Origin of the sequence: Streptomyces rugosispiralis (genome assembly GCF_024505145.1) — a bacterium.
In the GTDB taxonomy this organism is placed as follows: Bacteria; Actinomycetota; Actinomycetes; order Streptomycetales; family Streptomycetaceae; genus Streptomyces; species Streptomyces rugosispiralis.
Map to the genome: position 1 here is coordinate 57,672 of NZ_JANIAA010000021.1, position 56,137 is coordinate 113,808.

Genomic DNA, 56,137 nt, shown 5'->3' on the forward strand with positions numbered 1-56,137 from the left:
CGTTTTTCAGGAGTTGTATGTCCCCTGCGCACGCTCAAGACCGTCCGCGATGAGCGTTTCCACCGCGTCCGCCGCGCGGTCCACGAAGTAGTCCAACTCCCGGCGCTCCGCAGCGGAAAAGTCCTTCAGGACAAACGCCGCGACATCCATCCGGCCCGGCGGACGGCCGATTCCGAAGCGCACCCGGCAGTAGTCCGCGCCCAGCGATTTGGTGATCGACTTCAGGCCATTGTGGCCATTGTCACCCCCGCCGATCTTCAACCGCAGGGCGCCGTAATCGATGTCCAATTCGTCATGGACGGCCACGACATGACCGACCGGCACCTTGTAGAAGTCGCGCAGGGCGGTCACCGGGCCGCCCGAGAGGTTCATGAAGGACATCGGCTTGGCGATCACGACGCGGCGGCTCGCCGGTCCCGGCGGGCCCACCCGGCCCTCGACGACCTGGGCCCGCGACTTGTGCGCCTTGAAACGGGCGCCCATCCGCTCGGCCAGCAGATCGGCCACCATGAAGCCGACGTTGTGGCGGTTGCCCGCGTACTCGCCACCGGGGTTGCCGAGGCCCACCACAAGCCAGGGGCTCGTGTCGTCCGTCATCTGGATGTCTCTCCTTGAGGACGGCCGCCGCCCCGCACCCCAGGGGGCGGGACGGCGGCCGGAGAAGCGAAAAGGGAGCAGCGGCAGATTACGCCTCGGCGCCCTCGGCCTCGCCCTCGGCGCCCTCCTCGGCCGGGGCCTCGGCCTGGGCGGCGACCACCTGAAGCACGGCCGCGTCCTCCTCGACGGCCAGCGAGGTACCGGCCGGGAGGGTGATGTCCTTGGCGTGGATGGTGGCACCCGCGTCCAGGCCCGCGATGGAGACGGTGACCGACTCCGGGATGTGGGTCGCCTCGGTCTCGACCGGCAGGGCGTTCAGCAGGTGCTCGAGGAGGTTGCCGCCGGGGGCCAGGTCGCCCTCGGTGAGGATCGGAACCTCGACGGTGACCTTCTCACCCTTCTTCACCAGCAGCAGGTCGACGTGCTCCAGCACGCCGATCTTGATGGGGTGACGCTGCACGGCCTTCGGGATGACCAGCTCGTCCTTGCCGCCCTCGACGTCCAGACGGATCAGCACGTTCGAGTTCTTCAGCGCCATCAGCAGGTCGTGCGCCGGCAGCGTGACGTGCAGCGGCTCGACGCCGTGGCCGTAGACCACGCCGGGAACGCGCTCGGCGGCACGGGTACGGCGGGCGGCACCCTTACCGAACTCGGTGCGGGGCTTAGCGGAGATCTTGACCTCGGCCATGGGGCACTCCTCGTAGATCGCTTACGGTGTGTGGGCGTCACCCGGCCCACGACAGACCTGCTACGAAGAGCGCGTCGATAACGGACAGCCGCTGTGAGAAGCGGCCTCCCTCGCCGAGCAACCCCACGATTCTACCAATGGCCGAGGGCACCTCCGCCAACGGCTGAGGCCACCCCCTGACGGGAGTGGCCTCTAGGTCCGGTCCTGGGAGGTTAAGCCGCTCACGCTTGCTCCTCGAACAGGCTGGTCACCGAGCCGTCCTCGAAGACCTCCTGGACCGCGCGGGCGATGGTCGGCGCCATCGACAGCACGGTCACCTTGTCCAGCTCGACCTCGTTGGGGGTCGGCAGGGTGTTGGTGAAGACGAACTCACTGACCTTGGAGTTCTTCAGCCGGTCCGCGGCCGGGCCGGACAGCACACCGTGGGTGGCGGTCACGATCACGTCCTCCGCGCCGTTCGCGAACAGCGCGTCCGCCGCCGCGCAGATGGTGCCACCGGTGTCGATCATGTCGTCGACCAGCACACACACCCGGCCCCGCACATCGCCGACCACCTCGTGCACGGTGACCTGGTTGGCCACGTCCGGGTCCCGCCGCTTGTGCACGATCGCCAGCGGCGCGCCCAGCCGGTCGCACCAGCGGTCCGCGACCCGCACCCGGCCGGCGTCCGGCGACACCACGGTGAGCTTGGACTTGTCGACCTTGGCGCCCACGTAGTCCGCGAGTACCGGCAGCGCGAAGAGATGGTCCACCGGGCCGTCGAAGAAGCCCTGGATCTGGTCGGTGTGCAGATCGACCGTGAGGATCCGGTCGGCACCCGCCGTCTTGAGCATGTCGGCGATCAGCCGGGCCGAGATCGGCTCCCGGCCACGGTGCTTCTTGTCCTGACGGGCGTAGCCGTAGAACGGAACGATCACCGTGATCGAGCGTGCGGAGGCCCGCTTCAGCGCATCGACCATGATGAGCTGCTCCATGATCCACTTATTGATCGGAGTCGTGTGGCTCTGGATCAAAAAGCAGTCGGCGCCGCGCGCCGACTCCTGGAAGCGGACGTAGATCTCGCCGTTGGCGAAGTCGAATGCCTTGGTCGGGACCAAGCTGACGCCCAGCTCATGGGCGACCTCCTCGGCCAGCTCGGGGTGGGCGCGGCCGGAGAAGAGCATCAGCTTCTTCTCGCCGGTCGTCTTGATCCCGGTCACAACAAGTCTCCTTGGATGTCACTTTGGTGCACTTCTCACCGTACGCCCCGCACGGCCTGCCTGTGCACATGTCACTGCTGGCCCTCGTCCTCCCGACGAGCGGCCTCGGCGGCTCGTGCCGCTGCGCTTCCGGGGCGCTTGCGGGCGACCCAGCCCTCGATGTTCCGCTGCTGTCCGCGTGCGACGGCGAGCGAGCCCGGGGGCACATCCTTGGTGATGACCGATCCGGCGGCGGTGTAAGCGCCGTCCCCGATCGTGACGGGAGCCACAAGCATGTTGTCGGCCCCGGTCCGGCAGTGGCTGCCGATGGTGGTGTGGTGCTTGTTCACACCGTCGTAGTTCACGAAGACGCTGGCGGCGCCGATGTTGGTCTGCTCGCCGATCGTCGCGTCGCCCACGTAGGACAGATGCGGCACCTTGGTGCCCTCGCCGATCGTGGCGTTCTTCATCTCCACGTACGTGCCGGCCTTGGCCTTGGCCCCCAGCCGGGTCCCGGGGCGCAGATACGTGTACGGCCCCACGCTCGCCCCCGCGCCGATCTCGGCGCCCTGCGCGACGGTGAACGAGACGGCCGCGCCCGGACCGACGGTGGTGTCGGTGAGCCGGGAGTCCGGCCCGACCTCGGCGTCCGCGGCCAGGTGGGTGGCGCCCAGCAACTGGGTGCCGGGGTGGACCAGCGCGTCCGGCTCGAAGGTGACGGTCACGTCGATCCAGGTGGTGGCGGGGTCGATGACGGTCACGCCGCTCAGCATCGCCCGCTCCAGCAGCCGCTCGTTCAGCAGCCTGCGGGCCTCGGCCAGCTGGACGCGGTTGTTGATCCCGAGGATCTCGCGGTGGTCGCCCGCCACACAGGCGCCCACCCGGTGCCCGGCCTCGCGCAGGATGCCGAGCACATCGGTGAGGTATTCCTCACCCTGGCTGTTGTCGGTGCGCACCTTGCCGAGGGCGTCGGTGAGCAACTGGGCGTCGAAGGCGAAGACCCCGGAGTTGATCTCGCGGATCGCGCGCTGCGCGTCGGTGGCGTCCTTGTGCTCCACGATCGCGGTGACGGCGCCGGTCGCGTCCTCCCGCACGATCCGGCCGTAGCCGGTGGCGTCGGGGACCTCGGCGGAGAGCACGGTCACGGCGTTGCCGTCGGCGTCGTGGGCCGCGGCGAGCCGCTGGAGCGTCTCGCCGGTCAGCAGCGGGGTGTCACCGCAGACGACGATCACGGTGCCGTCGAGGGCGACCCCGCTGTCGGACAGCTCCTCCAGGCCCATCCGGACGGCGTGCCCGGTGCCGTTCTGCTCGTGCTGGACGGCGGTGCGCACCTCGGCGTCGATCTCGGCCAGATGCGCGGAGACCTGCTCCCGGGCGTGGCCGACCACGACCACGAGGTGTTCGGGGGAGAGCTCACGGGAGGCGGCGACGACATGCCCGACGAGGGAGCGGCCGCAGAGGGCGTGCAGAACCTTCGGGGTCGCCGATTTCATGCGGGTGCCCTCACCCGCTGCGAGGACGACGACGGCTGCCGGGCGGTTGGCGCTCACGGGTGTGCCCTTCGGCTTCGGGGGTGGACACCCGCAGGATACCGAGAGGTTTCCGGGCGGAAAGGAAGGAGGGTCCCGAGCCGGGAGGTCAGACCCCGGGAAGGCGGAACGCGAGACGGGGGCCGAGGCGGAATGTGAAGCTCCCCCGCCAGGACTCGAACCCGGACAAATGGCACCAAAAGCCACTGTGCTGCCAATTACACCACGGGGGATGGCGCAGGCCATCTGACCGGAATTCGATCAGATCGCCGCTTCGGCGCCCTCCACTATGCCGTACCAGGAGCCTTCCGTGCGACGGTATGTGCCGGCCCGTTGGGGGCGCGGGCGGCGCGGCGGGCGCGCCGCCGTGTCACCGGGAAAAGCGCTGGCGCCCGGCCGTAGGCTGGGCGCTATGAGTTCGACGGGGGAAGAGGCGGCGGGCGCGCGGGGCGCGCCCGCGGGGCCGTGGTGGTGGCCGCGGCGGCGGAGCATGGTGCTCGATGTCCTGCTCGCCGCGGCATCGGCGATCGAGTGTGCGGCGGAAGGTGTCAGTTTCGCCCACGATGCCCGGATTCCGGTGGCCGTCGGGATGCTGATCGGGGGGCTCGTCGGCGCCACGCTGGTGCTGCGGCGCCGCTGGGCGATCGCCGTGGTGCTGATATCGATCGCCGTCTCCCCCGCCGAAATGGGTGTGCTGCTCGGCGTCGTGGGGCTCTACACCCTCGCCTCGTCCGAGGTGCCGCGCCGGATCACGGCGCTGCTGGCCGGAATGGCGGCGGTGGGCAGCTTCCTCGTCACGGTGATCGGCCTCCGCCGGGACAGTCCGCAGAACGGTCTGGGGACCTCCGTATGGGAGGCCCCGATGTTCGCCATGGTGCTCACTCTGGGGCTGACCGCCCCGCCCGTGCTGCTGGGGCTGTACGTCCGCGCGCGGCGGCGGCTGGTGGAGAGCCTGCGGGAGCGGGCGGACGGTCTGGAACGGGAGCTCTCGCTGCTCGCGGAGCGGGCGGAGGAACGGGCCGAGTGGGCCCGTAACGAGGAGCGGACCCGGATCGCGCGGGAGATGCACGACGTGGTGGCGCACCGGGTGAGCCTGATGGTGGTGCACGCGGCGGCGCTGCAGGCGGTGGCGCTCAAGGATCCGGAGAAGGCGTCGAAGAACGCGGCGCTGGTGGGCGACATGGGGCGGCAGGCGCTGACGGAGCTGCGGCAGATGCTGGGGGTGCTGCGGTCCGAGGACGGGCTGCGGGCCCCGGCGGGCGCGGGGGCGGCGTCCGCCGCGGGGTCCTCCTCCGCCGATGCCGCCCGGTCCTCCTCCGCCGATGCCGCCGGCGCCGCCGATGCCGCCGATGCCGCCGGGTCCTCCGGCGAGGAGCGGCCGCTGGCGGCGGTGGCGGCCGCGGCCTCGGCCGCCGCGGCGGCGGCCGGGAAGGGCGTGGAGGTGGCCGGGGGGCCGCGGCTGGCGGAGCTGGAGGCGCTGGTCGGGCAGTCCCGGGCGGCGGGGATGGCCGTGGAGCTCTCGGTCGAGGGCGAGGAGCGGCGGTACGCGGCTCCGGTGGAGCAGACGGCCTACCGGGTGGTCCAGGAGGCGCTGACCAACGTCCACAAGCACGCCCCGGGCGCGAGCGCCCGGGTCCGGGTGGCCCACCGCACCGCCGAGATCGCGGTCCAGGTGGAGAACGGGCCGTCGGAGCGCGGCGCCGCGGACGCGGGGCTGCCGAGCGGGGGGAACGGCCTGGTCGGGATGCGGGAGCGGGTCTCGACGCTCGGCGGGGGCTTTGTGTCGGGAGCCACGGAGGCGGGTGGCTTCCGGGTGTCGGCGGTCATCCCGGACGGCACGGACGGGCCTGGCGGCCCGGACGGACGCGACCGTACGGATCGCCCCGGCCGCCCGGATGACACGGATCACACGGACGGGACGTCTCGTACGGACCGCGCCGCGGCCGAGGGACGCGCCGGGGGCGTGGAGCGGGCGAAGAGCGCCTAAGAGGGGGCGACGGAGCTTGGCGCCTGCGGCGGGCTGTTCCCCTACCCGCCCCTTCCCGAAACTGAGGCTCCACCCCAGACCCCGGGGCCCAGGGGCGGAGCCCCTGCCGCGCGCCGGGGGCGTGGAGCGGGCGAAGAGCGCCTGAGCGTTCTGCGGACGTGCCCTGAGCTGCCGTCGATCGTCTGCGGCGCCGTCGTGGCCGGTCGCGCCCACGCGGCGGAGCCGCACATCGACACGGCCCCGCGCCCCTACGGGGCACCGGCGCGCGTTACGCGAGGGTCAGCCGGGTCGGGAGCGCGCCCGTGACAAGGGTGCCGAGGGCGGCGTCCAGGGTGGGGCCGAGGTACCAGTCCCCGGTGTGGTCGAGGCTGTAGATCCGTCCCTCCGCGTCGATGGTCAACACCGCCTGCCCGTCGGCCTCCTCGCCCAGCGGGCTCACCTCGGTCTCCAGGGCCCGGCCCAGATCGCCGAGGGTGCGGGCGAGGTGGAGGCCGAGCAGGGGATCGATACGGAACGGGGTCGGCGCGATCTCGCGGCCCGCCCCGGGCGGCTGGATGTGCAGCCCGCCGAACTCCGCCCACGCCTCGACCGCCGCCGGGAAGACGGCGTGCCGATGGCCCGCGGGGGAGGTGTGGGCGCGCAGGGTGTCGGCCCAGACCTCGGCGCGCCGCATGTCCCAGCGGCCGGGCTGCCAGCCCGCCTCGCGCAGGGCGGCGTCCACGGCGACGGAGAAGCGGGTGACGTCCATGCGGTCGATCGGCCGCCGGGCCGGGCGTGCCGACGCCCCCTGCGGGGCCTGTGCCATCTGTGGCGCCTGTGCCGTCCGTGGTGCTTGATGTGCCTGGCTCACGTGCTCTCACCCACCACCCGTACGCCGAAATGGGCCAGCAGCGCGGCGCAGGACAGACAGGGCGGGGCGTAGCTGCCGTGCTGCGGGTCGCCCGCCTCCCGGATCCGGCGGGTGGTGAGCTTGGCCTGTTTGAGCGAGCGGCGGGCCTCACCCTGGGTGAGCGGTTTGCGGGAGGCGCGCTTGGAGCGGCCGGCCTCGACGTGCGCCAGATGGCGGGAGAGCAGGATCACCTCGGGGCAGCGCCCGGTGAATCGTTCACGCTGGCCGCTGGCGAGCGCGTCGAGGAATTCCCGCACCAGCGGATGGAGCGTCGGCGGCTGATCGGCCTTGCCTCCGGTGCAGGTCAGCGTCTCGCCGCGGACGGACAGCGCGGCGGCGACGGCGGGCAGGATGCCGTCGCGGCGGCGGTGGAGCGGCGGTGGGCCGGCATCGGGGTCGACGCTGCTCCATCTCAGCCGGGGGTCGCCGGCCGCGGGGCCGGCGCCGTCGCCGCCTCCGTTGCTCTGCGTGATGTGCATGTGGTGGATCCCTCCCTGTGCAATCCCCCGGTTGCAATGATCAGATTGCCAAATCCCGCGGGTCCTGCGGTAGTCCGGGCCTGAACGACCTGGTGGGGAGCGAGGGGCCGCTGGGGGCGGGTGGCCGCCCGGTTCGGCCTGTTGCGTCACCGCATAGGCTGTGCCCAGTAGCCAGCATCAGCAGGGGGCAACCGCCATGACGACAGGTCGGCTCGGGCAGCATGCCGCGCCACCGAACACGGCCTACGCCGGGCAGGTCGTGCACTTCCCGGATCCCGTCCGGGCCGCTCGGCACCCCAAGGGCGTCCGCGTGGACGAAAACGGCTTTCCGGACTTCTCGCCGTATACGCGCGCGGCCGCCGAAATCGCCGAGCCCCCGGAGGGGTTCGGCGTCGACGAACTCCGGCTGACCGACTACGTCTCGGCCAACGCGGCGCTGCACGCCGCCGGCCACGAGCTGTGGAACGGGGCGTCGGCGGTGGCCACCCCGCACGGCTGGACCTGGCACCACGTCGTCGGCACCCGGCGCATGGAGCTGATCCCGGTCGAGGTCAAGGCGCTGCTGCGGCACCACGGCGGGCTCGCCACGGCGCAGGTCGACCAGGAGAAGCGGGGCACCCGCCCGCTGCAGGAGACCCGGCCGATGCATGTGGGCCTGCCGATGCGGGGCATCTCCGTCACCGAGGAGCAGGTGCTCGGCGTCGAGGAGGACCTCGGCTACCGGCTGCCCGAGTCGTACCGCGCCTTCCTCAAGGCGGCGGGCGGCTGCGCACCGGTCGGCACGGCGCTGGACCCGGAGCTGGGGCTGCTGATCGACCAGCCCTTCTTCACGGTGCGCGACGAGGCGGCGGTCAATGACCTCGTCTATATCAACAAGTGTCTGCGGGACCACTTCACCAAGGACTATCTGGGCGTCGGCTTCGTCCAGGGCGGGGTGATCGCGGTCAAGGTGAAGGGTGACGCGATCGGCTCGGTGTGGTTCTGCGCGTATGACGACGCGCGGGACCGTGACGGCTGGACGGTCCAGGAGCGGGTGGAGCGGCTGTTGCTGCCGTGCGGCGACGACTTCGACGCCTTCCTGCTCCGGCTGGCGGGCAATCCGCCGGAGTTGGAGACCGTGGCGAACCTGATGGTGGACGGTGGATTCGCGTACGCCGTCCCGGTGGAGGGGTGAGCGCGATGGTGACCTTCGCACAGGCGCAGGAGCGCGCGGAACTCTGGATCAACGGCGATGTGCCGGCCTATCAGCAGCGCGAGGCGCGAGTCCGGGAGTTCGACCTGGGCTTCGTGGTCTGGGCCGAGGACCGCACGGACGGACCGGTCTCCGGCCACGGGGCCGAGGGCACCCGGATGGTGATCGCCCGCGACAGCGGCGAGACCACGCTGTGGCCGGGGCTGCCGGTGGGCGAGGTGATCCGCCGTTACGAGGAGCGGTACGGCACGACCGACGGCTCCCGCGACGAGTCCACCACCGGGCGGCAGCAGCGCATCGACTTGAACGCGACGTCCTTCCTGTTGACTCCGCCGGAGTGGCTGCAGGAGGCGGCGGACGCGATGAACAGCCGGTCCGAGGGGCGGCTGGACCTTCCCGGGCAGCGGGCGGGAGCGGAGCCGGATGCCGCCGCTGCCTCTGGTGGTTCCGCTTCGGGTCCGGGTCCTTCGGCGCCTCCCGGCCCGCCTGCTCCACCCGCTGCTTCGGCCGCCGGTGCCGCTTCGCCTCCCTTGCCGCCGGAGGGCGACTGGCCGTCGGCCGGTGGGCCGGGGGCCGGGGCCGCCGGGCCCGGGGTGCCGGTCCGCAGGGCTCCGGGCGTGGACGACTGGCCGTCGGACGACGGGGCGCGGAGCGCCGGGCCGGACGCGCCGCACGGCGCGCCGGGCGCGCCGCCCGCTCCACCCGTGCCGGGTGCGCCCGCTCACGGTGGGGCTGTTCCGGGTGTGCCCCGGGACCGGGGCGGGGCCGTGGACGACTGGCCGTCCGACGGTGTCGCGCGCCCGCTCGCGGGCGACCGGCCGCAGGACGGCCTGCCCGCGCCGGGTTCCCCTTCCGCGTCGGCTTCCCCTTCCGCGTCGGCTTCCCCTTCCGCGCCGGGTTCCCCTTCCGCGCCCGGTGCTCCGCCCGCGCCCGGTGCCGCGTCCGGCGGTGCGGGCTGGCGGAACGCGCCGCCTCCGCCCCCGCCCGGTGGCGGCAGCCCGTGGGCCCCGCCCGCGCCGGGCGCCGGTACGCCCTCCTCGGGCGGCCAGGCCGGCAACGCGGCCACACCCGGCGGCGGTACGCCGTGGGACGGTACGGACATCAAGGGCGACGATGACGACGACCGCTCGGTCGCCCCGCCCGCCACGGTCTTCGCCCCGCCGCTCGCGGGCTCGGACGACGAGGACACCCCGGCGCCGGGCGTACGGCCGGACGCCAAGACCGAGTTGATGTCCGGCGGCAGCGCGCTGCCGCCCACGGCCGTCACCCCGTCCGTCGACTTCCCCCACCAGCAGGGCGGCCCCGGTGCCGGTCCGGGTGCCGGTCCCAACGCGAGTGACATCGCGGACGCCGCCACCCGTAAGGCGGGCGGCGGTCCGACGCCTCCGCCGCCCGGTGCTCCGGGGACGCCTGGTGCGCCCGGTGTGCCCGGCGCCCGTCCGGGTGAGGGTTCCACGCCCCCGCCGTCCGGGCCCGGTGCCCCCGGCGCTCCGGCCGGGGGGTACGTACCGACGCAGTTGGTCTCGCAGCTCGACTCCGACAGCCTCGGCGGCGCGCCGCAGCCGCCCGGCCCGCCTGGTCCTCCCGGCCCGCCGGGTGCTCCGGGCCCGCCGGGTGCTCCCGGTACCCCTGGTGCTCCTGGTGGGCAGGGTGGTGGGCAGACGCCGCCTCCGCCTGGTGCGCCGGGTGCGCCCGGTGGCGGTGTGCACGCTGCCGCGACGATGCTCGCGGGTGGTCCGGGCGCGCCCGGCCAGACCCCGCCCCCCGGCACCCCGCAGCCTCCCGGTCCCCCCGGCCCTCCTGGTCCGCCTGGTCCTCCCGGCGCGCCCGGCGCTCCTGGTGCCCACGGCGCTCCCGGCGGGCACGGCGGTGGCCAGACGCCGCCTCCGCCTGGTGCGCCGGGTGCGCCCGGTGGCGGTGTGCACGCTGCCGCGACGATGCTCGCGGGTGGTCCGGGTGCGCCCGGCCAGACCCCGCCCCCCGGCACCCCGCTGCCGCCCGGCGCGCCCGGCGCTCCGGGCCAGGGTGCCCCGTCCGGCCCGCAGCCGCCCGGCCCACCCGGTGTCCCCGGTGCGGGTGGTCCGCATACGCCGCCGCCCCCGCCGGGCGCGGCCGGACCGCCGTACCCGGGCGGACCCGGCGCCCCTGGCGCGCCGGGCGCCCCCGGTATGCCCCCGCCCGCCGGTGCTCCCGCTCAGGGGCTGGCGCCGCCTCCGGGCGCGCCCGCGCCGGGGATGGCGCCGCAGCCCGGCTACGCGTATCCGCCGCCGCCCCCCGGTCAGCCGACCGTGGGTCCGGGCTATATGGCGGTACTGCGCTACCGCGCCCAGGACGGCTCGGAGCAGCAGCTGATCCGCCGTTCGGCGCCCGGGACCCCGCATCCGGAGTGGCAGATCCTGCATGAGCTGCGGGCGATGAACGTCCCGCCGCAGCAGGTGCTGGAGCTCCACACCGAGCTGGAGTCCTGCGATCTGCCCGGCGGCTACTGCGCCCGGATGATCCGGGAGAGCTGGCCGCAGGTGCGGATCAGCCACACCGCTCCGTACGGCCGCGATCACGCCACCCGGCAGCAGGGCGTACGGCATCTGCTGGAGCACCAGGGCGAGCTGCACCAGGTGGCGGACGGCCCGGCGCGTCCGGCGCCGAACCGGGTGCCGCTGCCGCACCCCAGCCAGGTGCAGCCGATTCCGCCGGTGCCGCCGGAGGGTCTCGCGCATGAGCTGGGCCAGGCGTTCGGGCCGCAGGGCATCGTCCGCTTCGACCAGCGCGCGGTGTCGCGGATGGGCGTTCCGGAGGTGGTGGCGCAGACGCTGGTGTGGGCGGGGCTGCCGCTGGACTTCGGTCCGTTCTTCTGGGCGCAGGCCCAGGCGGGCCGCCCGGTGCCGACGCTGGCGGAGCTGGCGGCCGAGCGCGGGGTGCAGTCCGCGCCGGACGCGGGTTCCTACCTGGTCATGGGCAATGACTTCGGCCGCCAGCTGTGTGTGCAGTACGGCACGGCGAACATCGTGGCGGTGCCGCTGGAGGCGACGCCGCAGCCGATCCCGCCGCAGTTCGTGAACACCGGGCTGCCGGAGTTCGTGCGGTGCATGGCGCTGCTGGGCCGGATGTGGCGGCTGCGGTACGGGCTGACGCCGGACCAGGCGGGCCGCTGGACCGTGGACTTCCAGGCGCAGCTCGCGGGTCTGGACCCGGCGGCGCTGTCCACGCCGGACAACTGGTGGGCGGTGCTGCTGGAGCAGATGTGGGACGGCCTGCTGTAAGTCCGTCGTGAGTCTGTCGTGAGCCCGCTGTGAGCCCGCCCGCGCGGCCCTGACCGCGCGCCACCGACGAACCGCGCGACCGAACAACCAATGGCGATCGAGGCGCCCGACCCCCGTGACGGGGGCGGGCGCCTCGTCGTTGTTGTCACCGGCGGCGCTCCAGGCCGCGGATATGGGCGGAGTGTCGCGTTATGGGGGATGAGAGGCCATCTATAAAGATGTGCGCCGAAGCGCGTTGCATACCGGACAAAAGGGGTTCCAAGGATGGGCGCATCGGTGTCACGTCATGGCTTCACCATCGTCGGCGGACGGGGCCGTGGCTACCGTGCCGCGCAGGTCGACCGCTATGTGGCCGAGCTGTCCGAATCGCGGGACGCGGCGTGGGAGCGCGCCGCGCGCCTCACCGTGCTGGCCAATGAGCTGACCGCCGAGGCGGAGCGGCTGCGCGAGGTGATCTCCCAATTGGCCCCACAGACCTATGAGTCCCTCGGCGACCGGGCCCAGCTGATCCTGATGGCGGCCGAGGAGGAGGTCGTCTGTCTGCGGGCGGCGGCCGAGGCGACCGCGCAGGAGGAGTGGGAGGCCGCGCAGGCCGTGGCCCGTCGGGTGCGGGACGCCGCCCGCGACGAGGCCGAGCTGGTCCGTGAGGCCGCCGAGGCGGCGGCGCGTGCCACCTTGGAGTCGGCCCAGGTGGACGTGGACGAGCTACGGGCCGTCTCGCGCCAGGACGCCAAGGAGTGGCGGACCCAGGCGCTGGCGGAGCTGAAGGACATGCGGCAGCGCACCGCCGGGATCCTGGCCGAGCAGGAGCGCGAGCACGCCGAGCGGTGGGAGGCGGCGGGCCGCGAGCTGGCCGAGCGGGACCACGCGATGACGGCCCGGCTGGCCCAGCTTGAGGAGTACTCCCAGGCGGGGCTCGCCGACGCCAAGCGGGAGTACGGGATGGCCGAGCAGGCCGCGCGGCTGCGGCAGGAGGACGCGCAGGCGCAGGCGGCGGAGATCATCGCCCAGGCGCGGGCCCGGGAGGAGCGGCTGGCCCGGGAGACGGAGCGGACGCTGCGCGAGCACGTGGAGCGGCGCGAGGAGCTCAAGGCCCATCTGGAGCATGTGCGCGGCAGCCTGGCGGCCCTCACCGGCAAGCCGGTGGCGGAGGACGCGACGGCGGCCCCGCACCACGAGTCCTGAACCCACCGCCCGGCCCCGAGGACCAGGCCGCCGTTCAGGCTTCCGCGTCCGCCGCGGCCTCCGGCCGTACCGGAAAGCGGCGCGGGGCGAGGAACACCAGGGCCAGCAGCGCCAGCAGCGCGGCGGTGGCCGAGCCCAGGTAGACGTGGTCGACGGCGGTGTCCACGGCCCGCCGCAGATAGTCGGCCGCCTGGTCGGTGAGGGTGCCCGGGTGCTCCAGGGCGCGGGACACCGAGTCCAGGTCGTCGGGCAGCCCCGGCCGGATGGCGTCGGGGGCCTGGGCCAGCCGGGAGGCCAGCGTCGCGTTGGCCACGGCGCCGAAGAGCGCCGCCCCGAGGCTCTGGCCGACCTGGCGGCAGAAGAGGATCGAGGCGGTGGCGGTGCCGCGCTCGGCCCATTCGACGGACGACTGCACCCCGATGATCAGCGGTAGCTGGAAGAGCCCGAGCGCGCCCCCGAGCAGCAGCATGATCAGCGCGGGCTGCCAGGCGGCGCCCGGGTAGGGGAGCAGGGGGAAGGCGGCCAGGATCAGCGTGGCGGCCGTCATCCCGGTGATGGCGCAGCGCCGGAAGCCGACGCGGTTGTAGACACGGCTGCTGAGCGCGGCCGCGATCGGCCAGCTCAGCGTCATCGTGGACAGCACGAACCCGGCCGGTATCGGTCCGAGCCCCAGCACCGACTGGGCGTAGGTGGGCAGGAAGACGGTCGGCGCGATCATCAGCAGACCGAGCGCGGCGAAGGCGACGTTGACCGCCGAGATGGTGCGACGGTGCCAGACCCACCCGGGGATGATCGGTTCGGCGGCGTGCCGTTCGATCCATACGGTGGCCGCCGCGCACACCGCGGCGCCGCCGAGCATGGTGAGCGAGGGCGCGGACAGCCAGCCCCAGGCCACTCCGCCCTGGACGAGGGCGGTCAGCAGCAGCCCGCCGCTGAGGAACACACCGAGCGCCCCGGCCCAGTCGACCCGGGGGCGGCTCTCCAGGTGCCGCTTCGGTTCGTGGAGATGGCGCGTGATCAGGGTGAACGCCAGGGCGCCGACCGGCAGATTGATGAGGAAGATCCACCGCCAGTCGGCGTATCCGGCGAGCACCCCGCCGATCGCGGGGCCCGCCACGGAGGAGAGCGCCCACACCGAGGAGAGCCTGGCCTGGATCTTCGGGCGCTCCTTGAGCGGATAGAGGTCGGCGGCGACGACCTGGATGGTGCCCTGGAGCGCCCCGCCGCCCAGCCCCTGGACGACCCGGAAGGCGATGAGGGAGGCCATGTTCCAGGCCCCGGCGCACAGCAGCGAGCCGATGACGAAGAGCACGACGCCCGCGAGCAGGATGGGCTTGCGGCCGAAGGTGTCGGAGAGCTTTCCGTACAGCGGCAGGGAGACCGTGACGGCGAGCAGATAGCCGGAGAAGAGCCAGGAGAAGACGGAGAAGCCGCCGAGGTCGCCGACGATCTGCGGGACCGCGGTGGAGATGATGGTCGAGTCCAGCGCGGCCAGCGACATGCCGAGCATCAGCGCGGCGACGACGGGGCGGCGGCCGCTGGGGGCGGGGGTCCGGGAGTGGAGCTGGGACGCGGGGGGCCTGGGGTCCGCGTCCATCGGCCGTCGTGCGGTGCCGCCCACGGTGGCGCGCTCCCTCCGCCGGTCCGGGCCGGCACATGTCCCTGTTGTTCGTACGCCGGACTCGCGTGCGCACGATTCTTGTACGACCCACGATTCCATGCCGGGGCAGGCTGGCGGAAGAACGCATCCGGGCTGTCCAGGAGGCCCGGTTTGAACCTGACGTGGCGGAAGGGTGCAGCATCGACCCCGAGTCCGGGGTCAGACCCAGGACTCACTCCCCTAGGGGATGCCCACCCTGTACTCCTACTCCCGGTTCGTCCGGGCGGATGAGGAGCCCGTCGTCCCCACTTCATAAGGTTGCTACGGGCTGCGCGACCGAGGGGGTGGGGCTAGCCCTACCGCTAAGAGGGAGTCATTCCCCATCGCGGAGGTTCCCGGATCGCGGCAATCTTGATGCGGCGATCGGGGAACGAGAGATCGTCGATCGGACATCGAAGGAGAAAGACCGTGACAACGGCTGTATCGATTCCCAGGACCGGGGGCAGCGGAGGACATACGGCCGTCGCCGCCCGTGCGCGTCAGGTCGTCAAGGCGTACGGCTCCGGGGAGACCCGGGTGGTCGCGCTGGACCATGTGGACGTGGACATCGCGCGGGGGCAGTACACCGCGATCATGGGCCCGTCCGGCTCCGGCAAGTCGACCCTGATGCACTGCCTGGCCGGGCTGGACACCGTCAGCTCCGGGCAGATCTTCATCGACGAGACCGAGATCACCAAGCTGAAGGACAAGAAGCTCACCAGGCTGCGCCGGGACCGGATCGGCTTCATCTTCCAGGCGTTCAACCTGCTGCCGACGCTCAGCGCGATCGAGAACATCACGCTGCCGATGGACATCGCGGGCCGCAAGCCCGACCGGGCCTGGATGGACCAGGTGGTGGAGACCGTGGGGCTGGCCGGCCGGCTCAAGCACCGTCCGAACCAGCTCTCCGGCGGTCAGCAGCAGCGCGTCGCCGTGGCCCGCGCCCTCGCCGCCCGCCCCGAGATCATCTTCGGTGACGAGCCGACCGGAAACCTGGACTCGCGGGCCGGCGCCGAGGTGCTGGGCTTCCTCAAGCGGTCGGTGGACGAGCTGGGCCAGACCATCGTGATGGTCACCCATGACCCGGTCGCCGCCTCCTACGCCAACCGGGTGCTGTACCTGGCCGACGGCCGGATCGTCGACGAGATGTACAACCCGACGGCCGACCTGGTCCTGGAGCGCATGCTGCATCTATCGCCGGGGGGCGACCCCCGGACCCCCGAGGACTTCGACGCGCGAGGACGGGTGTCATGACCGTCCTCAAGACCTCACTGCGCAACTTCCTCGCCCACAAGGGGCGGATGGCGCTGTCCGCGATCGCCGTGCTGCTGTCGGTGGCCTTCGTCTGCGGCACGCTCGTCTTCACCGACACCACCAACGCCACGTTCGACAAGCTCTTCGCGAGCACGGCCTCCGATGTCACGGTCAGCCCCAAGGGCGTCAGCGACAAGGACACCCGGCAGGGCCGGATCCGTACCCTGCCCGGTTCGGAGCTGGCGCGGCTGAAGCACGTGGACGGCGTCAAGTCGGTGCTGGGCGACGCCACCAGCCAGTCGATCACCGCCGCCGACCGCAACGACAACAGCATCGGCTCGGACACCGGCGCCCCGACCATCGGCACCAACTGGGACCCGACCGAGAAGCGCTCGGTCGCGATCACCTCCGGCCACGCGCCGCGCGGCCCGACCGAGGTGATGGTCGACGCCGACACCGCCAAGAACAAGAAGCTCACGCTCGGCGACGAGCTGCGGATCATCGCCATCCCGGGCGAGTTCCGCGCGAAGATCGTCGGCATCGCCACGTTCCAGGTGACCAACCCCGGCGCCACGCTGATCTACACGGACACCGACACCGCGCAGCGCAAGCTGCTCGGCGCCCCCGGGGTCTACTCCAGCTACTCGCTCACCGCCAAGGCGGGCGTCAGCCACGACCAGCTGAAGAAGAACGTCGTGGCCGACCTCGGTACCGGGGTCAAGGTGCAGACGAAGGCCGAGTCCAGCAAGGAGTCCCAGGACAACATCGGCTCGTTCCTGGACGTGATGAAGTACGCGATGCTCGGCTTCGCCGGGATCGCCGTCCTGGTCGGCATCTTCCTGATCGTCAACACCTTCTCGATGCTGGTCGCCCAGCGCACCCGTGAGATCGGCCTGATGCGGGCCATCGGCTCCAGCCGGAAGCAGATCAACCGGTCGGTGCTGATCGAGGCGCTGCTGCTCGGCATCGTCGGCTCGATCCTCGGTGTCTTCGGCGGGGTCGGCCTCGCGGTCGGCCTGATGAAGATCATGGGCAGCGCGGGGCTCCACCTGAGCACCGACCAGCTCACGGTGAAGGCCACCACGCCCATCATCGGCGTCGGCATCGGCGTCGTCGTCACCGTCATCGCGGCGTACATCCCCGCCCGCCGGGCCGGGAAGATCTCCCCGATGGCGGCCCTGCGCGACGCGGGCACCCCGGCGGACAGCAAGGCCGGATGGATCCGCGGCGCGATCGGCACCCTGCTCACCGCGGGCGGCGCGGCCTCCCTGGTGGTCGCGGGGAACGCGGACAAGGCGGTCGACGGCTCGATGTTCCTGGGCCTCGGCGTGGTGCTGACGCTCATCGGCTTCATCGTGATCGGCCCGCTGCTGGCCGGTCTGGTGGTCCGGGTGCTGGCCACCATCGTGCTGCGGATCTTCGGCCCGATGGGGCGGCTGGCCGAGCGCAACGCGCTGCGCAACCCGCGGCGCACCGGCGCCACCGGCGCGGCCCTGATGATCGGCCTGGCGCTGGTCGCCTGTCTGTCGGTGGTGGGCTCCTCGATGGTCGCCTCGGCCACCGACGAGCTGGACAAGTCGGTGGGCGCGGACTTCATCATCCAGTCCGACACCGGCCAGCCGATCACCAACGGGATCGCGGACGCGGTGCGCCAGGCCAAGGGGCTGAAGCACATCAGCGAGGCCAAGGACATCGAGGGCACCAAGCTCACCCTGCCCGACGGCAAGACGGTCACCAAGGACCTCTCGGCCGCCAGCCCGACGTACGCCGAGGACCTGCGCACCCCGGTCGTCGAGGGCGACCTGTCCGCCGCCTACGGCAAGGACGCCATGTCGGTGCCGGAGGGCTTCGCCAAGGACCACAAGGTGAAGAAGGGCGACACCCTCACCGTCGCCTTCAAGGAGGGCCGCACCGCCAAGCTGACCGTCGCCGCGATCACCTCGGACGATGTCAGCCTCGACAAGGGCGCGATGTACACCAACATCGCCACCGTCAAGTCTTATGTCCCCGCCAAGCTGATCCCGGCGGACGTCATGATGCTGGCGCAGGCCAAGGACGGCCAGGAGAAGCAGGCGTACGCCTCCCTCAAGTCCCGGCTGCACCACTACCCGTCGGTGAAGGTGCGCGACCAGACCGACTACAAGAAGGAGGTCAAGGACCAGGTCGGTCAGCTGCTCAACCTGGTCTACGGCCTGCTGGCGCTCGCGATCATCGTGGCTGTCCTCGGCGTGGTGAACACCCTGGCCCTCTCGGTCGTCGAGCGGACCCGTGAGATCGGCCTGATGCGCGCCATCGGCGTCTCCCGCCGCCAGATGCGCCGCATGATCCGCCTGGAGTCCGTGGTCATCGCCCTCTTCGGCGCCCTGCTGGGCCTGGGGCTCGGCATGGGCTGGGGCACCACCGCGCAGAAGCTGCTGGCGCTCGAGGGTCTGAAGACCCTGGAGATCCCATGGCCGACGATCATCACGGTCTTCATCGGCTCCGCCGTCGTGGGCCTGATCGCGGCCCTGGTCCCGGCCTTCCGTGCGGCGCGGATGAACGTCCTGAACGCGATCGCCACGGAATAGCAAAGCCAACGGGGGAAATGAGGCCGGCTGCTCTCGACGGGGGCCAGGGCAGCCGGCCCACCGACCGGCCCGGTGCGCGACGGGGGAGCGCACCGGGCCGGTCATGTCTGGCGACAGGCACTCAGGTCAGTTGATGCCCCACGGGTCGGTGATCTGCGCGGAGTCGGTGGTGCCGTCGGCGTTGTGCCACAGGCAGATCTCCCCGACGACATTGATCGGGATGACTATGCCTCCAGAGGCCCAGCATTCGGCCCTGGTGAGCGGAGGACGGCCATCGGCCTGGGCCGTTCCGCCGATTCCCAGCGTGAGGGCGAGGGCTCCGAGGGTGGTTGCCGCGGCTAACGCAAGGCGACGAGAGCGCATGTCCGTACACTCCGATCCGGTGGGCGTTCCACCTCGACGAGAAAGCTAGCCGGACGAATTCGAGGAATTCACTAGAACTGTTACCGCACGGTTCGGATGGGGCGGTGTCGGCGCATTCCGGCACACTGGCCGCGATCGACGCCGCCGCACCGGCCGACCAGATCGCCGGCACCCGCTACGACGAGAAGAGCCTCACCTTCGTCAATCGCTGATCGGGGGACCGATGAGTTTCGGGGTGGTCCGGGGTCTTTGGAGGTGAACGCAACACTCCAAGGGAGATCACCATGACCGAGACCGCGAAAGGCGCCCGCTTCACCGAGGTGGGCCGGGTTGCCGTCACCGTAGCCGATCAGGACCGGGCGCTGGAGTTCTATGTGGGCACGCTCGGCTTCGAGAAGCGCGCGGACATCCCCTTCGGCGACGGTCACCGCTGGATCGAGGTGGCCCCGGCGGGCGCCCCGACCGGGATCGCGCTCGTCCTGCCGCGCGAGGGCGGGCAGGGGCCGGGCTACGACACCGGCGTCATCCTCACCTCCGAGGACATCGACGCCGACCACGCGGCGCTGCGCGAACGCGGCGTCGACACCGACCCGGAGGTCCAGCGCTGGGGCGCCCCGGTGCCGCCGATGTTCAGCTTCCGGGACGCGGACGGCAACGCGGTGATGGTCGTCGAGAACGGCTGACCCCGTCGGCCACCGGTGAAGAGCCGGTCCGCGGACGGGGGGCGGACCGGCTCTTCGGCGTGGTTACGACGTACGGCCGCCGATCTCCGCGGCGCGGACGCGGAGCAGCAGCCCGACCCAGCTGCGGTAGGGCTGCCAGCGGTCGGCGATACCGGCCAGCCGGCGGATGTCGCCCGAGGCGGCCTCGTCGAGGCCGTACGCGTCGGCCATGGCCGCGTGCAGCCGCGGTTCGTGACGCGGGAAGACATCGGGGTGCCCGGCGCCCCGGATGAGGATGAGTTCGGCGGAGAACGGGCCGATGCCGGGGAGGGCGCGCAGCGCCGCGAGGGCGTCGTCCACCGGCATCGAGCGCAGCCGCGCGGCGTCGAGTTCACCGGCGTCGGCCGCTTCCGCCAGCGCGTGCAGCCGCTCGATCTTCACCTCGGTCAGGCCGGGGGCGCGGGTGATCGCGCGCAGGGCCGGTGGGGTGGGGAAGGCGTACAGGGTCCTTCCCTCGATCCGGACGCGCCGTCCGTGCCGCTCGGCGAGACGGGCCTTGACGGCGGCGGCCTGGGTCATGCGGATGCGGTGGCCGATGACCGCCCACGCGGCGGCCTCGTAGGGCGAGTGGAAGCACACCGGCCGAAGCCCCGGATAGTCCGCCATGAGCCCGGCCACCACGGGGTCGGCGGCGAGTCCGGGGAAGCCGCTGCCGTCGACGTCGAGCGAGAGGATGCGGGCCAGCTGGGCCCGGACGGCCTCGCCGGAGCCGGGGCCGGGGCCGGAGTCAGGGCCGGGGCCGGAGTCAGGGCCGGGGCCGGAGCCAGGGCCGGACCCGGGGCCGGTCCCGGGGCCGGTCCCGGCGGACGCGGGGTCCGCCGGGGTGCCGGGATACATGGTGAACTCGGCCCGGACCCTGCCCGCCGCTCCCTCCGCCGTCTCCTCCTGCCGCACCGCGGCGGCCACCGTCGAGTGGCCGTCGTCGGCGGGGAAGGCCAGGCGGAGCACCTCGTCCGCCGTGCCCTGATAGCTCGCCGGGGTGAAGCCCTCCAGGAAGCGCATGCTCGCCGCGAGCGAGAAGGGGCCGGACGGGGTGAGGACGACGGCGGCCACGGTCAGCCTCCGTGCGCGGTGAGGGCGTAGCCCTCCGGGCCGATGAAGGTGAACGTGCGGCCGAAGGGGCTGTCCTGGGGCGGACTGACGATGGGCACCCCGGCGGCGGCGAGCTGGTCGTGCAGCGCCTGGGCGTCCGTGGTGCGGAACCACAGGGCCACCCCGAGACCGGGCCGTGCGACGTCGTCGAGGTCCACGCCCGGCAGCGGCTCGCGGACGGCGAACGGGATCGGCTCGCTGGTGAACACCACCGCGCCGGGCGGCGAGGCCGGTGCGCGCCGTAGGCCGAGGTGGGTTTCGCAGAAGTCGGCCGCCGCCTCGACATCGCGTACCTGCAGGGCGATGAAGTCGGGGCCGTCGATGGTGGCGGGCATGGGTCCTCCCCGGTTGTTGGCTGAGTCAGTGCTTTCGATGTCAGGACTTTGACATTACTGGACTGTACGCACGGCGGTTCCCCATGTCAAAATCCTGACATGGATGACCGGACTCCCGTGGCCCCGCCGCACCCCGCCGACGACGTCACCGAGCATGTGGGCTACCGCCTCAAACGCGCCGCCGCGGCGCTGCGCGGCGCCATGGACAAGGCGCTGCGCGAGCACGGGCTGACGGTGCCGCAGTACGCCTGCCTCGAACTCCTCGACGAGCGGCCCGGCCTGTCCAACGCCGAACTCGCCCGCGGTACGTTCGTCACCCGGCAGTCCATGAACGTGGTCCTCCGCGGCCTCCAGGACGCGGACCTGATCTCCCGGCCCGCCACCACGGACCACGGCCGCGCGCTCCCCGCCCACCTCACCGAGCGCGGCCGGGAACGGCTCCACGTGGCCCGGTCCGCCGTCTACGCCATCGAACGGACGATGGTCGAGGCCCTCCCGCGGCGGCGCCTGGCCGCCCTCCTCACCGACCTCGACCGCATGGCGGAAGCCCTCGGCGGCTGACCTGCCCCCGCCTCAGTCGCGGGGGAGCAGGGTGCCCAGGGGGCCGAGGTCCAGGTTGAGGTCTTCCGGCGTCAGGCCGTGCTGGTCGCACAGCTCCGTCATGCGCTGGTCGAGCAGCATCAGCGTGGTGCCGATGCGCTCGATCTGGTCCTCGGTGAGGCCGCCCGCGTCGATGCGGCGGATGGCCTGGCGCTCCATCAGCTGCCGGAGGAGTTCGACGACCGTCAGCACCAGGGCCACCAGGTCGCGGCCGACCGAGTCGCGGTCGATGTCCACGCGGGACGGGGGGGAGGGGACCGGCGTGCTCATAGCGGGCCGCTGTCGGTCCATGGCGCCCGCACCCGTTCGTTGACCGAGGAGAGGAGGGCGTGCAGGGAGAGGCGGACGAGGGGGACCTCGGCGATCGCGATGACCAGGTCGCCGGTGATGACGACGCCGGTGGCGAGCACCCGGTCCAGGAGGTCCACCAGGGGGACGCCGAGCGGGCCCAGGGCCTCGGCGGGGGCGGTTCCCCACTCGGGGGCTTCTTCGCGGGCGGTGGCGGCGGGGGTCGCTGCCCACCGCGCTCTCGCCGGGGTGGCCTCCCAGGCGGGCGTGGTCATGGGGTCGCCCTCGCGTCCGTGACTCCCCCGTCCGCGAAGGAGTACGGCGCCCACGGTCCGGAGAGTTCGATCTGGACGTCCGTCTCGTCGTGGCGCAACGACGCGAGCGCGGCGCGCAGTTCGCGCTCCCGGCCCAGGTCGAGGAGGTAGGCCGCGTTCAGCACATGGGTGCGGTGCTTCCCGGTCACCTCGACGCCGTGTGGGCGCAGTCGGCGCGCGGCCACGGCGAGGCCCCGGACGACGGTGTCCACCCGTTCGGCGGCCCGCAGCGCCAGGGTGTGGCGCTGTTCCCGGTCGTGCCGGCGGGTGCGGACGCGGTCCAGATAGGCGCGGCCGCTGCCGGGGCCGTCCCCCGGGGCCGCTGCCGGGGCCGCTTCCGGGGCGGGCGGCGGTCCCGCCGGGGCGTAGACCTTGACGCCCCATTCGACCCGGCCCGCGATCCGGTCCAGGGCGGTCAGGAAGGACGTCTCCCGCTCGCCCAGGGCCTCGCGGACCCGGCCGTCGTCGAGATAGACGGTGGCCAGGGGCAGTGGAACGGCCGGGGCGAGCGCCGACGCCGCCGTGATCACCGAGTGGTGGGCGCGGGCGCAGCGCTCCAGTTCGGCGCCGTCGGACAGCCGCCGCCGCAGCGCCTCCTCGCCGTACCCGGCAGCGGGCACGTCCTGCACCACGGCGATGAGCGGGCCCGCCGCGACCGTACGGACGGGGGCGCCGGTGCCGAGCCCGGGGAGTTCCGCCAACGGTTCCGGCGGCACGGTGAGGCCGCCGCCTCGGCAGACCGCGAAGGCGTAGGTGAGGGCGGGGATTTCAGTCATGGCCGCCTCTCCTCCTCGGCCGCGCCGACCGTGCTCGGCTCCTCCGCGCCGATCCGTGACTCCAGGGCGTGCAGCCGCGTCCGCAGTTCCGCGTTCTCCTGCGCGAGGGTGTCCCGCGCGGCGCGCGACGAGAGCGCGGGGTCGGTTTCCCACCAGTCGATGCCGGCCTTACGGGCGGTGTCCACGGAGGAGATGAACAGCCGCAGCCGGATGGTGAGCAGTTCGATGTCCAACAGGTCGATCTTGATGTCCCCGGCGATCACGATGCCCTTGTCCAGGACCCGTTCCAGGATCTCGGCGAGGTCGGAGGGGTGCCGCTCGGTGGCCACGGAGGCGGGGTGGACCAGATCGCGTTCAGCCATGGCGCCGCACCGTCGCCCTTCCTCCCCGGCCGCCCGAACGCTCCAGCAGCTCCAGCAGCCGGTCCTCCTCCCGGTCGAACTCCTCCGGGCCGATCGCCCCCGACTCCAGGGCCTCGTTCAGCGCGGCGAGCCGGGCGCGCAGCACCGACGGATGGCACATCTCCTCCTCCGCCAGATCCCGCACGCGCTCCGCGACCCACACCACCCCGCGCACCGGCGCCAGCGGGAAGAGGACGACCTGGCTCAGCACGCCCATCTCAGGCCCGGCCTTCCGTGAAGCTGTAGCAGGGCAGCGGGCCGGTGAGCCGCAGTTCGGCCCGGTCGCGTTGGGCGGCGGCGAGGCGTTCCACGGCGTCCTCGAACCGCCGCCGCTCGCGCCGGTCCAGCAGGAACGAGGCGTTGAGCACGCAGCCCTCGACCTCCGGGCCGTGCACCGTGGCGTCCGCCACGGCGGAGAGCTCCGCGAGCACCGTGGCCGCGGCCGCCGCCGCCCGGCGCCTCAGCCCGCGTGCCACGGCCTCGCCGAGCCGCACACTGGCCTCGTACCCCGGGGCCCGGCGCGCGGCGGTGCGCAACCGGCCCACCTCGGGATCCTCCCGTACCAGCGAGCCCAGGTCGGCCTCGGTGGGCAGCGCCTTGAGGTTCATCTCGACGCGCCCCTCGACGCGTTCCAGCGCGGCCAGGCAGTCGTTCTGTGTGGACAGCAGTTGCCGCCGCACCGACTCCTCGTCGGGGGCGACCATCCCGAAGCGCATCGGCAGCACCGGCCCGTCCCGCCCCAGCGTCAGGGCGAGGTCCTGGTGGGCGAGGAGGTCGCGGCGCTTCGCGCGCAGCCGGGCCGGAGCGTCGCTGATCACCGCGGCCAGCGCTCCGGCCCGGACGGTACGGACCGGGGCGGGCCGCTCGCCCACTCCGATGCGGCCGGGCGGCACCGTGTGGGAGGCGCGGACGACGCCGTAGACGTACACGCTCCGAGGTGCGGGCGCGGGCGCGGTCATGGATCAGTCCTCCTCGGACGGCTCGGACGGCTCGGACGCGGAAGCGGAACGGCGGCGGGTGGGGGCGGCGCGCCGCCGGGGGCGGCTCTCCCGCTCCTCCCGCTCCCCTTCTTCCTCCTCGTCGTCATCGGCCCCGACGGCCCGTTTGACCTTCTCGCCGACGCCCGCCACCGCCTTCTTGGCCTTCTTCTTGCCGAGGCCCGTGGCCATCCGCCCGGCCGGACTCCCGCCGCCGCCCGCCACCCCGCCCAGCAGCTCCGGAACCGTCTTGCTGCGGTCGAATTCGAGGTCCACGCGGTTGCAGGCTTCGGCGAAGCGGAGGTATGTGTCCACGCTGGCGACCACGATCCGGGCGTCGATCTTCAGGATCTCGATGCCGACGAGGGAGACCCGGATGAAGACGTCGATCACCATGCCCCGGTCGAGGATGAGTTCCAGGCAGTCGTAGAGGGTGCCGGTCCGCTGGATGCGGACGACCTCTTCCGTATAAGTGCCAGTGGGCATCGCGGGGCGTCCTTTCGGCTGTCGTCTCGCCAGTCGTCTCAGCAGTCGTCGGCCGCGCCGCGCCGGTAGCGGCGGACCCTCCGGTATTCCTGGAGTTCGCCCCGCTCGTCGATGCGCACCTCGTACGTGGCCAGCAGGCTGGTGGTGTCGGGGATCCGGGCGACCTCGAGGACGTCCACGCTGACGAGCCAGCCGTCCTCCTGGCGGGCCACGCCGCTGACGCCCTCGGGCTCATGGACGATCAGTGAGGCGAGCTGTTCGCACGCGTGCCGGGCGGCCTCGGCCGGCTTGGGCGGCCGGGGGCGGGGGCTCGTCCTGGTGGGCGACGGGCGCGGGTCTCGCTCTGCCATGTGCATCAGTGTGTTCACAGGGCGTGTCCGGCCGCCCGTCGTGATGGGCCGGACGGGCTGTGCGGTGCGTCTCCGGCCCCGGTGCGCTCACGAGGGAGTGCACCGGGACCGGGGGCGTCAGCCGGTGGTGAGGCGATCGAACGCGCCCGCCTTGACGGCGCGTATGAAGACCCCGAACGTGGCGGGGGTGGTGGCGAGGGTGGTGCCGGGCGCGTCGCTCTCGCGCATGCGGACTTTACTGTCGCCGTCGAGGGCGACGTAGACGCAGTTCGCCGCGTTGCCGCTGAACGACGACTTCTGCCAGTTGTCGGTGGACGTGGACACGGACGTTCCTTCGCCAGATGCCCTGCATGACGTGGTGAATAAGGGATCTCCGCGCGGCTGGTGTGGCTCGACCCGGGGGCCGGTGCCGCCTTCGCGCGGGCCGAGGTCGCGTGACGGCGGGGGCGGCAAGGGTGTAACCGCCTCACCCGTCACCCCCGCTTGCCGTACGGTGATCGAAGCACCCTTGGATGGCGGAGGACAGATGACCACGCAGCCGGTTCACGATGGTGGGGCGCTGATCCCCAGACCTGATAAGACCTTCCCCGCGCTGCGTGCCGCACTCGCGCAGGTCGCGCCCTCCCGCCCGGCGGAGATGACGTCCGAGCGGGACACGGTCTTCACGATGGCCACCCAATCCAACAGTTTCGGGCCGATCGCAATGTTCCAGCTCAAGTGGGCCACGGTGATCGAGATCGAGCGGTTTCCCGACGTAGCGCGGCGCCTGCACGCCGCCGAGCACGCCGCTCAGGCGCTCGACAAAGAGGACCCGAAGTGGCAGGCGGCCATGGATGAGATCCGGGAGATCATGCAGACCGCACGCGCGCAGGTCGCTGTCTGTACATCGTCCAGGTGACCCCCTGGCCTCTGTGATCCTGGCGCCGCCATGCGAAGGGCGCGGGTCGACCCCCGGTGACTGATCCCGCACCGGGGGTGCGCGGTAGGCGGAGGGGCGGACCGCGTCCGGCGCACGCCGTCGGTGGGTGGCCGTACTCTGGAAGACCCCCGGCCCGTGAGACGTGTCGGGTCATTCGCGTTGTCCGCCTCCGGGATGGAATACCCCTTTATGAGCCTCACCGGTCTGCTCGACGCCGTCGTAAGGGACCCCGCGCTCGCCGAGGCGGTGCGCGGCGCCGCCGACGGCCACCGCCCCCACGTCGATCTGGTCGGCCCACCCGCCGCCCGCCCGTTCGCCATCGCCGCGCTGGCGCGCTCCGCGGGCCGTCCCGTGCTCGCGATGACGGCCACCGGCCGCGAGGCGGAGGACCTGGCGGCGGCGCTGCGCTCGCTGCTGCCGCCGGACGGGGTGGTGGAGTACCCGTCCTGGGAGACGTTGCCGCACGAGCGGCTCTCCCCGCGCTCGGACACCGTCGGGCGGCGCCTCGCGGTGCTGCGCAGGCTGGCCCATCCGAGCCCGGACGACCCGGCGGCCGGTCCCGTCTCGGTCGTGGTCGCGCCCGTACGGTCCGTGCTCCAGCCGCAGGTCAAGGGGCTCGGGGACCTGGAGCCGGTGAGCCTGCGGGCCGGGCAGACCGCCGATCTGGAGGAGATCGTGGACGGGCTCGTGGCCGCCGCGTACTCCCGGGTCGAGCTGGTCGAGAAGCGCGGCGAGTTCGCCGTGCGCGGCGGCATCCTGGACGTCTTCCCGCCGACCGAGGAGCATCCGCTCCGGATCGAGTTCTGGGGCGACGACATCGAGGAGATCCGCTACTTCAAGGTGGCCGATCAGCGCTCGCTCGAGGTCGCCGAGCACGGGCTGTGGGCCCCGCCCTGCCGGGAGCTGCTGCTGACCGACGGCGTACGGGAGCGGGCCGCGGCCCTCGCCGAGGCCCATCCCGAGCTGGGCGAGCTGCTCGGCAAGATCGCCGAGGGGATCGCGGTCGAGGGCATGGAGTCCCTGGCCCCCGTCCTGGTGGACGACATGGAGCTGCTGCTGGACGTCCTCCCGAAGGGCAGCATGACGGTCGTCTGCGACCCGGAGCGGGTGCGCACCCGGGCGGCGGACCTGGTGGCCACCAGCCAGGAGTTCCTCCAGGCGTCCTGGGCGGCCACCGCCGGGGGAGGGGAGGCCCCGATCGACGTCGGCGCGGCCTCCCTGTGGAGCATCGCGGACATCCGCGACCACGCCCATGAGCTGGGCATGATGTGGTGGTCGGTGAGTCCCTTCGCGGCCGACGAGGAACTGACGCAGACACTTGCCGCTGACGCGGCGGGGGACACCGTCAAGCTCGGCATGCACGCCACCGAGAGCTACCGCGGCGACACCGCCCGCGCGCTGGCCGACACCAAGGGCTGGCTCGCCGACGGCTGGCGCACGGTCTATGTGACCGAGGGCCACGGCCCCGCCTCCCGCACCGTCGAGGTGCTCGGCGGCGAGGGGATCGCGGCCCGGCTGGACGGCGACCTCACCGAGATCAAGCCGTCCGTGGTGCATGTGGCCTGCGGCTCGATCGACTACGGCTTCATCGACCCGGCCCTGAAGCTGGCCGTGCTGACCGAAACGGATCTGTCCGGGCAGAAGGCCGCGGGCAAGGACGGGGCGCGGATGCCCGCGCGCCGCCGTAAGACGATCGATCCGCTCACCCTCGAGGCGGGCGACTTCATCGTCCACGAGCAGCACGGCGTGGGCCGCTACATCGAGATGGTGCAGCGCACCGTCCAGGGCGCCACCCGCGAGTATCTGGTGGTGGAGTACGCCCCGGCCAAGCGCGGCCAGCCCGGCGACCGGCTCTTCGTCCCCACCGACCAGCTGGAGCAGGTCACCAAGTACGTGGGCGGCGAGGCGCCGACCCTGCACCGGCTCGGCGGCGCCGACTGGACCAAGACCAAGGCGCGTGCCAAGAAGGCCGTCAAGGAGATCGCCGCCGATCTGATCAAGCTCTACTCGGCCCGGATGGCGGCGCCCGGCCATGCCTTCGGCGCGGACACCCCCTGGCAGCGCGAGCTGGAGGACGCGTTCCCGTACGCGGAGACCCCCGACCAGCTCACCACCATCGCCGAGGTCAAGGAGGACATGGAGAAGTCGGTTCCGATGGACCGGCTGATCTGCGGCGACGTCGGCTACGGCAAGACCGAGATCGCGGTCCGCGCGGCCTTCAAGGCGGTCCAGGACGGCAAGCAGGTGGCGGTGCTGGTGCCCACGACCCTGCTGGTGCAGCAGCACTTCGGCACCTTCGGCGAGCGGTACGGCCAGTTCCCCGTCAACGTCAGGGCGCTCTCCCGGTTCCAGACCGACACCGAGGCCAAGGCGGTGCTCGAGGGGCTGCGGGACGGCTCGGTCGACATCGTCATCGGCACCCACCGGCTCTTCTCCTCGGAAACCAAGTTCAAGGACCTGGGCCTGGTCATCGTGGACGAGGAGCAGCGCTTCGGCGTCGAGCACAAGGAGCAGCTGAAGAAGCTCCGCGCCAATGTGGACGTGCTGACCATGTCCGCCACGCCCATCCCGCGCACCCTGGAGATGGCGGTCACCGGCATCCGCGAGATGTCCACGATCACCACCCCGCCGGAGGAGCGCCATCCGGTGCTGACCTTCGTCGGGCCGTACGAGCAGAAGCAGATCGGCGCGGCGATCCGGCGCGAGCTGCTCCGCGAGGGCCAGGTCTTCTACATCCACAACCGGGTGGAGTCCATCGACCGGGCCGCCGCCCGGCTGCGCGAGATCGTTCCCGAGGCGCGGATCGCCACCGCCCACGGGCAGATGTCGGAGGGCACGCTGGAGCAGGTCGTGGTCGACTTCTGGGAGAAGAAGTCCGACGTCCTGGTCTCCACGACCATCGTCGAGTCCGGTATCGACATCTCCAACGCCAACACCCTGATCGTCGAGCGCGGCGACAACTTCGGCCTCTCGCAGCTGCACCAGCTGCGCGGCCGGGTCGGGCGAGGGCGCGAGCGCGGTTACGCGTACTTCCTCTACCCGCCCGAGAAGCCGCTCACGGAGACCGCCCATGAGCGGCTGGCCACGATCGCCCAGCACACCGAGATGGGCGCGGGCATGTACGTGGCCATGAAGGACCTGGAGATCCGCGGCGCGGGCAATCTGCTCGGTGGCGAGCAGTCCGGCCATATCGCGGGCGTCGGCTTCGACCTCTACGTCCGGATGGTCGGCGAGGCCGTCGCCGACTACCGCGCCTCGATCGAGGCGGGCGAGGGCGAGCCCGCGGAGGCGCCGCTGGAGGTCAAGATCGAGCTTCCGGTCGACGCGCACGTTCCGCACGACTACGCCCCCGGCGAGCGGCTGCGCCTCCAGGCGTACCGGGCGATCGCCTCCGCGAACAGCGAGGACGACATCCGCGCCGTCCGCGAGGAGCTCACCGACCGCTACGGGAAGCTCCCCGAGCCGGTGGAGAACCTCCTCCTGGTCGCCGGCCTGCGGCTGCTGGCCCGCGCCTGCGGGGTCACGGACATCACCCTCCAGGGCTCCAACATCCGCTTCTCCCCGGTGGAGCTCCGCGAATCCCAGGAGCTGCGCCTCAAGCGCCTCTACCAGCGCTCGGTCATCAAGCCCACCACCAAGCAGGTCCTGGTGCCCCGCCCCGCCACCGCCCGCATCGGCGGGAAGCCGCTGGTGGGGCGGGAGCTGCTGGCGTGGACCGGGGAGTTCCTGACGTCGATCCTGGGGTCGTGAGGGCGGTCCGGGGGTGATGGCGATCGCGCTCAGGCGATGCGGATCTGGGCCGGCTCATTCCCTCGCATGGGTGGGTGCGCCTGTGCCGGTTTCCACGGGGACAGGGGCGGGCCGCGCGCGACACCCCCGTCGTCGCGCGGCGGCCGGCCCCGGCTCATGAGGCCCGGCGGGGTGGCCGGGCGTGGTGCCGTGCGGGTTGGGGGGAACGCGCGCTCAGCCCTCGGCGAGAGGTGGGGCTCGGCGCGGCCCGTCGTGGCTTGTCCAGGACAATAGGCGCCCGCTCCACCCGCGGCGAGGAACGATGTGCACAGTGAGCACGCCGGGCGGTTCCCCTTCGAACGGTGAGTGCTCTGGTGAACGGTGAGTACGACGGCGAACGGTGGCCGCGCCCGCGCGGCCCCGGTGTCCGGTCGCCCCGTCTCAGAGCGAGCCCAGAGCCCGCATCGCGAGCCATAGTTCGTACTTCGCGCTCGGCGCGGTCAGCAGGGAGCGGCCCAGAACGTCCTCCGCCCTGGTCAGGCGCTTGCGGGCGCCCGGGAGCGAGATGCCCAGGGCGGCGGCCGCGGCGGGGAGGCGGGCGTCGGCGCGTAGCCAGGTGCGTATGGTCTCCAGACCGGCCGTCGGACCGGCCTGCTCCAGGGGGCGCAGCTGGGCCCGGGCCCAGGTCCCCGCGGCGGGGGTGGCCAGCACCGCGTCCAGCGTGGCGATGTGCCCCGGCGGGGCCTGGGCGCGGGCCGCCGCGGCCTGGGGCGCGGTGTGCAGCCGCAGCGCGAGCCACAGGGCCGACTGCGCGGGCAGGCTGCGGCTGACCTCCACGCCCAGCAGCTCGTCCAGATGGCGCATCCGCGCCGCGAGCGTATTGCGGTGGATCTTCAGATGGCGGCTGGCCGCCCCGCCGAAGCTGAGCCACGACCCGAGCGTGCCCAGCAGCTCCTGCGGGCCGGGGTCGGCGCGACGGGCCGGTGCGTACCGCAGACAGGGCGCCAGGAGTTCGCTCGCCCACACATAGCCCTCCGGGCCCGCCAGGACGGTCACATCCACATCGCCGCCGAAGCCCGCGCGGTGCTCGGGCGCGTTACGGGCCACCGCCAGCGCGTGGATGGCCTGTTCGTACGCGGTCGGCGTGTCCCGCAGCGGGACCGCGGCGCTCACCCCGACCCGGCACTCGGGCACCAGCCTGACGATCAGCAGATCCAGTGGCGCCGGGCCTCCGCGCGGGGCACCGCTCACCGCCGCGGCCGGGGCCGGGCCCGGCTCGGGCGGTACGAGCGCGAGGATGTGGTTCGGGCGCACCGGACACGGCACGATCCACGCCCCGCCCCCCGCCTCGCGGTCGATCCGCCGGACGATCTCGCGCCGCCGGGCGGGCGGACACTCGATCACATAAATCCGCACCACCGCGGGCAGCGGCGGGCGCAGCGCCCCGGCGATCCGCTGCGCGGCGGGCACGCTGCCCACCATCAGCAGGTGCAGCACGGCCTCCCGGCTGTGCTCCTCGGCCGACTCGATCCGGCGCCGCGCCCGCTCGGACTGCTCCAGCCGCCAGCACAGGGCGAGGGTGCGGGCGGCGTCGGCGAGCAGCGTTCCGCAGCGCGGATCGTCCGGACCGACGACGGCGAGATACGTCCTCGGGTCGGTGTCGAGCGCGATCAGATGCACCGGTGGTCCCTCGCCCCCGCCCAGCACGGCGGACGCCGCCCCGCGCCGGTGCAATTCGGCGGCGGCGTCGGCGGCGGCGTCGGCCGCGAGCCGCGCCACCGCCGGGTCGTGCTCCCCGCCCGGCCCGGCCAGCACCCGCCCCGCGCCCCCGACCAGCATGGCCGGACCCCCGGTCCGCCGGGCCAGCCAGCCGAGCATCTCCCGTACCGCCCCGCGCCGGGTGGCCAGCCGGGCGAGGGCGAGAACATCGTCGGCGCGGTCGGCACGATCGACGCGGTCGGCGTGGTCGGCGCGTACGTCGGAGGGCGGGGTGTGCATGAAACAGCACATTAGTTCTGATCGCCTGGGTTTCGGAAAGGGCTCGGCCCTGCCTGTGGAAAACCTGTGGAAACGCCGGAGGCCACCGGAAGGGGGCGCGGCTAGGCTCGCCCGGTGTCCACCGTCATAGCCGCCATGATCACCGCCGTCGTCGGCATCCTCGGCACCCTCTTCGCGCCCCTCCTCCAGCAGCGCATGACGGCACGTCAGCGGGTGGAGGACGCGCTCACCGAGGACCGGCGGCGCCGCTTCGAGGAGCGCCGGGCCGCCTACACCGCGATGAACCGCGCATCCCGGCAGTTCCACACCCTCCTCAAGGACGCGCTGCACCGGATCCGCGACGACGTGTACGCGGACGAGGACCGCGTCCGGCTCGAGGAGGCCCGCCGCGACTACCGGGACCGTTACGCCGAGGCCCAGATGATCGTCCCCGAGCGGGTCCTGGAAGCGTCCCGCGAGCTCAATGCGGTGCTCGCCGGGATCGACGCGATGGCCAAACGGATCGATCGCGGGCTGCAGTACGACGGCGAGACGGCGGCGGGCGCGCTGCTGGAGCTGAAGGAGGCCGAGCCCCGGCTCTCGGCGATGCGCCGGATCATGCGGGAGGACCTGGGCATCTTCGACTGAGGCCGGGGACCGGTGCCACGGCCATGACCTCGGGGGTAATCGACGCTCCGGGCGGGGCGCGGCAGGCTGATCCGCGTCCGCCGGTCTGCCTGGAACACTTGGAGGAGCCATGCCCGCCGCCTACGCGCTCGCGCATCTGCACGGCCGCAGCCCGCACCCCGACGTCATCGAGTACCTGGAGCGGATCCAGGCCACCCTCGACCCCTTCCACGGCCGGTTCCTCATCCACGGCGACACGCTGGAGGTGGTCGAGGGGGAGTGGCCGGGCAGTGTGGTGCTGATCGAGTTCCCGGGCGGGATGGCGGACGCCCGCGAGTGGTACGCGTCGCCCGCCTACCAGGACATCCTGGCGCTGCGCACCGACCACATCCACGGCGATGTGATCCTGGCCGACGGCGTGGGCCCCGGCTACGACCCGCTGAAGCGAGCCGAGAAGCTGCGGTCCGCGGACCCCACCGGGTACGCCCACTAGCGACCACGCCGTCCGGCGGACCCTTCCCGCAGCATCGATATGCGGCTCCGCCGCGTGGTGGGGCTCCGCGCCAGCCCTCAGCCTCCGGCACGTGTACCGGTGGCTGATCGCGGTCGGGGTGTCGGCGTGGCGGATGTTTGGGCGGGCGGACCATTCCGCTCCCCGCGCCTTCCTGGGGCGTGCGGCTCCGGCGCGTGGTGGGGCTCCGCGCCGGATTCTGGGGTCGACGGGTCGGCCGTCGTCGTCGTGAGCACCTGTACCGGGGGCCGGTGGTGGTCGGGGCGGCGGCGTGGCGGATGACCGTGCGCGTCCGGGGTCGTCCTGCCGGGGTCTGGGGCGGAGCCCCAGTTGAGGGAAGGGGCGGGTAGGGGAAAGCAGCCCGCCGCAGGCGTCATGGTCCGTCGGACACCCTTAGCCGGCCCGCGCACGCGCCGCCCCCGGCGGTCAGCGGCCCACCGCGTAGCCCTGCGCACCGCGCGGGTTGGCGGCGGCGAGCAGGACGCCCGTCTCCGGGTCGCGGGCGACCGCGCACAGGCGGCCCTCCGACCAGGGCCCGCCGACCACCACATCGTGGCCGCGGCGCCGGAGTTCCGCTACCGCGGGCTCGCCGATGCGGGACTCCACGACCACCCGGCCCGCCGTCATCGCCCGGGGGTGGAAGGAGCCGGGGAAGGACTCCTGGTGCCAGTTGGGGGCGTCGATCGCGCCCTGCAGATCCAGCCCGGAGCGCACCCGCGCCCGTAGCGCGACGCCGAGGAAGAAGTGGGTGCTCCACTGGTCCTGCTGGTCGCCGCCGGGAGTGCCGAAGGCCATGACGGGAATGTCGTCGCGCAGCGCGAGCGAGGGGGTGAGGGTGGTGCGGGGGCGGCGGCCGGGGGTGAGGGAGTTGGGCAGGCCGGGGTCCAGCCAGGTCATCTGGAGCCGGGTGCCGAGCGGGAAACCCAGCGCGGGGATGACGGGGTTGGACTGCAGCCAGCCGCCGCTGGGCGTGGCCGCGACCATGTTGCCCCAGCGGTCCACCACGTCGAGGTGGCAGGTGTCGCCCCGGGTCACCCCGTCCGGCCCGACCGCCGGATCGCCGTGCACCGGTCCCTCCAGGCCCAGGCCCAGGTCCCCTCCGCCGACCGTCGGCTCGCCGCCGCCCGGCCCGGCGGCCGGTCCGTCCGCCCCGGACGCGGCGCGGGCCACCGCGGCCAGCGCCTGCTTGCTCAGGCGCGGCGTACGGCCCCCGGGGTGCCCGGGGCGCAGCTCGTACGAGGCCCGTTCGCCGATCAGCGCCCGCCGTTCGTCGTTGTACGGACGCGAGAGCAGCTCCGTCAGCGGCACGTCGGCGGCGTCCCCGTACCACGCCTCGCGGTCGGCCATGGCCAGCTTGCCGCCCTCGATGAGGAGGTGCAGGAAGTCCGGCGTGCCCAGGTCGGCCTCGGTCAGCCCGTACGGCAGCAGGGCGAGTTGCTGGAGCAGTACCGGCCCCTGGCTCCAGGGCCCGGCCTTGCACACGGTCCAGCCGTTCCAGAAGTGGCGGACCGGCGGCTCGTACGTGGCCTCGAAGGCGGCCAGGTCGTCCCCGGTCATGGTCCCGGCGTTGCGCTGCCCGGACGAGTCCATCGCGGGCCGGGCCGCCGCGTCCGCCAGCTCCGCCGCGATGAAGCCCTCGCGCCAGACCCGGCGGGCCGCCTCGATCTGGGTCTCGCGCCCCGGCCCGGCCGCCTCCGCCTCGGCGATCAGCCGCCGCCAGGTGGCGGCCAGCGCGGGGTTGGTGAGCGGCCGTCCGGCGGCCGGGGACTTCCCGTCCGGCAGATACAGCTCGGCCGAGGTGGTCCACTCGGTCTCGAACAGCTCCCGCACGGTCTCGACCGTCTCCCCGATCCGCTCGACCGCCGGATGGCCGTGCTCGGCGTAGCCGATCGCGTACCGCAGCACCTCGGCGAGCCGCTTCGTACCGTGGTCGCGCAGCAGCACCATCCAGGCGTCGAACGCACCGGGCACCGCCGCCGCGAGCGGGCCGGTGCCGGGGACGAGGTCGAGGCCGAGCCCGGTGTAGTGGTCGATGGTGGCCCCGGCGGGGGCCGGGCCCTGGCCGCACAGCACGGTGGGTTCGCCGCCCGCCGGGGCGAGGATGATCGGCACCTCACCGGCGGGCCCGTTCAGATGGGGCTCGACCACATGCAGGACGAACCCGGCGGCCACGGCCGCGTCGAAGGCGTTGCCGCCGTCCTCCAGGACGGCCATGGCGGATTGCGAGGCCAGCCAGTGGGTGGAGGACACCATGCCATGGGTGCCTTGCAGGGTGGGCCGGGTGGTGAACATGTCGGCAGGCTCCTGGTCTCGTACGAATGCGCGTGCGAGTGCGGGTGCGGGTGCGAGTGCGAGTGCGGATACGGGTGCGGATACGGGTGCGGGTGCGAGTGCGGATACGGGTGTGCGGGCGGGGCTCACGGTCCTCGGAAGGCAGCGGCGTTCTCGGGGGCCGAGGCATCGGGCGCGGTGCCGTCGTCCGCCACCAGATGGCAGGAGACCTGGCGACGGCCACTGCCCTCCGCGAGCCGCCGCAGCACGGGCGGCTCGGTGCGGCAGCGGTCGACGGCGAGCGGACAGCGGGTGTGGAAGCGGCAGCCGCTCGGCGGATCCAGCGGACTGGGCAGCTCCCCGCTGAGCACGATCCGGGCGCGCGACCGCTGCGCGGCCGGGTCCGGCACCGGGGCCGCGGACAGCAGGGCCTGGGTGTACGGATGCTTGGGGTCGGCGAACAGCTCGGCGGCCGGGGCCTGTTCCACCAGCTGCCCCAGATACATCACGGCGATCCGATCCGCGAGGTACTCCACGGCGGCCAGGTCATGGGTGATGAACAGACAGCCGAACCGCCGCTCCCGCTGGAGGTCCGCCAGCAGATTGAGCACCGACGCCTGGACGGAGACGTCCAGCGCCGACGTCGGCTCGTCGGCCACCAGCAACTGGGGATCGACCGACAGCGCGCGGGCGATCGAGACCCGCTGCCGCTGCCCGCCGGAGAGTTCATGGGGCCGCCGCCGCGCCAGTTCGGGCCGCAGCCCCACCTGGGCCAGCAGCGCGGCGACCCGGTCGCGCAGCGCGTCGCCGGAGGCCAGGCGGTGCAGCCGCAGCGGCTGGCCGACGATGGCGCCCACGGTCATCCGGGGGTCGAGCGAGGCGGACGGGTCCTGGAAGACCAGGTGGAAGTCCTTGCGCAGCGGCCGCAGCGCCCGCTTCGAAAGACGGGTCACATCGCGGCCGTTGATCGTCACCTGGCCCGCGGTGGGCCGGTCCAGCCGTACGGCGCACCGCCCCACCGTGGACTTGCCGCTGCCGGACTCCCCGACCAGGCCGACGATCTCGCCCCGGCCGATGCTGAGGCTGACCCCGTCGACCGCCCTGACGGTGCCGGCGGGACCGGTGAAGTGGCGGACCAGGCCGTTGATGTCGAGTACTGCGTCAGCCCGCGACGCCTGCGCGGGCGCGACGGCGGCGGTCATGAGGCGGCCTCCTGTCCGGGGTGTCCGGGGTGTCCGGGACGTTCGCGGCGTTCAGGTTGTTCAGGTTGTTCAGGTTGTCCGGGGTGTTCGGGGTGTTCGGGGTGCACCGGCACCGGATACCAGCACGCGGCCTCGTGTGGCTCAGCGCGCTCAGAGCGCCCGTACCGTTCGTACCCCTCGCGCCGCTCATCCCGCTCGCGCAACGCCCGCAGCGCGGGCCTCTGCTCCCCGCACCGCTCGTCGGCGTAGGAGCAGCGGGGCTGGAAGGTGCAGCGGTCGGGCTGTTCGGTGAGGCTCGGCACCAGTCCGGGGATCTCCTGGAGCCGCCCCCGCCCGCCCTCCGCCCGCCGCCGGCCGGGCACCGGCACCGCGCCGAGCAGCCCGCGGGTGTACGGGTGGCGGGGCGCGCCGAACAGCTCGTCCACCGGGGCCTGTTCGACGCCCCGGCCCGCGTACATCACCAGCACCCGGTCGGCGATGTCGGCGACCACGCCCAGATCGTGGGTGATCAGCACGATCGCGGTGCCGAGCCGCTCCCGCAGGGACTGCAGCACCTCCAGGATGCCCGCCTGCACGGTGACGTCCAGCGCGGTGGTGGGCTCGTCGGCGATGAGCACGGCCGGGTCGCAGGCGATCGCGATGGCGATCATCACCCGCTGCCGCATTCCACCGCTGAGCTGGTGCGGATAGTCGCGGGCCCGCTGCGCGGGGGCGGGGATGCCGACGAGGTCGAGCAGGTCCACGGCCCGCTCGCGCGCCTCCCGGCGGCCGATCCCCTGATGGCGCCGGAGGACCTCGCCGACCTGGCGGCCGATGGTGAGGACGGGGTTCAGCGAGGTCATCGGCTCCTGGAAGATCATCGCCAGCTCCCGGCCGCGGACGTCCCGCAACTCGCTCTCGTCGGCTCCCACCAGCTCGCGTCCGCCCAGCCGGATGGAGCCGCCGACGCTCGCGGTGGGCGGCAGCAGCCCCATGACGGCGGTGGAGGTCACGGACTTGCCGCAGCCCGACTCGCCGACCACGGCCAGCACTTCACCGGGGGCGATGTCGTACGACAGCCCGTCCACCGCGTGGACCACGCGGGTCGGGGTGCGGAAGACCACGGACAGATCCCGGACGCTCAGGGCAGGGGACGCGGTGGACGGCGCGGTGGACGGCGCGGTGGACGGCGCGGTGGGCGTGGTCATCGGCTGTCTCCCTGGGGGTCGAGGATGTCGCGCAGCCCGTCCCCGAGCAGATTGAACGCGAGCGTCGCGGCGATGATCGCCAGGCCCGGGAAGACCGCCATCCAGGGCGCGGCGGCGATGTACGCCTGGGCGCTGGAGAGCATCACCCCGAGCGAGGGGGACGGCGGCTGGACGCCGAGGCCGAGGAAGCTCAGCAGCGCCTCGCCGATGATCGCGGTGGGGATGCCCACGGTGGCCTGGACGGTCAGCGCGGACAGCGCGCCGGGGAGGATGTGGCGGAAGAGCACGGTGCCGTCGCCGCCGCCGTTGGCCACGGCCGCCGCCACATAGTCGAGGTGTTTCAGCCGCAGGGTCTCCGCCCGGGTGATCCGGATGACGGCCGGGATCTGCGAGACGCCGACCGCGATCGTGGCGTTCAGCAGCGACGGCCCGAGGATCGTGGCCAGGCCCACCGCCAGCACCAGGAAGGGGAAGGCGAGCAGGGTGTCGGTGAGCCGGGAGACCACCGAGTCGGCGAACCGCCCGTAGTAGCCCGCGAGCAGCCCGAGCGGCACTCCGGCCGCGAAGGCCAGCGCCACCGCGAGCAGCCCGATCTGCAGCGAGGCCCGCACCCCGTACACCACTCGGGAGAGCTGATCGCGGCCCAGGTCGTCGGTGCCCAGCCAGTGGGCCCAGCCCGGCGGCCGGAGGGCGGCCGCGAAGTCGGGGCGGGCCGGGTCGTACGGCGCGATGAGCGGTGCGCACACCGCGATCAGCACCAGGACCGCGGCGGCCACGGCCCCGGTGAGGGCCAGCTTGTTGCGGGTCAGCAGCCGGAGCCGGGACAGCGGGGCGAGCGGGGCCCGCTCTCGCTCCTCGGCGGCGGGAAGGGCGGTGGCGGCGGCGCTCACTGGGCACCTCCGAGGCCGATGCTCAACCGTGCGCCGTTCAACGGGGCAGCTCCGAACCGGATTCTCACTGGGCACCTCCGAGCCGGATACGGGGGTCGATCACCGAATAGGCCAGGTCGACCAGGAGGTTGACGACGATGTAGGCGGTCGAGGTGAACAGCACCACGCCCTGCACCATGGCGTAGTCGCGGGAGAAGACCGCGTCGATGGTGAGCTTGCCGAAGCCCGGCAGGACGAAGATCTGCTCGGTGACCACCGCGCCCGAGATGAGGTGCCCGAGCTGGAGCCCGAGCACGGTCACCACGGTGACCAGGCTGTTGCGCAGGGCGTGCCCCATGATCACCTGGCGCCGGGAGAGCCCCTTGGCGCGTGCCGTGCGCACGTAGTCGGCGGACAGCGAGCCCAGCATGGCCGCGCGCGTCTGCCGCATCACGACCGCCGCCAGACCGGAGCCGAGGACGATCACCGGGAGCACCATATGGCGCAGGTTCTCCATCGGGTCCACGCCGAACGGCACGAAACCGGAGGCGGCGAAGACCGGGACGGCGATCGCGAAGGCCAGGACGAGCACGATGCCGAGCCAGAAGGCGGGCACCGAAAGCCCCAGCAGCGCCACCGCGTTGACCAGCCACTCCTCGGGCCGTCCGCGCCGGACCGCCGCCACCACCCCGGCGCCCACGCCGACCACGACCGCGAGCAGCAGGGACAGGGCGGACAGTTCGAGGGTGACGGGCAGCGCCTCCAGCACCGAGTCCAGGACCGGCAGCCCGGTGCGGGAGGAGACCCCGAGGTCGCCGGTGGCGGCGTGCCGCACATAGCGCACGTACTGCACCACGATGTTGTCGTCGAGCCCGTAGCTCTCGCGGATCTGGGCGATCGCCTCGGGCGTGGGCTCCTCCCCGGCCAGCGCGGTGGCGGTGTCGCCGGGCAGCGCCCGTACGCCGGCGAAGACCACGACGCTGACCAGGAAGAGGGTGATCAGCGATTCGCCGAGGCGGCGGATCGGATACGACATCAGCTCCCTCCCTTCACATATCCGGCGTCCTTCACCCGGATCAGCCCGTCGCCGAAGACCTTCAGCCCGGCGACCTTCTTCGTCACGGAGACGTAGTTCGTGGGCTGGATCAGATAGAGCACGGTGTGCGCGGCGCGGACGCGCTCCACCAGCCGGGCGTAGATCTTCTTGCGGGCCGGCTTGGCCGCGGTGGCGCCGCCCTCGGCGATCAGCCGGTCGATGGCGGGGTCGGAGAGCCCGCCGTAGTTCTGGGCGCCGCCGGTGCCGGCGAACACGTCGATGTTGCCCGCCGGGTCCAGCCGCCCCGACCAGTTGGTGGTCGCCGCCTGGAAGTCGCCCGCGCGGGAGTGCTCCAGGCCGGTGGCGAACTCGGTGGGCGTCAGGCTCACCGCGAAGCCCGCCTCCTTGGCCATGGCCTGGATGACCTGGCCCAGCCGGTTGTCCTCCGGGGTGGTGCTGATCTGCAGCCGCACCCGGACCGGGGTGGTCACCCTGGCGGCCCTGAGCAGCCGCCTGGCCTTGGCCAGGTCGCGGGCCGGGCAGCGGGACCCGGTGGCGTACGGGGTGCCGGAGGGGAGCGGGCCGCAGGTGGGGCGGTAGCGGCCCTGGAAGACGATGGTGTTGATCAGGTCGCGGTCCAGGGAGAGGTCGAACGCCTCGCGCACCCGTACGTCCCGCGCGATCGGGGTGTCGATCCGGCCCGGCGGCGCCCCGGCGCCCTTGGTGTTGCCGATGTTGAGGGTCAGTCCGTAGTAGCCCAGCGAGGGGGAGTGGAACAGCTGGAGCCCGGGTTCGGTGAGCGCCCGGCCCACCTGGACCGGGTCCATCTGGTCGCCCACCTGGATGTCGCCGGACTGGAGGTTCGCCAGCCGGACGTTGCCGTCGGTGATGGTGCGGTAGATCACCCGCCGCAGATGGACGGCGTCGGCGTCGTAGTAGTTCGGGTCCTTGTCCAGCACGATGCGGTCGCCCACCACCCGCTCGGCGTAGCGGAACGGGCCGACGCAGGTGGGGTGGCTCGCGAACCCCTTGCCGTAGCGCTTCAGCGCGGTGGGGGACATCACCATGCCCGCGCGGTCGGCGAGCAGCGCGAGCAGCGGGACGTACGGCTTGGTCAGCCGCAGCCGTACGGTGTCGTCGCCGACCGCCTGGACCGAGGTGAGGAGCTTCAGCTCGCTCGCGCGCACGGAACCGGTCAGCGTCCGGTGGCGGTCGAGGGAGGTCTTGACCGCCTTGGCGTCCATCCGGGTGCCGTCGGCGAACCGGACGCCGCGCCGCAGCCGGATGGTGACGGTGCGGCCCCCGTCGCTCGTCGTGGGCGGGGCGGCGGCGAGCTGCGGCACGATCCGGTTCGCGCCGTCGACGTCGTAGAGCTTCTCGCACATCGCGGTGAACACGGTCCGGCCCACGGCGGTGCTGGCAAGGGTGGGATCCAGCTTGTCCGGGTCCGATTTGAGGGCGATGGTCAGCGTTCCGCCGTCGCGGGCGGGCCGGGGGTCGGTCATCCGGTCGGCGCCCACCTCGGCCGTGGGGGAGGCCAGGGAGGCGCAGCCGGCGGTGGCACCGGCGGCCAGCAGACACAGCACCCGGGCGGCGAGTGCGGCGGCGCGCGGTCGGTGGCGGGTGGGTGGGGGCCGGTCGCTGGGTCCGCTCGTTCTTTGGCGCATGGCGGAATGCCTCACTGCTGGGGATGTCGGGGCGTGCGCGCTGCGGTGTGGCCAGGATGGCGCAGGGACCGCAGTTGGTCCATTGGTAGGACCAAATCGATGTCGGTGGACGCTAGCGCGCGGACCCGGTGGCTCCGGTTGCCCACCCGTCACCACCTGGTTAAATCCGCTCGCGGCGGCGACAGGGCGGAGGCCGGGTGGAGGCTGGGAGGACGCCGGGGAGACGCCCGCCGGGTGTGAGACTCTGGACCACCGACCGGACCGGAAAAGCTGAGGAAAGCCGAAGAACCGGACCGGAAAGCTCAGAAGGCTGAAGAAGGCGGAGGAAAGCCAGGAGATGGACTGGCGGCAACTGCGGCACTCCACCCTGTCGACGCCGGACGCCCTGGCCGTCGGCCTGGAGCGGCTGATCCTGAGCGGAGAGCTGGCGCCCGGTTCCCGCGTCCCGCCGGAGCGGGAGCTCGCGGAGAGCCTCGGCGTCTCCCGGGGCTCGGTCCGCGAGGCGCTGCGCGCCCTCGCCTCGCGCGGACTGGTCGCCCGGCGCCCCGGCTCCGGCACCGTCGTGCTCGACCCGGGGGCCACCCCGCGCGGCGACATCCTGGCCTCGGGGCTCGATGCCACGGCGGAGCTGTTGCAGGTCATGGAGGTGCGCGCGTGCATCGAGCCCTCGGTGACCGCGCGGGCCGCCCGCCGCGCCACCCCCTCCGACATCGTCCAGCTGCACGCCCTGCTGGACGCGATGCGACGGGAGCCCACGCGGCAGGAGTTCACCGACCTGGACCGCACCTTCCACCGCGCCATCGCCCAGTACACCCGCAACCCCCTGCTGCTGCGGCTGCTGGACCGGGTCTACGAGATCGGCGAGCCCGGTCGGCGCGAGACCTCGCTGTCCGCCGCCCGCCGGCGCGCCACCATCGAGGAGCACCAGGCCATCCTGCGGGCGATCGAGGCCCGCGATCCGGAGGCGGCCCGAGCGGCCTCCGAGGCGCATCTGGACTCGGTGCTGCACCGGATCGAGGAGCAGCGAAAAAAATCTTCGGACCGGGATGTCGAGAACGCGTGACCGGCTCCGTCCCCGGGGTGAACGCGACCACAATGGGTCGCATCCGCATCAAGGAGAACCACGATGGCCAAGTACCTGCTGCTGAAGCACTACCGCGGCGCTCCGGCTCCGGTGAACAACGTGCCGATGGACCAGTGGACGCCGGAGGAGATCTCGGCGCATATGCGGTACATGAACGACTTCGCGGCCCGGCTGGAGAAGACCGGCGAGTTCGTCGACGGCCAGGCGCTCGCCCCCGAGGGGTCGTGGGTGCGGTACGACGGTGAGGGGCGGCCGCCGGTCACCGACGGTCCGTTCGCCGAGACCAAGGACCTCATCGCGGGCTGGATGGTGATCGACGTCGACAGCCATGAGCGCGCCGTCGAACTGGCCGGTGAGCTGTCCGCCGCTCCGGGGAAGGACGGGAAGCCGATCCACGAGTGGCTGGAGGTGCGCCCGTTCCTGGCCGCCGAGCCCAGCACCACGGAGTGCACTTTCAAGTGACGCAGATGAACGAGGCCCTGATCAGGAGCCTCACGCCGGGCGTGCTCGGCGCCCTCGTCCGCCGCGGAGCCGATTTCGCGGCGGCCGAGGACGCCGTGCAGGAAGCGCTCATCGAGGCGGTCCGCGTGTGGCCGGCCGACCCCCCGCGTGACGCGAAGGGCTGGCTGACCACCGTGGCCTGGCGCAAGTTCCTCGACGCGACCCGCGCGGATGCCGCCCGCCGCAGGCGCGAGGACGTGGTCGAGGAGGAACCGGCGCCCGGCCCCGCGGCCTCGGTGGACGACACCCTCCAGCTCTACTTCCTGTGCGCCCACCCGTCGCTGACGCCGTCGTCCGCCGTCGCGCTCACGCTGCGCGCGGTCGGCGGCCTCACCACGCGTCAGATCGCCCAGGCGTACCTGGTGCCCGAGGCGACCATGGCGCAGCGCATCAGCCGGGCCAAGCGCACCGTCGCCGACGTACGGTTCGACCGGCCCGGCGACGTCGCCACCGTGCTGCGCGTGCTGTACCTGGTCTTCAACGAGGGCTACTCGGGCGACGTCGACCTCGCCGCCGAGGCCATCCGGCTCACCCGGCAGCTCGCGGCCGCCATCGACCACCCCGAGGTGGCCGGGCTGCTCGCCCTGATGCTGCTCCACCACGCCCGGCGCGCCACCCGGACCGCGCCCGACGGCGGTCTGGTGCCGCTCGCCGAGCAGGACCGCTCCCGGTGGGACACCGAGGCGATCGCCGAGGGGGTGGAGATCCTTCAGGCGGCGCTGGCCCGGGACCGGCTGGGCGAGTTCCAGGCCCAGGCCGCGATCGCGGCCCTCCACGCCGACGCGCCCACCGCAGAGGAGACCGACTGGGTGCAGATCGTGGAGTGGTACGACGAGCTCGCGGGGCTGACCGACAGCCCGGTCGTCCGGCTCAACCGGGCGGTGGCGGTCGGCGAGGCGGACGGCCCGCGCGCCGGGCTGGCCGCGCTCGCGGAACTGGACGCGGCTTCCCCCAGCTCTTCGAGCGGGGGACACCCGTTGCCCCGCCGCGCGGCGGTGGCGGCGTACCTCCATGAGCGCGACGGCGACCTGGCGACGGCGGCCCGGCTGTACGCGGAGGCGGCCCACCAGGCACCCAACCTCGCCGAACGCGACTACCTGACCCGCCAGGCCGCCCGGCTCAACACCGGCCGGTCCCACTGACGCGCGCCGCGTCGGCGAGGAGCCGGTTCACGGGCGGACGTAGCGGTCGGGGTTGCCCTGCGGCCAGTTGACGGTGAGGCTCTGGCCGTCCGCGCTGACCACGGCGTGGCCACCGGAGATGGTCTCGCCCTGGCAGGTCATGGTGACGGCCATGCTCGCGCTGATCGTCCCGGGGCAGGACTTGCCCTGGTACCCCACGCTCAGGGAACCGCCGGACACGGTCATCACGAGCGGCTTGCCGTTCGGGTCGCGCACCGTGGAGTACCAGGTGCCCTGCACGCTCGCCGGGGCGCCCGCCCGGGTCGGCGCGGGGGCCTGCGTCTTCGGGGCCGTACGGCGCGGGGCCGGGGTGGTGCCGTCGGCGGTGCGGGTGGCCCGGGGGCTGCTCGGGCTCGCGCTGGGGCTCTTGGCGGGCTTCGTACGGCTCGGGCTGGGGCTCGCGCTGGTGGGGGCGGCGGACGCGGTGCCGCGTTCGGCGGCGTCCGTCTTCTGGGCGGACGCCGTCTTGTCGGAGGCGCCGGACGACCGGGTGTCCTTGTCGTCGTTGCCGCAGCCGGTCAGCGCCAGAGCCAGTACCGCGACGGCCACGGTGGCGGCCGCATTCATTTTCCGCACGAGAATCCCTGATATTCCTGAGTGAACGGGGAAGGCATGAGGGAAGATCTTGACAGGCGGCCGCGCCAAAACTCCACGGATTCCGGAGATGTTCTCCAGGAAATGTTTACTGGAATCCGGATCAGTTTCCCGTGGAGCTTTCTCCTGGTGACATTCTCGCGGCGGCTTTCCGGAGCGGTCGCCATACCGGGGACGGGCCCATGGTCCACCGCCCCGCGGCCGGGTCCGCCCGGCACCTCCCGTCCGATGACCTCCGGCCGCGACCCGGGTGAACGGGGGGTTAAGCGACCCGGAAAGGCTGGTTACGGAGATGTCCTCATTTCTTGTGCGACCCCCTTCGAATAACCCCATGACCTGCGACTGCGGAAAGCCCTCGGGAAACTAGGGAATTCCCGGAGCAACCGCTTGCCGTTCATCACGGTCTACCGGGGCGATCGGAAACACCAAATAGCCGATCGCCGGCGCCGGTGACCGCACCGCCTTTCCCGCCGGCCCGATCGGCACTGATTGCACGAAGGGCCAATTCCCTATGCGCAGGTACCGAACCCTGGCCGCCACGGCCACCCTCGCTCTCGCCCTGGGCGGACTCGCGCTCGCCGCGCCCGCCGCCCAGGCGGCCCCGACGGCCTCGGGCTCTCTCGTCCACGAGGACGGCGAGCTCTGGTACAAGGCCGCCGCGGGACAGAAGAACAATCTCACGGTCTCCGAACAGATCGTCAGCCGTGGGGAATTCGAGTCCTATTACGTCCTCACCTTCCGTGACCGGGGTGACATCACGATCGACCCGGAGGCGGCGAACTGGGACGAGTGCGCCTACCCGACCGCGAGCGATCACACCGTCGCCCGGTGCGCGGTGGAAATCCCGCAGAACTCCGACGACTCCGATGACTTCGACGTCGATCTCGGTGACGGCGACGACACCGCGAAGATCGACCCCGATGGTTCGGCCTACGGCGGAATTCACGGCGGTGCCGGCGACGACGTCCTCCAGGGCAACGCCGCGGACGTGTTCTACGGCGAGGGCGGCAACGACAAGATCGACGGTGGCGGCGGGGTCATGGGCTTCGGCGCCTACGGCGGCGACGGCGACGACACCATCACCAACTGCGCGCAGGAATGCCACGGCGGCGCCGGGAACGACACCATCACCGGTGGCGACGAGGACAACGTCCTGCGCGGCGACGCCGGTAACGACATCCTCCGTGGTGGCAAGGGCACCGACGAGATCTACGGCGGCCAGGGCGACGACCAGCTCTACGGCGAGGAGGGCGACGACACCCTCTTCGGCAACAGCGGCGACGACGTGCTGTGGGGCGGCCAGGGCAATGACACCCTCTCCGGCGGTCCGGGCAGCAACGAGGTCCACCAGGACTGAGACCGGGCAGGACCAGGTCTCACCGGGCCGGGGCTCCCCTCACGAGCCCCGGCCCTCCCCTTCGCCCACGCCCTGTTGCCTGCTTTCCCCGGCTACTTCCCCCAGATCTCGCGATACGCCTGCCGATAGCCCTCGGAGTCCCACGACAGGGCGCCACCGCTGTTCGCGGCGGTGGTGATGTGGACCGGGGGAACGTATCCACTGGCGGGCTTGTCCGCGAAGGCGCGGTTGAACTCATCGGCGATCTGCCAGCCCTGTTCGGAGAGGGGCTCGGGCACCGTGGCCGCCTGGAACCGCTCGCCGTTGACGCGCTGGAAGGCCGACGGGTCGCCGTCCCCCGCGCCGATGTTGAACGGGGCGCCCGCGCCGTCCTTGCCCGCGGCGCGCAGGGCGGCCGCGGTGTGGCGGAAGTACAGGTCGTTGACGGCGGCCGAGTACGTCCACTTGTCGCCGAAGCGGGAGAGCAGGGACCGGACTTCCCCGATGGCGCGCTTGTTGACCTCGGGTATCGGCATGTTCTGGTAACTCAGCAGCTTGACGTCGGAGCAGGTGGCGAGCTCCTTCTTGATCAGGTCCGACTTGTGCTTCGCGAAGGAGACCGTGCGGTCGGTGAACAGCACCACGCCCGCGCGGCCGCCCGAGTGGGCGATGATCCAGTCGGCGCTGATCTTCGCGACGTCCTCGACCCGGGTGGTGACGTTGGTGAAGAGACCGGGGCTTCCGTCCGGGCCCGGGGTCGGGGCGGCGTGCCAGCCGATCACCGGAATGCCCGCCGCCTTGGCCTCCTTGATTCCGTCGGCGACGCCGGCGGCGTCCAAACCGGCGATGGCGATGCCGTCCGGTTTGAGCGCGAGCGCCTGCTTGAAGGCCGACCGGTAACCGTCCGGGGTGCCCTGGCCGTTGATGGTGCGGGCGCTCCACCGCAGCAGCTTCGCGGCTTCCTGCACGCCCTGGGCGACTCCGGCCGGACCGGGGTTGGAGAGGTCATGGGCGATGAAGACGATGCTCTTGCCGTGCCCGGCCGCCGCGGGCCCGGTGGTGGGGCCCTTCCAGGGGGCGTCGACGGCCTCCGCCTTCTTGACGGCTTGTTTCGCTCTGGAGAGGACGGTCGGGCAGCCGGGCTTTTCGGCGGTCCGGTGGGTCGTGGTGGAGGCGGCGCCGGGCTCGCAGCCGGCGGTGGCCACGGCCAGCAGCGCGATGGCCGTCAGGGCCGCCTTGCGGGTGGGGTGCACGGGTCTCCTCGCAGGGCACGGAGTGGTACGGAGGGTACGGGCCGGGGACGGACCGAGGGTGGGCCAGGGGCCGGGAGCAGACAGGTTACGGGTGGCGGTGGCGGGCCGGGCAGCCCCCTTCGGAACCCGTGACCCCATCGAGCACAGTCGTGAACAAGCCAGCCCACCCACCACGCTCGGTCTCCACCCCATGACCACCGGCTGGCCATCTCCCGGCCACCGGTTGGGCGATTGGCGGGGCGCCGGGGGATGCGTAGATGACCGTAGATGACCTAAACCCTGCAAATCGTGGAAATTCCGTGGTCGTTGAGAGGCCATGTCTTGCGCGTGTGCGCGCAAGCGGTAGTGTTCACGCCCGGTCAGACATGTGGCGCGATTCCATCGCTCGCATGCCGGCCGGAATCGCCTTCGCCGACGTCCCGTTTCCCGGTGTCGGCGATCGGCGGCAACAACACCTCGGTCACCGCTCAGGAGCACATCGAAGGAGGACCTGGGTGTCTGTGGACACGGCGGACCCGCCAGCCGACCAGGAGCCGTCCGGACAGGCGTCGCCGCCGAGTTCGCGGTCCCGGAGCACGACGGGGCCCACGGCGGGGCGTACGACGGATCGCGACGCGGGCCGCGCGGCGGGCCGTAGGACGGAAGCCCTCGGCGCGCTCCTCGACCGCTGGCCGTTCCGGCGGAAGCTCAACGTCCTGGTCATCGTGCCGCTGACGGTCGTCGGCGTACTCCTCGGCCTCGCCGTGAACGGCGAGGTGCAGCAGGCCCTGGACGCCGACCGGATCGCCGGGCGGGTGCGTGACAGCGGCCAGGTGGCCCGGCTGGTCAACGACGTACAGGCCGAGCACCGGGAGGCGCTCCTGCTCTCCGTCGAGCAGGAGTCGGTCCGCCCCGGGGCCACCCTCCCGTCCACCGCCGACTACCGCCGGGCGCAGCGGGTCACCGATGAGCGGGCCGCCGAGGTGCGTTCGGCGTTCGGCTCCGCCCTGCCGAAGGACGAGGCCCAGGCCCTCGGCTACGTCAAGCGTCTGAGCGTGCTGCGGGAGAAGGTGGAACGGGGCGCGGTGCCCGCCGCCGGTATCGACCCCGCGTACGCCGCCGCCGTCGGCTATCTCATCGACGGCATCGGGCTCGACCACTTCTCCGACAGCCCCTCGTCCTCCGCCGTCGAGCTGGTGGACGCCGTGATGCGCGCCGACGCCGCCCACGCGGCCTTCGAGGGCGGAGTGTTCTCCGCCCAGACCAGGGACGCCAACGGCGTCACCGAGTACACCCGCGCGGTCGGCGCCCACCGGGTCTACGAGGAGCAGTCGGAACGTTTCGCCAGGATCGCCGACCCCGATCAGGTCCTGCGCCTCGACGGCATCGAGCGGAACGCCGAGGCGAACGGCATCGAGGCCCGGTTCGCCCAGCTCCAGATCGACCCCAGCTCCCTCCAGGGCCAGTCGACACGGCAGCTCCGCGCGGCGATGGCCCAGGGCAACCGGCAGGCCGAGGCCCGCCTCGGGATCGCCCGCTCGCTGATCGGCGAGATCGCCGACCGGGCCGAGGGCGCCTCCAGCGACGCCCTGTACAAGGCGCTGGCCCTGCTCGCCCTCGCCGTCCTCGGCTTCGCCGCCTGGCTGACGTTCTCGTTCCTGGTCCGGCGCTCCGTCGTACGCCCCCTGGCCGCCCTCACCGGCGCCGCCCACCAGGTGGTCGCGGTGGCCGACGAGGAGCTCGCCAAGGTCGAGGACGAGGACGACGACACGACCGACACCACCCCGCTGCGGCCCCGGCCGATCCCGGTCCCGGTGCGCGACGAGATCGGCGATCTGGCCGAGGCGTTCAACCAGGTGCAGGTCACCGCCGCGGCGCTGCTGGAACGGCAGGTGCTCAGCCGCCGCAACGTCGGCGAGATGTTCGGCAACGTCGGCCGCCGGGTCAGCAACCTCACCACCCGCCAGCTCACCCTGATCGACGCCGTAGAACGCGATGAGACCTCTCCCGACATCCTGGAGCGGCTCTACCGCATCGACCACATCGCCGTACGCCTCCAGCGCAACGCCGACAGCCTGATGCTGCTCGCCGGAATCCGGGAGGCCGAGCTGGACGCCCGGCCGACGACGCTGGCCGATGTCATCCGCGCGGCGCTCGGCCAGATCGAGGGGTACCAGCGGGTGTCCCTGCGGTCCGAGACCGAGGTCACGGTCGCGCCCGACATCACCGGCGACCTCACGCTGATGCTGGCCGAGTTGCTGGAGAACGCGGTCTCGTTCTCCCCGTCCGACACCCCCGTCGAGGTTGTCGTCCGGCCCGGCACCGATGTCACGGCGGACGGCGGGGCGCTGATCGAGGTCATCGACCACGGGCTCGGCCTGGCCGGGGAACGCCTCGAGGAGGAGAACGCCCGCCTGGTGCGCCGCGAGCGGCTCGACCTCGTACCGACCAAGGTGCTCGGCCTCTTCGTGGTCGGCAGCCTCGCCCGGCGCTGGGGCATCCGGGTCACGCTGAGCCGTACGCCGGGCGGCGGGGTCACCGGCAGTGTGTGGGTGCCGTCGGCGCTGTTGGTGGCGCGGGGGGCGGGGGAGGAGCCATCGGGCACGGGGTCGGTCGCGGCTTCGGGGCCGGGGCCGGGTAAGGGCGCGGCGGGAGCCGGGCGGGAGCCCGCGTCCGCGCCCGCCACCGCGCCTTCGCCGGTACGGGCCTCCGCCACCGCGCCCGAGCGGCGCCCGGCGGTGCCGGTGACGGAGTCGGGTCTGCCGCGGCGCGTCCCGGCGACGTCCCGTACGAACGCGGAGCCGGCCGGCGCCGCGAAGGGGACGCCGACCGCGAACGAGCCGAACGCCGCCCAGGCCGCCGCCCCCGGCTCCCGTCCCCTCCGCCGCCGGGTCCGGGGCGCGACGCTCGACAAGACCACCTCACCGGCCGACCGGGCGATCCCAGCGACGCGCCGACCCGCCGACGCCGACGCGGTTCGCTCCGAACTTGACGAGTTCGAGGCGGCCGTACGCAGGGCGGAGCAGGACAGCGCCGCCGCCGCCCCGGCCGAAGCCATGCCATCGACACATCAGCGACCCCGGAAGGAGTCGGGCAGTGACCACGCCGACAGATAAGAGCGGTACCGCTGAGCGGGAAGCCACCGATCTGCGGGCCGCCGCGGCCGACTTCACCTGGCTGCTGGACCGATTCGCCACCCAGACCGCCGGTGTCGTCGACGCCATCGCGGTCTCCTCCGACGGTCTGCTGATCGCCGTCTCCCAACTGCGGGAACAGGCCGACTCCGAGCGGCTCGCCGCGATCGTCTCCGGTGTCACCAGCCTCGCCGCCGGCGCCTCCGGAAACTACGGCCTGGGCGATCTCAACAAGGTCATCATCGATCTCGAGGGCGGCCATGTACTGGTGTCGTCCATCGGCTGCGGTGCCGTGCTCGGCGTGGTGACCACGAAGGAGGCGAAGCTGGGCAACATCGCGTATGAGATGACCCTCTTCGCCAACCGGGCCGGGACCGCGCTCACCCCGCAGCTCGTCATGGAGCTGAAGAAGAGCGCCGGGTCCGTCGGCTGACGGGGCGAGCGGCGCATGGAGGAGGGGGGTCGAGATGGTCGCCGGTGAACCGGTACCGCACGATGCGGTACCGCACGATGCGGCAGCGCGGGAGGCGGCGGGGCACGAGGCGGAGGACGGCGTCCGGGCCGCCCCGGAGCCGCCCGAGCCGGTCGAACGGACCGGGCCCGGGGAGACGCCGGAGCGGGACGGGCCCGTAGGGGCGGCCGGGCAGGCCGACCGCCCCGAAGCGCGGCCGGAGCCGCCCGAGCCCGTCGAGGCGCCCGAACTCGTCGAGCTGTCCGGGCCCGTCGAGCCCGCCGTCCGTGCTTCCGCCGTCCGCCCGTTCCTGCTGACCGCGGGCAGGGTGGCCGGGAGCGGCGCCGCGCCACCGCTCCCGGTCGAGACCCAGATCGTGGCGACGCCGGACGGGCTGTCCGCCCTGCGGTCGCTCGCCTTCGAACGCCGCGACATCGTCGCCGCCTGCCGACGTCCCCAGTCGGTGGCGGAGCTGGCCGCCCGGCTGCACTTGCACCTCAACGTGGTCCGGGTCCTCGCGGAGGACCTGTGCGCCGCGGGACATCTGGCGGTCCACGTCCCGAACGCCGGGACCGTCCACGACATCTCCGTACTGCGAAGGGTTATCGATGGTCTCCGTGCCGTCCCCGACTCACGGGGCTCACTCCGCGACAGCGGTTGAAGAACCGCCACTGCCGGTCAAGCTGGTCATCGCCGGTGGCTTCGGGGTCGGCAAGACCACGGCGGTGGGCGCGATCTCCGAGATCCGGCCGCTGACCACGGAGGCGCTGATCACGGAGGTCGCGGCGGGCGTGGACGACCTCACCCACACCCCCGGCAAGACCACCACCACGGTCGCCATGGACTTCGGCGTGATCACCATCGACCCGAAGCTGAAGCTGTATCTGTTCGGCACGCCGGGCCAGGACCGCTTCGGCTTCATGTGGGACGACGTGGTCGAGGGCGCACTCGGCGGCCTGGTGATCGTGGACACCCGCCGTCTGGACGACTGCTACGCGGCGGTGGACTACTTCGAGCACAAGGACATCCCCTTCGCCGTGGCCATCAACGCCTTCGACGGCGAGGTCCAGCACGATCTGGACGAGGTCCGCTGGGCCCTGGACATCTCCGAGCACGTTCCGCTGATCGTCTTCGACGCCCGTGAGACGGGTTCGGTCCGCGACGCGCTCCTGGTCGTCCTCGACGTGGCCCTGTCCCGCGCCCAGTCCGCCGCCAACCCGGTCTGACGGGACGCAGCGGAACGGCCGGCGACACCGACGACGATCCTCCGATCCCCCAAGACGAGCGTGACGGCCCCGGACAGGACCGTGAACCAGTCCCTGCCCGGATGGACCTTCAGCGCCTCGGCGCTGGCCGGAGCCGGTTTGGTGAGGCGCAGCTTGGCCACGGTGACCCCGGGCTGCCGGTTCAGCATCCAGGTGGTCAGCCCGCGCGCCGCGTCATGCTGCGGCCGGATGATCACGTCGCCGTCGGCGGTCGACTCCACCAGCTGATCCAGACTGGTCCCCAGGGCCCGCGCTATCGCGCTCAACTGATGCGCTGCCCTCTTGCGTCATACGCAAGATGGTATGTCGTTGAGGCAAGGTCCACTTACGCTCGAAACATGACGGACCACCACCACGAGCACCACCACGAGCACCATCACCATCACCACGGCGACGCGGGCGACTCGGGCTGGGCCGAACTCCTGGATCTCGACGCCGAAGTCCTGCACGCCTACCTGTCCGAAGTGACGTCTCGGCTGGCCCAGTTGACGCGCGACGACCCGCCCCGCCGCCTCCTCGACCTGGGCAGCGGCACCGGCACCGGAACCCTCGCCCTGCTCGGGCGCTTCGAGATCGCCGAGGCGATCGCCGTCGACCGGTCCCCCGACCTCCTGGACCATCTGCGGGGCAAGGCCCGCGCACGCGGAGTGGCGGACCGCGTCCGAACCGTCCAGGCGGATCTCGACGGCACCTGGCCGGACTTCGGTCCCGTGGACCTGGTGTGGGCGTCGGCGTCCGTCCACCACCTCGCCGACCCCGACCGGGGCTTGCGCGAGGTCTTCGAGCGGCTGCGCCCCGGCGGTCTCCTGGCCGTGATCGAGATGGCCGGCTTCCCGCGCTTCCTCCCCGAGGACGTCGGCCGCGGGCGGCCCGGCCTGGAAGCCCGCTGCCACGCCGTACAGGCCCAGGAACACGCCGAGCGGATGCCGGAGCTGGGTTCCGACTGGGGCCCTCGCCTCTCCCGCGCCGGATTCACCGTCGTGACGGAACACCCCTTCGCCATCGATCTGCGTCCCCCGCTGCCCGAGCCCACCGGCCGCTACGCCCAGGCGTTCCTCCGCCGTATGCGGTCCCATGTGGCGGAGCGCCTGAGCCCCGAAGACCTGGCCACCCTCGACCACCTCATCGACAGCGACGGCCCGGACGGCGTGCTGCGACGCGACGACCTCGCCGTCCGCGCCGAGCGCACTCTGTGGGCGGCCCGCCGCCCGTGACCCGTCAACGGGCCGGCGGAAGCCCGAGGAAGTCGGCGAGCTGTTCGATCGCGTGGTCGAAGAACTCGTCCGTGGGGTCCACGCTGCCGACGAACTGACCGAACAGCTCGAAGCTCAGCATCCCGAACAACTGCGTCCACACCACGATGCCGCGGTTGAGCGTCTCCAGCGGCAGATCCGGCGCGATCCGCTCGCCGTCCGGCGCGACCAGCTCGCCCAGTGCCCGCAACTGACCGGCCAGGCCGTCGGTCAGGGGCGGGCCTTCGAACGCGGGCACGGGGTTCGTCTCCCGCAGGAGCCTGATCAGGACCAGCGGTACGCGCGCCGCCGAGGCGACCGTGTCCTGCGGGGCGGCGTATCCCGGGATCGGCGAACCGTAGATCAGGGCGTACTCATGCGGGTTGGCCCGCGCCCAGTCCCGGACCGCGTGACACGCCTTGCGCCAGCGCTCCCGCGGCGCGCCCCCCTCCGCGGCCTTCTCCGCCTGCTCGCCCATCGCGTCGTACGCGTCGATGATCAACGCGGTGAGCAGCTCGTCCCTGCTGGCGAAGTAGCGGTAGAGGGCCGACGACACCATGCCCAGCTCCCGGGCGACCGAGCGCAACGAGAGTTTCTGGGCGCCGTCCACCGCGAGCTGTCGCCGGGCCTCGTTCTTGATCTCCTGCGTGAGCTCCGCCCGAGCCCGGTCCCTGGCTGTCCGACTGGCGTTCATACCGACAGTGTGCCATGGACGAGAGCGGCGCACGACTCCGAGAGCACTGCTCTTGACTTGTGGGCGGGGTTCGGTGTTCAGTGATCTCAACAGAGAGCATTGCTCTCGCCGCCTGAACACCACTCTCGCACGCCGGGAGTCGAAGAGGGATGACATGACCGAGCTCCGCAACCTCAAGCCCAGCAAGTTCGACAGGATCTTCAACGGCCTCGCCAAGCGCCTGACGAAGCTCGGCATCGGCCTGGCCGGGAGCCAGATCCTGGCCGTTCGCGGCCGTAAGAGCGGCGAGTGGCGCACCACCCCGGTCAACCCGCTCACCCTGCACGGCGAGCGCTACCTCGTCGCCCCGCGCGGCCACACCCAGTGGGTGCGCAATATGCGCGCGGCCGGCGGCGGCGAACTGCGGCTGGGCCGCAGGGTGGAGCCGTTCACCGCCGTCGAGGTCGAGGACGGCGTGAAGCCGGAGATCCTGCGGCTGTACCTGAAGAAGTGGGCGTGGGAGGTCGGCCGCTTCTTCGACGGTGTCGACGCGCAATCGAGCGACGAGAAGCTGCTGGAGATCGCGCCTGGATTCCCGGTGTTCAGGATCAGCGCGCGGGGCTGACCCGCGGGCCGCCTCCCCTCGACGCGTTCCACCGACCGCTTTACCCAACTCGCCCACGACGAAGGGAAACCCATGTCCGGCAACCGCCCGTCGCCCTCGCGGAACCACGTACGCACCACCGCGCTCACGATCGCGCTCGCCGCCGCGGGCGTACTCGGGACGGCCGCCCCGCAGGCCCAAGCCGCACCAGCGAGAGCGAAGGCCGCCCAGGCCGCCCACCACAACGACCCCTCCACCTGCCGCGGCGAGGGCGTCGACCCCACGGCCCGGATCCGCTACCGGTCCGACGTCGTGATCAAGGCTCCGCTGAGCACCGTCTTCGCGCTGCAGACCGACGTGGAGCGCTGGCCGGGCTGGCAGCCCTCCGTCCGCACCATGGAACGCCTCGACCCCGGCCCGCTCCGGAAGGGTTCCCGGTTCCGGTGGACCACCCCGGCGCCGGCCACCCCGACCACCCCCGCCACCACCCTCGACATCACCTCCACCGTTCATCAGCTCAAGCGCGACTCCTGCATCCGGTGGAGCGGACCCGCGATCGGCGAAGGGCTGCGCATCGACGAGGGCGTCCATGTGTGGACCTTCACCAAGGTCGGGGGAGGCGTCCGGGTCCACACCGAGGAAACGTGGCGGGGCGACCAGGTCGAAGCGGATGTCCCCACCGCGACCGAGGCCCTGGGCCAGGGCCTCGAAGCGTGGTTGAGCGATCTGAAGACCACCGCCGAGGCCGCCAACCGCCATGACCGGCGGCCTCTTTGACTTCACCCATGAGTGATGCATAACTGTTCGCCGCAGGTCGTACGGCTCTGGAGGCGCTCCGTGGATGAAGCAGAAGTGGCGAACGAGACGAAACCGGAAGGCGCGGAGCCGGAAAGCGTGGAGCTGGAAGGCGCGAAACGGGAAGGCGCGAAGCCGGAAGGCGCGGAAGCACGCTGCCCCCTCGGCGACTTCCCGTTCGCCACCGAGCACCCCCTCGAACCGCCGAAGGAGTGGGCGGCGCTACGGGCGGAGGGCTGCCCCATCCCGGAGCTGAGGCTGCGCTCCACCGGCGCCCCGGTGCGGGTGCTGACCCGGTACGAGGATGTGCACGCGATGCTGTCCGATCCCCGCTTCCCCCGTGACGTGAGCGAGGCGGGGCCGGACGGGACCGGCACGGGCGAACGGCACCAGCGCTGGCGGCGCCTGGTGGGCCAGGCGCTCACCGCCAAGCGGGTCACCGCGCTCCGCCCCCGGATCGTCACCATCGGCCACGCCCTGGTGGACGCGATGGAGGCCGGCCCGACCCCCGCCGACCTCTGGGCTGGTTTCGCGTATCCGTTCCCGGCGCGGGTGGTCGGCGCCCTGCTGGGCGTACCGGAGGCGGACTGGGACCGCTTCGCGTACTGGTCGGGCGCCCTGTTCGGCGGGGACCGCTACGGCGAACAGGAGACCCGCACCGCCCGCGAGGAGCTTCTGGTGTATCTGGGTGAGCATGTGGCCCGGACGCGGAGCGCACCGGGAGACGACCTGCTCAGCAAGCTGATCGAGATCACCGACGCCGCCGACCCCCGCCCGCCCGAGGCGGTCCTGGTCCAGATCGCGCAGGGCCTGATGCACGCCGGGCACGAGACGACGTCCAGCGTCATCGGGAAGCTGGTCCCGGTCCTGCTGGACGACCGCTCCCGCTGGCAGCGCCTGCTGGACGACCGC

The 56,137-nt window shown here is 72.6% G+C and carries 53 protein-coding genes and 1 tRNA gene (1 of these 54 running past the window's edge); 24 read left to right on the forward strand and 30 right to left on the reverse strand.

Features of this window, described 5'->3' with window-relative positions:
* Positions 1–6 precede the first annotated feature (6 nt).
* The 5 genes from pth to NP777_RS27275 form a co-directional block, all read right to left on the reverse strand.
* Positions 7–597 carry an aminoacyl-tRNA hydrolase gene (gene pth, locus NP777_RS27255; RefSeq protein ID WP_037950921.1) on the reverse strand — a complete coding sequence of 197 codons (591 nt, stop codon included), beginning with the start codon at positions 595–597 and terminating at the stop codon, positions 7–9.
* Positions 598–685: 88 nt separating this feature from the next.
* On the reverse strand, positions 686–1,285 hold the full coding sequence (locus NP777_RS27260; protein ID WP_256652836.1) for a 50S ribosomal protein L25/general stress protein Ctc: 600 nt from the start codon (positions 1,283–1,285) through the stop codon (positions 686–688).
* A 221-nt stretch (positions 1,286–1,506) separates the two neighbouring features.
* Positions 1,507–2,484, reverse strand: a complete 978-nt coding sequence (locus NP777_RS27265) for a ribose-phosphate diphosphokinase (protein ID WP_256652837.1) — start codon at positions 2,482–2,484, stop codon at positions 1,507–1,509.
* A 71-nt stretch (positions 2,485–2,555) separates the two neighbouring features.
* Positions 2,556–4,013 (reverse strand): bifunctional UDP-N-acetylglucosamine diphosphorylase/glucosamine-1-phosphate N-acetyltransferase GlmU, encoded by a 1,458-nt coding sequence (glmU, locus tag NP777_RS27270; protein ID WP_256652838.1) that lies wholly within the window; start codon positions 4,011–4,013, stop codon positions 2,556–2,558.
* Positions 4,014–4,153: 140 nt separating this feature from the next.
* Positions 4,154–4,225, reverse strand: a tRNA-Gln gene (locus tag NP777_RS27275).
* A 179-nt stretch (positions 4,226–4,404) separates the two neighbouring features.
* Between NP777_RS27275 and NP777_RS27280 the strand changes: the two genes are divergently transcribed.
* The gene (locus NP777_RS27280) at positions 4,405–5,979 is read left to right on the forward strand and encodes a sensor histidine kinase (protein ID WP_256652839.1); all 1,575 of its coding nucleotides are present in this window, start codon (positions 4,405–4,407) and stop codon (positions 5,977–5,979) included.
* A gap of 268 nt (positions 5,980–6,247) precedes the next feature.
* Here the strand turns inward: NP777_RS27280 and NP777_RS27285 are convergent, their stop codons facing one another.
* Together NP777_RS27285 and NP777_RS27290 are read right to left on the reverse strand one after the other, a co-directional pair.
* Entirely contained in the window at positions 6,248–6,784 is a 537-nt protein-coding gene (locus NP777_RS27285; protein ID WP_391858586.1) for an SUKH-3 domain-containing protein, read from the reverse strand.
* A 41-nt stretch (positions 6,785–6,825) separates the two neighbouring features.
* Complete coding sequence (locus NP777_RS27290) at positions 6,826–7,347, reverse strand: YwqJ-related putative deaminase (RefSeq protein WP_256652840.1); 522 nt, start codon at positions 7,345–7,347, stop codon at positions 6,826–6,828.
* Between the two features lie 196 nt (positions 7,348–7,543).
* Between NP777_RS27290 and NP777_RS27295 the strand changes: the two genes are divergently transcribed.
* From NP777_RS27295 to NP777_RS27305, 3 genes are all read left to right on the forward strand, one after another.
* On the forward strand, positions 7,544–8,521 hold the full coding sequence (locus NP777_RS27295; RefSeq protein WP_256652841.1) for an HNH endonuclease: 978 nt from the start codon (positions 7,544–7,546) through the stop codon (positions 8,519–8,521).
* Positions 8,522–8,526: 5 nt separating this feature from the next.
* On the forward strand, positions 8,527–11,799 hold the full coding sequence (locus tag NP777_RS27300) for an SUKH-4 family immunity protein (protein WP_256652842.1): 3,273 nt from the start codon (positions 8,527–8,529) through the stop codon (positions 11,797–11,799).
* A gap of 264 nt (positions 11,800–12,063) precedes the next feature.
* Positions 12,064–12,984, forward strand: a complete 921-nt coding sequence (locus tag NP777_RS27305) for a cellulose-binding protein (RefSeq protein WP_256652843.1) — start codon at positions 12,064–12,066, stop codon at positions 12,982–12,984.
* 34 nt (positions 12,985–13,018) lie between these two features.
* Here the strand turns inward: NP777_RS27305 and NP777_RS27310 are convergent, their stop codons facing one another.
* Positions 13,019–14,581 carry an MFS transporter gene (locus tag NP777_RS27310; protein WP_256652912.1) on the reverse strand — a complete coding sequence of 521 codons (1,563 nt, stop codon included), beginning with the start codon at positions 14,579–14,581 and terminating at the stop codon, positions 13,019–13,021.
* Between the two features lie 471 nt (positions 14,582–15,052).
* Between NP777_RS27310 and NP777_RS27315 the strand changes: the two genes are divergently transcribed.
* Entirely contained in the window at positions 15,053–15,877 is an 825-nt protein-coding gene (locus NP777_RS27315) for an ABC transporter ATP-binding protein (RefSeq protein ID WP_256652844.1), read from the forward strand.
* On the forward strand, positions 15,874–18,444 hold the full coding sequence (locus NP777_RS27320) for an ABC transporter permease (protein WP_256652845.1): 2,571 nt from the start codon (positions 15,874–15,876) through the stop codon (positions 18,442–18,444). Before NP777_RS27315 ends, NP777_RS27320 begins: the two co-directional genes overlap by 4 nt.
* Before the next feature lie 126 nt (positions 18,445–18,570).
* Here NP777_RS27320 and NP777_RS27325 read toward each other — a convergent pair whose 3' ends face one another.
* Positions 18,571–18,807 (reverse strand): hypothetical protein, encoded by a 237-nt coding sequence (locus NP777_RS27325; protein ID WP_256652846.1) that lies wholly within the window; start codon positions 18,805–18,807, stop codon positions 18,571–18,573.
* Positions 18,808–19,091: 284 nt separating this feature from the next.
* Here NP777_RS27325 and NP777_RS27330 point away from each other — a divergent pair, with 284 nt between their 5' ends.
* A complete protein-coding gene (locus NP777_RS27330) occupies positions 19,092–19,490 on the forward strand; it encodes a VOC family protein (RefSeq protein ID WP_201855035.1) in 399 nt (132 codons plus the stop codon).
* A 63-nt stretch (positions 19,491–19,553) separates the two neighbouring features.
* Here the strand turns inward: NP777_RS27330 and NP777_RS27335 are convergent, their stop codons facing one another.
* A complete protein-coding gene (locus tag NP777_RS27335) occupies positions 19,554–20,582 on the reverse strand; it encodes a DNA-3-methyladenine glycosylase family protein (RefSeq protein WP_256652847.1) in 1,029 nt (342 codons plus the stop codon).
* Between the two features lie 2 nt (positions 20,583–20,584).
* Entirely contained in the window at positions 20,585–20,956 is a 372-nt protein-coding gene (locus NP777_RS27340) for a VOC family protein (protein ID WP_256652848.1), read from the reverse strand.
* 99 nt (positions 20,957–21,055) lie between these two features.
* Here NP777_RS27340 and NP777_RS27345 point away from each other — a divergent pair, with 99 nt between their 5' ends.
* Positions 21,056–21,517 carry a MarR family winged helix-turn-helix transcriptional regulator gene (locus NP777_RS27345; protein WP_256652849.1) on the forward strand — a complete coding sequence of 154 codons (462 nt, stop codon included), beginning with the start codon at positions 21,056–21,058 and terminating at the stop codon, positions 21,515–21,517.
* A gap of 12 nt (positions 21,518–21,529) precedes the next feature.
* Here the strand turns inward: NP777_RS27345 and NP777_RS27350 are convergent, their stop codons facing one another.
* The 9 genes from NP777_RS27350 to NP777_RS27395 form a co-directional block, all read right to left on the reverse strand.
* Positions 21,530–21,826, reverse strand: a complete 297-nt coding sequence (locus NP777_RS27350; RefSeq protein WP_256652913.1) for a gas vesicle protein K — start codon at positions 21,824–21,826, stop codon at positions 21,530–21,532.
* The gene (locus NP777_RS48570) at positions 21,823–22,119 is read right to left on the reverse strand and encodes a gas vesicle protein (RefSeq protein ID WP_391858587.1); all 297 of its coding nucleotides are present in this window, start codon (positions 22,117–22,119) and stop codon (positions 21,823–21,825) included. Before NP777_RS48570 ends, NP777_RS27350 begins: the two co-directional genes overlap by 4 nt.
* A complete protein-coding gene (locus NP777_RS27365) occupies positions 22,116–22,934 on the reverse strand; it encodes a GvpL/GvpF family gas vesicle protein (RefSeq protein ID WP_256652850.1) in 819 nt (272 codons plus the stop codon). Before NP777_RS27365 ends, NP777_RS48570 begins: the two co-directional genes overlap by 4 nt.
* A complete protein-coding gene (locus NP777_RS27370; RefSeq protein WP_256652851.1) occupies positions 22,931–23,296 on the reverse strand; it encodes a gas vesicle protein in 366 nt (121 codons plus the stop codon). Before NP777_RS27370 ends, NP777_RS27365 begins: the two co-directional genes overlap by 4 nt.
* Complete coding sequence (locus NP777_RS27375; RefSeq protein WP_256652852.1) at positions 23,289–23,552, reverse strand: gas vesicle protein GvpG; 264 nt, start codon at positions 23,550–23,552, stop codon at positions 23,289–23,291. Before NP777_RS27375 ends, NP777_RS27370 begins: the two co-directional genes overlap by 8 nt.
* Before the next feature lies 1 nt (position 23,553).
* Entirely contained in the window at positions 23,554–24,294 is a 741-nt protein-coding gene (locus tag NP777_RS27380; RefSeq protein WP_256652853.1) for a GvpL/GvpF family gas vesicle protein, read from the reverse strand.
* A 3-nt stretch (positions 24,295–24,297) separates the two neighbouring features.
* Positions 24,298–24,798 (reverse strand): gas vesicle protein GvpJ, encoded by a 501-nt coding sequence (gene gvpJ, locus NP777_RS27385; protein WP_256652854.1) that lies wholly within the window; start codon positions 24,796–24,798, stop codon positions 24,298–24,300.
* A 38-nt stretch (positions 24,799–24,836) separates the two neighbouring features.
* The gene (locus NP777_RS27390; protein WP_391858588.1) at positions 24,837–25,148 is read right to left on the reverse strand and encodes a gas vesicle protein GvpO; all 312 of its coding nucleotides are present in this window, start codon (positions 25,146–25,148) and stop codon (positions 24,837–24,839) included.
* Positions 25,149–25,265: 117 nt separating this feature from the next.
* Entirely contained in the window at positions 25,266–25,472 is a 207-nt protein-coding gene (locus tag NP777_RS27395) for a DUF397 domain-containing protein (RefSeq protein ID WP_256652856.1), read from the reverse strand.
* 202 nt (positions 25,473–25,674) lie between these two features.
* On the opposite strand from NP777_RS27395, the gene NP777_RS27400 reads away from it, so the two are divergent.
* Together NP777_RS27400 and mfd are read left to right on the forward strand one after the other, a co-directional pair.
* Entirely contained in the window at positions 25,675–26,046 is a 372-nt protein-coding gene (locus tag NP777_RS27400) for a hypothetical protein (RefSeq protein WP_256652857.1), read from the forward strand.
* A 210-nt stretch (positions 26,047–26,256) separates the two neighbouring features.
* Complete coding sequence (gene mfd / locus NP777_RS27405; RefSeq protein WP_256652858.1) at positions 26,257–29,817, forward strand: transcription-repair coupling factor; 3,561 nt, start codon at positions 26,257–26,259, stop codon at positions 29,815–29,817.
* 420 nt (positions 29,818–30,237) lie between these two features.
* On the opposite strand, the gene NP777_RS27410 is transcribed toward mfd, so the two are convergent.
* Entirely contained in the window at positions 30,238–31,794 is a 1,557-nt protein-coding gene (locus tag NP777_RS27410; protein WP_256652859.1) for a PucR family transcriptional regulator, read from the reverse strand.
* A gap of 114 nt (positions 31,795–31,908) precedes the next feature.
* Here NP777_RS27410 and NP777_RS27415 point away from each other — a divergent pair, with 114 nt between their 5' ends.
* Complete coding sequence (locus NP777_RS27415) at positions 31,909–32,421, forward strand: hypothetical protein (protein ID WP_256652860.1); 513 nt, start codon at positions 31,909–31,911, stop codon at positions 32,419–32,421.
* Between the two features lie 109 nt (positions 32,422–32,530).
* On the forward strand, positions 32,531–32,893 hold the full coding sequence (locus NP777_RS27420) for a DUF1330 domain-containing protein (RefSeq protein WP_256652861.1): 363 nt from the start codon (positions 32,531–32,533) through the stop codon (positions 32,891–32,893).
* 444 nt (positions 32,894–33,337) lie between these two features.
* Here NP777_RS27420 and NP777_RS27425 read toward each other — a convergent pair whose 3' ends face one another.
* The 6 genes from NP777_RS27425 to NP777_RS27450 all read right to left on the reverse strand — a co-directional run bounded on the left by NP777_RS27425 (position 33,338) and on the right by NP777_RS27450 (position 41,143).
* Positions 33,338–35,203, reverse strand: coding sequence for a gamma-glutamyltransferase family protein (locus NP777_RS27425; protein WP_256652862.1), 1,866 nt, complete (start codon positions 35,201–35,203; stop codon positions 33,338–33,340).
* A gap of 125 nt (positions 35,204–35,328) precedes the next feature.
* Positions 35,329–36,384, reverse strand: a complete 1,056-nt coding sequence (locus NP777_RS27430; protein ID WP_256652863.1) for an ABC transporter ATP-binding protein — start codon at positions 36,382–36,384, stop codon at positions 35,329–35,331.
* Positions 36,381–37,571 carry an ABC transporter ATP-binding protein gene (locus tag NP777_RS27435; protein ID WP_256652864.1) on the reverse strand — a complete coding sequence of 397 codons (1,191 nt, stop codon included), beginning with the start codon at positions 37,569–37,571 and terminating at the stop codon, positions 36,381–36,383. The genes NP777_RS27430 and NP777_RS27435 overlap by 4 nt, the downstream gene beginning before the upstream one ends.
* Positions 37,568–38,398, reverse strand: coding sequence for an ABC transporter permease (locus tag NP777_RS27440; RefSeq protein ID WP_256652915.1), 831 nt, complete (start codon positions 38,396–38,398; stop codon positions 37,568–37,570). Before NP777_RS27440 ends, NP777_RS27435 begins: the two co-directional genes overlap by 4 nt.
* A gap of 127 nt (positions 38,399–38,525) precedes the next feature.
* Positions 38,526–39,476 (reverse strand): ABC transporter permease, encoded by a 951-nt coding sequence (locus NP777_RS27445; protein ID WP_256652865.1) that lies wholly within the window; start codon positions 39,474–39,476, stop codon positions 38,526–38,528.
* Positions 39,476–41,143, reverse strand: a complete 1,668-nt coding sequence (locus NP777_RS27450; RefSeq protein WP_256652866.1) for an ABC transporter substrate-binding protein — start codon at positions 41,141–41,143, stop codon at positions 39,476–39,478. Before NP777_RS27450 ends, NP777_RS27445 begins: the two co-directional genes overlap by 1 nt.
* 337 nt (positions 41,144–41,480) lie before the next feature.
* Here NP777_RS27450 and NP777_RS27455 point away from each other — a divergent pair, with 337 nt between their 5' ends.
* The 3 genes from NP777_RS27455 to NP777_RS27465 all read left to right on the forward strand — a co-directional run bounded on the left by NP777_RS27455 (position 41,481) and on the right by NP777_RS27465 (position 43,870).
* Positions 41,481–42,206, forward strand: a complete 726-nt coding sequence (locus NP777_RS27455; RefSeq protein WP_256652867.1) for a FadR/GntR family transcriptional regulator — start codon at positions 41,481–41,483, stop codon at positions 42,204–42,206.
* A 63-nt stretch (positions 42,207–42,269) separates the two neighbouring features.
* Complete coding sequence (locus tag NP777_RS27460) at positions 42,270–42,689, forward strand: YciI family protein (RefSeq protein ID WP_256652868.1); 420 nt, start codon at positions 42,270–42,272, stop codon at positions 42,687–42,689.
* Positions 42,690–42,694: 5 nt separating this feature from the next.
* Entirely contained in the window at positions 42,695–43,870 is a 1,176-nt protein-coding gene (locus tag NP777_RS27465) for an RNA polymerase sigma factor (protein WP_256652916.1), read from the forward strand.
* A 27-nt stretch (positions 43,871–43,897) separates the two neighbouring features.
* Here NP777_RS27465 and NP777_RS27470 read toward each other — a convergent pair whose 3' ends face one another.
* Positions 43,898–44,485, reverse strand: coding sequence for a hypothetical protein (locus NP777_RS27470; protein WP_256652869.1), 588 nt, complete (start codon positions 44,483–44,485; stop codon positions 43,898–43,900).
* Between the two features lie 529 nt (positions 44,486–45,014).
* Here NP777_RS27470 and NP777_RS27475 point away from each other — a divergent pair.
* Complete coding sequence (locus NP777_RS27475) at positions 45,015–45,860, forward strand: calcium-binding protein (RefSeq protein WP_256652870.1); 846 nt, start codon at positions 45,015–45,017, stop codon at positions 45,858–45,860.
* A 92-nt stretch (positions 45,861–45,952) separates the two neighbouring features.
* On the opposite strand, the gene NP777_RS27480 is transcribed toward NP777_RS27475, so the two are convergent.
* On the reverse strand, positions 45,953–47,092 hold the full coding sequence (locus NP777_RS27480; RefSeq protein ID WP_256652871.1) for a substrate-binding domain-containing protein: 1,140 nt from the start codon (positions 47,090–47,092) through the stop codon (positions 45,953–45,955).
* A 494-nt stretch (positions 47,093–47,586) separates the two neighbouring features.
* Between NP777_RS27480 and NP777_RS27485 the strand changes: the two genes are divergently transcribed.
* From NP777_RS27485 to NP777_RS27505, 5 genes are all read left to right on the forward strand, one after another.
* Positions 47,587–50,187, forward strand: a complete 2,601-nt coding sequence (locus NP777_RS27485) for an ATP-binding protein (protein WP_256652872.1) — start codon at positions 47,587–47,589, stop codon at positions 50,185–50,187.
* Positions 50,168–50,638, forward strand: coding sequence for a roadblock/LC7 domain-containing protein (locus tag NP777_RS27490; RefSeq protein WP_020868862.1), 471 nt, complete (start codon positions 50,168–50,170; stop codon positions 50,636–50,638). The genes NP777_RS27485 and NP777_RS27490 overlap by 20 nt, the downstream gene beginning before the upstream one ends.
* A 277-nt stretch (positions 50,639–50,915) precedes the next feature.
* The gene (locus NP777_RS27495; RefSeq protein WP_256652917.1) at positions 50,916–51,317 is read left to right on the forward strand and encodes a DUF742 domain-containing protein; all 402 of its coding nucleotides are present in this window, start codon (positions 50,916–50,918) and stop codon (positions 51,315–51,317) included.
* Complete coding sequence (locus tag NP777_RS27500) at positions 51,265–51,882, forward strand: GTP-binding protein (protein WP_138914103.1); 618 nt, start codon at positions 51,265–51,267, stop codon at positions 51,880–51,882. The genes NP777_RS27495 and NP777_RS27500 overlap by 53 nt, the downstream gene beginning before the upstream one ends.
* A 377-nt stretch (positions 51,883–52,259) precedes the next feature.
* A complete protein-coding gene (locus NP777_RS27505; protein ID WP_256652873.1) occupies positions 52,260–53,135 on the forward strand; it encodes a class I SAM-dependent methyltransferase in 876 nt (291 codons plus the stop codon).
* 4 nt (positions 53,136–53,139) lie between these two features.
* Here NP777_RS27505 and NP777_RS27510 read toward each other — a convergent pair whose 3' ends face one another.
* Positions 53,140–53,847, reverse strand: coding sequence for a TetR/AcrR family transcriptional regulator (locus tag NP777_RS27510; RefSeq protein WP_256652874.1), 708 nt, complete (start codon positions 53,845–53,847; stop codon positions 53,140–53,142).
* A 154-nt stretch (positions 53,848–54,001) separates the two neighbouring features.
* On the opposite strand from NP777_RS27510, the gene NP777_RS27515 reads away from it, so the two are divergent.
* The 3 genes from NP777_RS27515 to NP777_RS27525 all read left to right on the forward strand — a co-directional run.
* Positions 54,002–54,451: a nitroreductase family deazaflavin-dependent oxidoreductase gene (locus tag NP777_RS27515; RefSeq protein WP_256652875.1), complete on the forward strand. Its 450-nt coding sequence runs from the start codon at positions 54,002–54,004 to the stop codon at positions 54,449–54,451.
* Positions 54,452–54,523: 72 nt separating this feature from the next.
* A complete protein-coding gene (locus NP777_RS27520) occupies positions 54,524–55,207 on the forward strand; it encodes an SRPBCC family protein (RefSeq protein WP_256652876.1) in 684 nt (227 codons plus the stop codon).
* 60 nt (positions 55,208–55,267) lie between these two features.
* On the forward strand, positions 55,268–56,137 hold the 5' portion of the coding sequence (locus NP777_RS27525) for a cytochrome P450 (RefSeq protein ID WP_256652877.1). The gene runs 399 nt beyond the window's last position; the window shows 870 of its 1,269 coding nt (coding positions 1–870); it begins with the start codon at positions 55,268–55,270; its stop codon lies off the right edge, out of view.

Coding starts and splice junctions, on each gene's coding strand:
- NP777_RS27400 (WP_256652857.1), top strand. CDS start 25,675: ATGACCACGCAGCCGGTTCACGATGGTGGGGCGCTGATCCCCAGACCT.
- NP777_RS27375 (WP_256652852.1), bottom strand. CDS start 23,552: ATGGGCGTGCTGAGCCAGGTCGTCCTCTTCCCGCTGGCGCCGGTGCGC.
- mfd (WP_256652858.1), top strand. CDS start 26,257: ATGAGCCTCACCGGTCTGCTCGACGCCGTCGTAAGGGACCCCGCGCTC.
- NP777_RS27445 (WP_256652865.1), bottom strand. CDS start 39,476: ATGTCGTATCCGATCCGCCGCCTCGGCGAATCGCTGATCACCCTCTTC.
- NP777_RS27455 (WP_256652867.1), top strand. CDS start 41,481: ATGGACTGGCGGCAACTGCGGCACTCCACCCTGTCGACGCCGGACGCC.
- NP777_RS27450 (WP_256652866.1), bottom strand. CDS start 41,143: ATGCGCCAAAGAACGAGCGGACCCAGCGACCGGCCCCCACCCACCCGC.
- NP777_RS27460 (WP_256652868.1), top strand. CDS start 42,270: ATGGCCAAGTACCTGCTGCTGAAGCACTACCGCGGCGCTCCGGCTCCG.
- NP777_RS27350 (WP_256652913.1), bottom strand. CDS start 21,826: ATGAGCACGCCGGTCCCCTCCCCCCCGTCCCGCGTGGACATCGACCGC.
- NP777_RS27260 (WP_256652836.1), bottom strand. CDS start 1,285: ATGGCCGAGGTCAAGATCTCCGCTAAGCCCCGCACCGAGTTCGGTAAG.
- pth (WP_037950921.1), bottom strand. CDS start 597: ATGACGGACGACACGAGCCCCTGGCTTGTGGTGGGCCTCGGCAACCCC.
- NP777_RS27500 (WP_138914103.1), top strand. CDS start 51,265: ATGGTCTCCGTGCCGTCCCCGACTCACGGGGCTCACTCCGCGACAGCG.
- NP777_RS48570 (WP_391858587.1), bottom strand. CDS start 22,119: ATGACCACGCCCGCCTGGGAGGCCACCCCGGCGAGAGCGCGGTGGGCA.
- NP777_RS27365 (WP_256652850.1), bottom strand. CDS start 22,934: ATGACTGAAATCCCCGCCCTCACCTACGCCTTCGCGGTCTGCCGAGGC.
- NP777_RS27295 (WP_256652841.1), top strand. CDS start 7,544: ATGACGACAGGTCGGCTCGGGCAGCATGCCGCGCCACCGAACACGGCC.
- NP777_RS27370 (WP_256652851.1), bottom strand. CDS start 23,296: ATGGCTGAACGCGATCTGGTCCACCCCGCCTCCGTGGCCACCGAGCGG.
- gvpJ (WP_256652854.1), bottom strand. CDS start 24,798: ATGCCCACTGGCACTTATACGGAAGAGGTCGTCCGCATCCAGCGGACC.
- NP777_RS27505 (WP_256652873.1), top strand. CDS start 52,260: ATGACGGACCACCACCACGAGCACCACCACGAGCACCATCACCATCAC.
- NP777_RS27380 (WP_256652853.1), bottom strand. CDS start 24,294: ATGACCGCGCCCGCGCCCGCACCTCGGAGCGTGTACGTCTACGGCGTC.
- NP777_RS27435 (WP_256652864.1), bottom strand. CDS start 37,571: ATGACCACGCCCACCGCGCCGTCCACCGCGCCGTCCACCGCGCCGTCC.
- NP777_RS27340 (WP_256652848.1), bottom strand. CDS start 20,956: ATGCCCGCCACCATCGACGGCCCCGACTTCATCGCCCTGCAGGTACGC.
- NP777_RS27420 (WP_256652861.1), top strand. CDS start 32,531: ATGCCCGCCGCCTACGCGCTCGCGCATCTGCACGGCCGCAGCCCGCAC.
- NP777_RS27515 (WP_256652875.1), top strand. CDS start 54,002: ATGACCGAGCTCCGCAACCTCAAGCCCAGCAAGTTCGACAGGATCTTC.
- NP777_RS27465 (WP_256652916.1), top strand. CDS start 42,695: ATGAACGAGGCCCTGATCAGGAGCCTCACGCCGGGCGTGCTCGGCGCC.
- NP777_RS27390 (WP_391858588.1), bottom strand. CDS start 25,148: ATGGCAGAGCGAGACCCGCGCCCGTCGCCCACCAGGACGAGCCCCCGC.
- NP777_RS27425 (WP_256652862.1), bottom strand. CDS start 35,203: ATGTTCACCACCCGGCCCACCCTGCAAGGCACCCATGGCATGGTGTCC.
- NP777_RS27475 (WP_256652870.1), top strand. CDS start 45,015: ATGCGCAGGTACCGAACCCTGGCCGCCACGGCCACCCTCGCTCTCGCC.
- NP777_RS27520 (WP_256652876.1), top strand. CDS start 54,524: ATGTCCGGCAACCGCCCGTCGCCCTCGCGGAACCACGTACGCACCACC.
- NP777_RS27320 (WP_256652845.1), top strand. CDS start 15,874: ATGACCGTCCTCAAGACCTCACTGCGCAACTTCCTCGCCCACAAGGGG.
- NP777_RS27300 (WP_256652842.1), top strand. CDS start 8,527: ATGGTGACCTTCGCACAGGCGCAGGAGCGCGCGGAACTCTGGATCAAC.
- NP777_RS27280 (WP_256652839.1), top strand. CDS start 4,405: ATGAGTTCGACGGGGGAAGAGGCGGCGGGCGCGCGGGGCGCGCCCGCG.
- NP777_RS27510 (WP_256652874.1), bottom strand. CDS start 53,847: ATGAACGCCAGTCGGACAGCCAGGGACCGGGCTCGGGCGGAGCTCACG.
- NP777_RS27305 (WP_256652843.1), top strand. CDS start 12,064: ATGGGCGCATCGGTGTCACGTCATGGCTTCACCATCGTCGGCGGACGG.
- NP777_RS27310 (WP_256652912.1), bottom strand. CDS start 14,581: ATGGACGCGGACCCCAGGCCCCCCGCGTCCCAGCTCCACTCCCGGACC.
- NP777_RS27330 (WP_201855035.1), top strand. CDS start 19,092: ATGACCGAGACCGCGAAAGGCGCCCGCTTCACCGAGGTGGGCCGGGTT.
- NP777_RS27410 (WP_256652859.1), bottom strand. CDS start 31,794: ATGCACACCCCGCCCTCCGACGTACGCGCCGACCACGCCGACCGCGTC.
- NP777_RS27345 (WP_256652849.1), top strand. CDS start 21,056: ATGGATGACCGGACTCCCGTGGCCCCGCCGCACCCCGCCGACGACGTC.
- NP777_RS27430 (WP_256652863.1), bottom strand. CDS start 36,384: ATGACCGCCGCCGTCGCGCCCGCGCAGGCGTCGCGGGCTGACGCAGTA.
- NP777_RS27285 (WP_391858586.1), bottom strand. CDS start 6,784: ATGGCACAGGCCCCGCAGGGGGCGTCGGCACGCCCGGCCCGGCGGCCG.
- NP777_RS27325 (WP_256652846.1), bottom strand. CDS start 18,807: ATGCGCTCTCGTCGCCTTGCGTTAGCCGCGGCAACCACCCTCGGAGCC.
- NP777_RS27290 (WP_256652840.1), bottom strand. CDS start 7,347: ATGCACATCACGCAGAGCAACGGAGGCGGCGACGGCGCCGGCCCCGCG.